General features: G+C 57.3%; 57 protein-coding genes (2 of these 57 only partly in view). 33 read left to right on the top strand and 24 right to left on the bottom strand.

Annotation, left to right across the window (positions count from 1 at the left end; translation table 11 throughout):
• Both GG681_RS11450 and GG681_RS11455 read right to left on the bottom strand, forming a co-directional pair.
• Nucleotides 1-1,946 carry the 5' portion of a DEAD/DEAH box helicase gene (locus GG681_RS11450; protein ID WP_328593358.1) on the bottom strand. It extends 265 nt beyond the left edge of the window, so 1,946 of the gene's 2,211 nt are visible here — the first part of the coding sequence; its start codon is at nucleotides 1,944-1,946; its stop codon lies beyond the left edge, outside the window.
• 246 nt (nucleotides 1,947-2,192) lie between these two features.
• Nucleotides 2,193-3,113, bottom strand: coding sequence for a manganese-dependent inorganic pyrophosphatase (locus GG681_RS11455; RefSeq protein ID WP_153548145.1), 921 nt, complete (start codon nucleotides 3,111-3,113; stop codon nucleotides 2,193-2,195).
• Nucleotides 3,114-3,309: 196 nt separating this feature from the next.
• Here GG681_RS11455 and GG681_RS11460 point away from each other — a divergent pair, with 196 nt between their 5' ends.
• Nucleotides 3,310-4,083 (top strand): hypothetical protein, encoded by a 774-nt coding sequence (locus tag GG681_RS11460; protein ID WP_153548146.1) that lies wholly within the window; start codon nucleotides 3,310-3,312, stop codon nucleotides 4,081-4,083.
• Between the two features lie 22 nt (nucleotides 4,084-4,105).
• On the opposite strand, the gene GG681_RS11465 is transcribed toward GG681_RS11460, so the two are convergent.
• The gene (locus GG681_RS11465; RefSeq protein ID WP_153548147.1) at nucleotides 4,106-5,119 is read right to left on the bottom strand and encodes a TraB/GumN family protein; all 1,014 of its coding nucleotides are present in this window, start codon (nucleotides 5,117-5,119) and stop codon (nucleotides 4,106-4,108) included.
• 92 nt (nucleotides 5,120-5,211) lie between these two features.
• Entirely contained in the window at nucleotides 5,212-6,255 is a 1,044-nt protein-coding gene (locus tag GG681_RS11470; protein ID WP_153548148.1) for a TraB/GumN family protein, read from the bottom strand.
• 114 nt (nucleotides 6,256-6,369) lie between these two features.
• Between GG681_RS11470 and GG681_RS11475 the strand changes: the two genes are divergently transcribed.
• A complete protein-coding gene (locus GG681_RS11475; protein ID WP_153548325.1) occupies nucleotides 6,370-7,047 on the top strand; it encodes a DUF2161 domain-containing phosphodiesterase in 678 nt (225 codons plus the stop codon).
• A gap of 172 nt (nucleotides 7,048-7,219) precedes the next feature.
• Here GG681_RS11475 and GG681_RS11480 read toward each other — a convergent pair whose 3' ends face one another.
• Nucleotides 7,220-7,789, bottom strand: a complete 570-nt coding sequence (locus GG681_RS11480; RefSeq protein ID WP_153548149.1) for a VPLPA-CTERM sorting domain-containing protein — start codon at nucleotides 7,787-7,789, stop codon at nucleotides 7,220-7,222.
• Between the two features lie 623 nt (nucleotides 7,790-8,412).
• Between GG681_RS11480 and groES the strand changes: the two genes are divergently transcribed.
• From groES to GG681_RS11495, 3 genes are all read left to right on the top strand, one after another.
• Nucleotides 8,413-8,700 carry a co-chaperone GroES gene (gene groES, locus GG681_RS11485; RefSeq protein ID WP_153548150.1) on the top strand — a complete coding sequence of 96 codons (288 nt, stop codon included), beginning with the start codon at nucleotides 8,413-8,415 and terminating at the stop codon, nucleotides 8,698-8,700.
• Nucleotides 8,701-8,763: 63 nt separating this feature from the next.
• A complete protein-coding gene (gene groL / locus GG681_RS11490; protein ID WP_153548151.1) occupies nucleotides 8,764-10,404 on the top strand; it encodes a chaperonin GroEL in 1,641 nt (546 codons plus the stop codon).
• 215 nt (nucleotides 10,405-10,619) lie between these two features.
• Complete coding sequence (locus tag GG681_RS11495) at nucleotides 10,620-11,735, top strand: alkene reductase (protein WP_153548152.1); 1,116 nt, start codon at nucleotides 10,620-10,622, stop codon at nucleotides 11,733-11,735.
• A gap of 197 nt (nucleotides 11,736-11,932) precedes the next feature.
• On the opposite strand, the gene GG681_RS18025 is transcribed toward GG681_RS11495, so the two are convergent.
• A complete protein-coding gene (locus tag GG681_RS18025) occupies nucleotides 11,933-12,061 on the bottom strand; it encodes a hypothetical protein (protein ID WP_268969000.1) in 129 nt (42 codons plus the stop codon).
• 115 nt (nucleotides 12,062-12,176) lie between these two features.
• Here GG681_RS18025 and GG681_RS11500 point away from each other — a divergent pair, with 115 nt between their 5' ends.
• The 8 genes from GG681_RS11500 (at nucleotide 12,177) to GG681_RS11535 (ending at nucleotide 18,665) form a co-directional block, all read left to right on the top strand.
• Complete coding sequence (locus GG681_RS11500) at nucleotides 12,177-12,806, top strand: VPLPA-CTERM sorting domain-containing protein (protein ID WP_153548153.1); 630 nt, start codon at nucleotides 12,177-12,179, stop codon at nucleotides 12,804-12,806.
• Between the two features lie 147 nt (nucleotides 12,807-12,953).
• Nucleotides 12,954-13,214 carry a hypothetical protein gene (locus tag GG681_RS11505; RefSeq protein WP_153548154.1) on the top strand — a complete coding sequence of 87 codons (261 nt, stop codon included), beginning with the start codon at nucleotides 12,954-12,956 and terminating at the stop codon, nucleotides 13,212-13,214.
• Nucleotides 13,215-13,308: 94 nt separating this feature from the next.
• Entirely contained in the window at nucleotides 13,309-13,929 is a 621-nt protein-coding gene (locus GG681_RS11510) for a hypothetical protein (RefSeq protein ID WP_153548155.1), read from the top strand.
• 223 nt (nucleotides 13,930-14,152) lie between these two features.
• The gene (locus tag GG681_RS11515; protein ID WP_153548156.1) at nucleotides 14,153-15,067 is read left to right on the top strand and encodes a LysR family transcriptional regulator; all 915 of its coding nucleotides are present in this window, start codon (nucleotides 14,153-14,155) and stop codon (nucleotides 15,065-15,067) included.
• Nucleotides 15,068-15,166: 99 nt separating this feature from the next.
• A complete protein-coding gene (locus GG681_RS11520; protein ID WP_153548157.1) occupies nucleotides 15,167-16,027 on the top strand; it encodes a DMT family transporter in 861 nt (286 codons plus the stop codon).
• Nucleotides 16,028-16,072: 45 nt separating this feature from the next.
• Nucleotides 16,073-16,822 carry an alpha/beta fold hydrolase gene (locus GG681_RS11525; protein ID WP_153548158.1) on the top strand — a complete coding sequence of 250 codons (750 nt, stop codon included), beginning with the start codon at nucleotides 16,073-16,075 and terminating at the stop codon, nucleotides 16,820-16,822.
• Nucleotides 16,819-17,970, top strand: coding sequence for an alpha-D-ribose 1-methylphosphonate 5-triphosphate diphosphatase (locus tag GG681_RS11530; RefSeq protein ID WP_153548159.1), 1,152 nt, complete (start codon nucleotides 16,819-16,821; stop codon nucleotides 17,968-17,970). The genes GG681_RS11525 and GG681_RS11530 overlap by 4 nt, the downstream gene beginning before the upstream one ends.
• A 68-nt stretch (nucleotides 17,971-18,038) precedes the next feature.
• A complete protein-coding gene (locus GG681_RS11535) occupies nucleotides 18,039-18,665 on the top strand; it encodes an RNA ligase family protein (RefSeq protein WP_153548160.1) in 627 nt (208 codons plus the stop codon).
• Between the two features lie 101 nt (nucleotides 18,666-18,766).
• On the opposite strand, the gene GG681_RS11540 is transcribed toward GG681_RS11535, so the two are convergent.
• From GG681_RS11540 to GG681_RS11555, 4 genes are all read right to left on the bottom strand, one after another.
• A complete protein-coding gene (locus tag GG681_RS11540; RefSeq protein ID WP_153548161.1) occupies nucleotides 18,767-19,843 on the bottom strand; it encodes a 5-(carboxyamino)imidazole ribonucleotide synthase in 1,077 nt (358 codons plus the stop codon).
• Complete coding sequence (gene purE / locus GG681_RS11545; protein WP_153548162.1) at nucleotides 19,836-20,324, bottom strand: 5-(carboxyamino)imidazole ribonucleotide mutase; 489 nt, start codon at nucleotides 20,322-20,324, stop codon at nucleotides 19,836-19,838. Before purE ends, GG681_RS11540 begins: the two co-directional genes overlap by 8 nt.
• Before the next feature lie 254 nt (nucleotides 20,325-20,578).
• On the bottom strand, nucleotides 20,579-21,637 hold the full coding sequence (locus GG681_RS11550) for a serine hydrolase domain-containing protein (protein ID WP_153548163.1): 1,059 nt from the start codon (nucleotides 21,635-21,637) through the stop codon (nucleotides 20,579-20,581).
• A 302-nt stretch (nucleotides 21,638-21,939) separates the two neighbouring features.
• Entirely contained in the window at nucleotides 21,940-22,179 is a 240-nt protein-coding gene (locus GG681_RS11555; protein ID WP_153548164.1) for a YdcH family protein, read from the bottom strand.
• A gap of 180 nt (nucleotides 22,180-22,359) precedes the next feature.
• Here GG681_RS11555 and GG681_RS11560 point away from each other — a divergent pair, with 180 nt between their 5' ends.
• The 3 genes from GG681_RS11560 to GG681_RS11570 all read left to right on the top strand — a co-directional run bounded on the left by GG681_RS11560 (nucleotide 22,360) and on the right by GG681_RS11570 (nucleotide 24,036).
• Nucleotides 22,360-22,776, top strand: a complete 417-nt coding sequence (locus tag GG681_RS11560; protein ID WP_328593359.1) for an Hsp20 family protein — start codon at nucleotides 22,360-22,362, stop codon at nucleotides 22,774-22,776.
• Nucleotide 22,777: 1 nt separating this feature from the next.
• Nucleotides 22,778-23,002: a DUF1150 family protein gene (locus GG681_RS11565; RefSeq protein WP_153548165.1), complete on the top strand. Its 225-nt coding sequence runs from the start codon at nucleotides 22,778-22,780 to the stop codon at nucleotides 23,000-23,002.
• A gap of 143 nt (nucleotides 23,003-23,145) precedes the next feature.
• Nucleotides 23,146-24,036 (top strand): PhzF family phenazine biosynthesis protein, encoded by an 891-nt coding sequence (locus GG681_RS11570; protein ID WP_153548166.1) that lies wholly within the window; start codon nucleotides 23,146-23,148, stop codon nucleotides 24,034-24,036.
• Here GG681_RS11570 and GG681_RS11575 read toward each other — a convergent pair.
• The gene (locus GG681_RS11575; protein ID WP_153548167.1) at nucleotides 24,031-24,492 is read right to left on the bottom strand and encodes an Lrp/AsnC family transcriptional regulator; all 462 of its coding nucleotides are present in this window, start codon (nucleotides 24,490-24,492) and stop codon (nucleotides 24,031-24,033) included. The two genes, GG681_RS11570 and GG681_RS11575, sit on opposite strands and share 6 nt — an antisense overlap.
• Before the next feature lie 105 nt (nucleotides 24,493-24,597).
• Here GG681_RS11575 and GG681_RS11580 point away from each other — a divergent pair, with 105 nt between their 5' ends.
• Entirely contained in the window at nucleotides 24,598-25,209 is a 612-nt protein-coding gene (locus GG681_RS11580) for a LysE family translocator (protein ID WP_153548168.1), read from the top strand.
• A 76-nt stretch (nucleotides 25,210-25,285) separates the two neighbouring features.
• Here GG681_RS11580 and GG681_RS11585 read toward each other — a convergent pair whose 3' ends face one another.
• The 3 genes from GG681_RS11585 to trxB all read right to left on the bottom strand — a co-directional run bounded on the left by GG681_RS11585 (nucleotide 25,286) and on the right by trxB (nucleotide 30,190).
• Nucleotides 25,286-27,001: a bifunctional sulfate adenylyltransferase/adenylylsulfate kinase gene (locus GG681_RS11585; protein WP_153548169.1), complete on the bottom strand. Its 1,716-nt coding sequence runs from the start codon at nucleotides 26,999-27,001 to the stop codon at nucleotides 25,286-25,288.
• Nucleotides 27,002-27,246: 245 nt separating this feature from the next.
• Nucleotides 27,247-28,923, bottom strand: a complete 1,677-nt coding sequence (locus tag GG681_RS11590) for an adenylate/guanylate cyclase domain-containing protein (protein ID WP_328593360.1) — start codon at nucleotides 28,921-28,923, stop codon at nucleotides 27,247-27,249.
• Nucleotides 28,924-29,245: 322 nt separating this feature from the next.
• Entirely contained in the window at nucleotides 29,246-30,190 is a 945-nt protein-coding gene (gene trxB, locus GG681_RS11595; protein WP_153548170.1) for a thioredoxin-disulfide reductase, read from the bottom strand.
• Between the two features lie 240 nt (nucleotides 30,191-30,430).
• Between trxB and GG681_RS11600 the strand changes: the two genes are divergently transcribed.
• Nucleotides 30,431-30,931 (top strand): Lrp/AsnC family transcriptional regulator, encoded by a 501-nt coding sequence (locus tag GG681_RS11600; protein WP_153548171.1) that lies wholly within the window; start codon nucleotides 30,431-30,433, stop codon nucleotides 30,929-30,931.
• A gap of 67 nt (nucleotides 30,932-30,998) precedes the next feature.
• On the opposite strand, the gene GG681_RS11605 is transcribed toward GG681_RS11600, so the two are convergent.
• From GG681_RS11605 to lgt, 4 genes are all read right to left on the bottom strand, one after another.
• A complete protein-coding gene (locus GG681_RS11605) occupies nucleotides 30,999-31,793 on the bottom strand; it encodes a Hint domain-containing protein (RefSeq protein ID WP_153548172.1) in 795 nt (264 codons plus the stop codon).
• Between the two features lie 723 nt (nucleotides 31,794-32,516).
• Nucleotides 32,517-33,272, bottom strand: coding sequence for a peptidoglycan editing factor PgeF (gene pgeF / locus GG681_RS11610; protein WP_153548173.1), 756 nt, complete (start codon nucleotides 33,270-33,272; stop codon nucleotides 32,517-32,519).
• Nucleotides 33,269-34,327 carry a class I SAM-dependent methyltransferase gene (locus tag GG681_RS11615; protein ID WP_153548174.1) on the bottom strand — a complete coding sequence of 353 codons (1,059 nt, stop codon included), beginning with the start codon at nucleotides 34,325-34,327 and terminating at the stop codon, nucleotides 33,269-33,271. Before GG681_RS11615 ends, pgeF begins: the two co-directional genes overlap by 4 nt.
• Nucleotides 34,324-35,223 (bottom strand): prolipoprotein diacylglyceryl transferase, encoded by a 900-nt coding sequence (lgt, locus tag GG681_RS11620; protein WP_153548175.1) that lies wholly within the window; start codon nucleotides 35,221-35,223, stop codon nucleotides 34,324-34,326. Before lgt ends, GG681_RS11615 begins: the two co-directional genes overlap by 4 nt.
• A gap of 97 nt (nucleotides 35,224-35,320) precedes the next feature.
• On the opposite strand from lgt, the gene GG681_RS11625 reads away from it, so the two are divergent.
• A complete protein-coding gene (locus GG681_RS11625) occupies nucleotides 35,321-35,569 on the top strand; it encodes an accessory factor UbiK family protein (RefSeq protein WP_153548176.1) in 249 nt (82 codons plus the stop codon).
• 72 nt (nucleotides 35,570-35,641) lie between these two features.
• Here the strand turns inward: GG681_RS11625 and GG681_RS11630 are convergent, their stop codons facing one another.
• Together GG681_RS11630 and GG681_RS11635 are read right to left on the bottom strand one after the other, a co-directional pair.
• Entirely contained in the window at nucleotides 35,642-36,835 is a 1,194-nt protein-coding gene (locus GG681_RS11630) for an APC family permease (protein ID WP_235899906.1), read from the bottom strand.
• Nucleotides 36,836-36,963: 128 nt separating this feature from the next.
• Nucleotides 36,964-38,400 (bottom strand): SPFH domain-containing protein, encoded by a 1,437-nt coding sequence (locus GG681_RS11635; protein WP_214645142.1) that lies wholly within the window; start codon nucleotides 38,398-38,400, stop codon nucleotides 36,964-36,966.
• Nucleotides 38,401-38,749: 349 nt separating this feature from the next.
• On the opposite strand from GG681_RS11635, the gene GG681_RS11640 reads away from it, so the two are divergent.
• The 5 genes from GG681_RS11640 to GG681_RS11660 all read left to right on the top strand — a co-directional run bounded on the left by GG681_RS11640 (nucleotide 38,750) and on the right by GG681_RS11660 (nucleotide 41,988).
• Nucleotides 38,750-39,007, top strand: coding sequence for a YjhX family toxin (locus GG681_RS11640; protein ID WP_153548177.1), 258 nt, complete (start codon nucleotides 38,750-38,752; stop codon nucleotides 39,005-39,007).
• Nucleotides 39,008-39,330: 323 nt separating this feature from the next.
• Nucleotides 39,331-39,831 carry a type III secretion system chaperone family protein gene (locus GG681_RS11645; protein WP_153548178.1) on the top strand — a complete coding sequence of 167 codons (501 nt, stop codon included), beginning with the start codon at nucleotides 39,331-39,333 and terminating at the stop codon, nucleotides 39,829-39,831.
• A gap of 42 nt (nucleotides 39,832-39,873) precedes the next feature.
• Complete coding sequence (proC, locus tag GG681_RS11650; protein ID WP_153548179.1) at nucleotides 39,874-40,689, top strand: pyrroline-5-carboxylate reductase; 816 nt, start codon at nucleotides 39,874-39,876, stop codon at nucleotides 40,687-40,689.
• Nucleotides 40,682-41,026 (top strand): tRNA-binding protein, encoded by a 345-nt coding sequence (locus tag GG681_RS11655; RefSeq protein ID WP_328593362.1) that lies wholly within the window; start codon nucleotides 40,682-40,684, stop codon nucleotides 41,024-41,026. The genes proC and GG681_RS11655 overlap by 8 nt, the downstream gene beginning before the upstream one ends.
• A 23-nt stretch (nucleotides 41,027-41,049) precedes the next feature.
• Complete coding sequence (locus tag GG681_RS11660; RefSeq protein ID WP_153548330.1) at nucleotides 41,050-41,988, top strand: 2-hydroxyacid dehydrogenase; 939 nt, start codon at nucleotides 41,050-41,052, stop codon at nucleotides 41,986-41,988.
• Between the two features lie 348 nt (nucleotides 41,989-42,336).
• Here GG681_RS11660 and arsH read toward each other — a convergent pair whose 3' ends face one another.
• Nucleotides 42,337-43,065, bottom strand: a complete 729-nt coding sequence (gene arsH, locus GG681_RS11665; protein WP_328593376.1) for an arsenical resistance protein ArsH — start codon at nucleotides 43,063-43,065, stop codon at nucleotides 42,337-42,339.
• Nucleotides 43,066-43,084: 19 nt separating this feature from the next.
• Nucleotides 43,085-43,543: a hypothetical protein gene (locus GG681_RS11670; RefSeq protein ID WP_153548181.1), complete on the bottom strand. Its 459-nt coding sequence runs from the start codon at nucleotides 43,541-43,543 to the stop codon at nucleotides 43,085-43,087.
• A 195-nt stretch (nucleotides 43,544-43,738) separates the two neighbouring features.
• Between GG681_RS11670 and GG681_RS11675 the strand changes: the two genes are divergently transcribed.
• Nucleotides 43,739-44,059, top strand: coding sequence for a hypothetical protein (locus GG681_RS11675; protein ID WP_153548182.1), 321 nt, complete (start codon nucleotides 43,739-43,741; stop codon nucleotides 44,057-44,059).
• Nucleotides 44,026-44,610: a thymidine kinase gene (locus GG681_RS11680; protein ID WP_153548183.1), complete on the top strand. Its 585-nt coding sequence runs from the start codon at nucleotides 44,026-44,028 to the stop codon at nucleotides 44,608-44,610. The genes GG681_RS11675 and GG681_RS11680 overlap by 34 nt, the downstream gene beginning before the upstream one ends.
• 157 nt (nucleotides 44,611-44,767) lie before the next feature.
• Here the strand turns inward: GG681_RS11680 and carB are convergent, their stop codons facing one another.
• Nucleotides 44,768-48,130, bottom strand: coding sequence for a carbamoyl-phosphate synthase large subunit (gene carB / locus GG681_RS11685; RefSeq protein WP_153548184.1), 3,363 nt, complete (start codon nucleotides 48,128-48,130; stop codon nucleotides 44,768-44,770).
• A 227-nt stretch (nucleotides 48,131-48,357) separates the two neighbouring features.
• Between carB and GG681_RS11690 the strand changes: the two genes are divergently transcribed.
• From GG681_RS11690 to GG681_RS11710, 5 genes are all read left to right on the top strand, one after another.
• Nucleotides 48,358-49,467 (top strand): aminodeoxychorismate synthase component I, encoded by a 1,110-nt coding sequence (locus GG681_RS11690; protein ID WP_153548185.1) that lies wholly within the window; start codon nucleotides 48,358-48,360, stop codon nucleotides 49,465-49,467.
• Nucleotides 49,437-50,117 (top strand): aminotransferase class IV family protein, encoded by a 681-nt coding sequence (locus GG681_RS11695; RefSeq protein WP_153548186.1) that lies wholly within the window; start codon nucleotides 49,437-49,439, stop codon nucleotides 50,115-50,117. The genes GG681_RS11690 and GG681_RS11695 overlap by 31 nt, the downstream gene beginning before the upstream one ends.
• Before the next feature lie 153 nt (nucleotides 50,118-50,270).
• Nucleotides 50,271-50,912 carry a CPBP family intramembrane glutamic endopeptidase gene (locus tag GG681_RS11700; RefSeq protein WP_153548187.1) on the top strand — a complete coding sequence of 214 codons (642 nt, stop codon included), beginning with the start codon at nucleotides 50,271-50,273 and terminating at the stop codon, nucleotides 50,910-50,912.
• A gap of 99 nt (nucleotides 50,913-51,011) precedes the next feature.
• Nucleotides 51,012-52,808, top strand: coding sequence for an aspartate--tRNA ligase (gene aspS / locus GG681_RS11705; RefSeq protein ID WP_153548188.1), 1,797 nt, complete (start codon nucleotides 51,012-51,014; stop codon nucleotides 52,806-52,808).
• Between the two features lie 160 nt (nucleotides 52,809-52,968).
• Nucleotides 52,969-53,652, top strand: a complete 684-nt coding sequence (locus GG681_RS11710; RefSeq protein WP_153548189.1) for a hypothetical protein — start codon at nucleotides 52,969-52,971, stop codon at nucleotides 53,650-53,652.
• A gap of 176 nt (nucleotides 53,653-53,828) precedes the next feature.
• Here GG681_RS11710 and GG681_RS11715 read toward each other — a convergent pair whose 3' ends face one another.
• Nucleotides 53,829-54,548 carry a response regulator gene (locus tag GG681_RS11715; protein ID WP_153548190.1) on the bottom strand — a complete coding sequence of 240 codons (720 nt, stop codon included), beginning with the start codon at nucleotides 54,546-54,548 and terminating at the stop codon, nucleotides 53,829-53,831.
• Nucleotides 54,549-54,739: 191 nt separating this feature from the next.
• On the opposite strand from GG681_RS11715, the gene mce reads away from it, so the two are divergent.
• A complete protein-coding gene (mce, locus tag GG681_RS11720; protein ID WP_153548191.1) occupies nucleotides 54,740-55,144 on the top strand; it encodes a methylmalonyl-CoA epimerase in 405 nt (134 codons plus the stop codon).
• A gap of 63 nt (nucleotides 55,145-55,207) precedes the next feature.
• Nucleotides 55,208-55,312, top strand: the start of a protein-coding gene (locus GG681_RS11725; protein ID WP_153548192.1) for a DUF1467 family protein. 153 nt of this gene lie beyond the right edge of the window; only the first 105 of its 258 coding nucleotides appear in the window; its start codon is at nucleotides 55,208-55,210; the stop codon falls past the right edge of the window.

The following is a 55,312-nucleotide window of genomic DNA, read 5'->3' on the forward strand; positions in this document are numbered from 1 at the left end:
CGACCTGCGGGTCTGCCACCATCACGGTCGCCAAATTTCCCGCCGGATTTTGGGCGATCAAACCGGTCACCATCTTTGTGACGGGGTTTTGCGCGCGGTGCGTCGCCATCTGATTTACCGTTATGGCGGGGTTTCTTATCCCCCCAGTCGCCGCGTTGATCACCATCATAGCTTTTGCGGGGCTTGGCTTCGGTGGCGCGGGCTGCACGTGGCGCGTCGGAGCTGCGGTTGTCGCGGTCTTTGTAGGAGGGGCGCTCGCCGCGGGGCTTGTCATCACGGGGACGGTCGTCACGCTTTTTGAAACCACCACGATCACCATCCCGGCCACCGGGACCACCTTTGCCAAAGCTGCGCTTGGGCCGGGGCTCCAGTTTCGGGGCGTTTTTCAGACGGGTCACCCGGCTGCCATCGGCCAGCGCACCAGAGACTTCGATGGCCTGTGCCAGCGCATCAGCCGCGCCTTCCTGGATTTCAACAAAGCTTTCGTCTTCTTGAATGCGGATGGCACCGATGTTTTCTTTGCTCAGACCGTTTAGATCACACAGCATCGGCAGAATGCGGCGCGGTTCGGCATTGGCGGCGCGGCCACCTTTGACTGCAAACCAGACTGAGGGGCCAAAGGGGGCACGTGGCTCACGCTTTTGACGATCATCGGGGTTTGACAGTTCTTCGGGGGCGGTGCGCACTTGCGACCACAGGCGCAGATAACCTGCTGCCAGTGTTTCCTGATCGAACTTTTCGATCAACGCCGCGCGGGCCTCTGCCAGGCTGTCAGGTGTTGTTTCTTCCCATGACGGATCTGCAAGCATCCGTTCCAGATCGCGGGCGCGCACCTCATCTGCGCTGGGGGCGGCCTGCCATTCTGCTTCGAGCTTGGCGTCACGCAGCAAACGATCTGCCTTGCGCATGGATTTGGGGCCAACGATCAGCGCGCTGACACCTTTACGACCGGCGCGGCCGGTCCGGCCTGAGCGGTGCAACAGGGTTTCTGAGGCTTTGGGCAGATCGGCGTGGATCACCAGATCCAGATTGGGCAGGTCGATGCCGCGCGCGGCCACATCGGTTGCCACACAGATCCGGGCCCGCCCGTCGCGCATCGCCTGCAGCGCATTGGCGCGCTCGCTCTGGGTCAGCTCTCCCGACAGCGACACCGCAGAAAAACCACGGTTTGACAGGCGAGTCACCATGCGGCTGACGGCAGCGCGGGTGTTGGCAAATACAATCGCATTGGGCGATTCATGATAGCGCAGCACGTTGATAATGGCGTTTTCCACATCTTGCGGAGCAACCTTTAGCGCCAGATAGGAAATGTCGCTGTGCTGCTCTTTGGCGTTCAGCGTGGAAATGCGCTGTGCATCGCGCTGGTAGCTTTCGGCAAGTTTGGCAATCGGCTTTGAAACCGTGGCCGAGAACAGCAGCGTCTGACGCTCTTCCGGGGCTTCGCCAAGGATGAACTCCAGATCTTCGCGAAAACCCAGATCAAGCATTTCATCGGCTTCATCCAGCACCACAGCACGCAGCGCGCTCAGGTCGATGTGGCCACGGGTGATATGGTCGCGCAGACGGCCCGGCGTTGCCACAACAATATGGGCCCCGCGTGTAAGGCTGCGACGCTCATCGCGCATGTCCATGCCGCCCACACAGGACGCCATCACAACACCGGCCTGACCATAAAGCCACGCGAGCTCACGTTTAACCTGCAGCGCCAGCTCGCGGGTCGGGGCAATCACCAGCGCCAGCGGTGCGCCTGCTGCTTTGAATTGATCATTGGTGCCCAGCACGGTGGGCGCAATCGCCAGACCAAAGCCCACGGTCTTGCCCGAGCCGGTCTGCGCTGAAACCAGAAGGTCGAGCCCCGCCAGTTCCGGGTCGCTCACTGCTTCCTGAACGGGGGTCAAAGAGGTATAGCCACGCGCCTCGAGCGCCTGTTTGATGGAAAGTTTCACGTAAGGATCCGATCATATATGTCTGGCGCACCCCGCGCCATAGGTCAGGTCTGACCAATCGATGCCGATCCATTCGCTGGGCATATCTGTGGCTAGCCTGAAGTGAAGCGCCGTCCCTAGAGGATTTTTTCGCAGATGTATAGCGTTTTTGCGCGCAAGGCTGCCATGCATGAAAAAAACGCGCTCCGGTTGGAGCGCGTTTTCTGTATCAAACCATGATCTGTTTCAGACCATCTGGAGGGGAGATCAGACCTTAAGGTTCGGGATGATCTGTTTCTTGCGCGACATGACGCCGGGCAGAACAACGCTGTCGCCTTCAACGCTTGCGCCAAAGCTTTTTTCAGCAACGGTTTTCACAACGTCGTTGGGCACCAGAAGGGTTGCTTCTTCTTTCAGGATGTCGACCACAAACAGCAGCACCTGATCCACGCCATCTTCGGCTTGAACGGTGGCGTAGGTTTCCATCAGGCTGGCCTTACGGTTCAGCGGGATTTCCGGTGCGGTGGTTTCAAGAACGGAGACGCGGAATTTCACGCCGTCTACCGCGTATTCTTTGGAATCCATGCGGATGAGTTCTGCATCAGAGAATGCGGAGACATCGGATTTTGCCGCAAACATTTCCGACGCATATGCACCCAGATCCAGGTTCAGCTCAGCCGCGAGCTTTTCAGCCAGCGCTTTGTCGTGATCGGTGGTGGTCGGGGAGCGGAATTCCAGCGTGTCGGACAGGATGCATGACAGCATCAGGCCTTTGATGTTGTCGGGCATTTTCGCCGCGTCATCACCCATCAGGTCATACATGATGGTGGCGGTGCAGGCCAGCGGGCGCACGGTGATGTCGATCGGGCCTTTGGTTTCCAGACCGCCAACCAGTTTGTGGTGGTCGATGATCGCCTGCACGTCGAGTTCGTTGATGTTGGCGGGCAGTTCGGCCGGGTTGTTGGTGTCAACGATGATCGCCGGGGTGCCTGCTGCGAATTCGGTCTTGATGGCGGGTTTGTCAAAACCCCATTTTTCCACCACAAACGCAGCCTCGGTGTTTGGTTCACCCAGCAGAACGGCTTCGGCGGCAACGCCTTTGACTTCGTTCAGATACCAGGCCCAGATCAGCGGGGAGCCGGTGGAATCGGTGTCGGGGGATTTATGGCCAAAAACCTGCAGGGTCATGTGGGCACTCCTTAGGGTAGATATATCGGGTTTAGCCGCCTTATAGGCACAAGCTTGCGCCTTGTCACCTGTACATGTTGCGGTGCAGAAAACCTGCGACAAAAGGGACCGTGGCTCGGGGGTGGGGGATTCATCCGTTGCGTATGTATCCGGGTCCGGGCAGCCTGAAATCAGATTTCATTTTATGGGTTTTGCAATGTTGCGTTCTGCTTTTCTGGCACTTTCCCTGATGCCTGCGCTGGCCTGCGCCGAGCCGCTGTTTCCCAATTCGGTGGTGTCCAACGATATCGATTTTATCAAAACCTCTGACCCCAGCCTGTTTCACTGCATGCGCTATGTCGGGAAAGAGCGCAAAGAGATGCCGGACAAACGCGGTGGTGCGCTGTTTGCGGATGGGGTCCATGTGTTTGAAACCCGGTTTCAGGATGGGGCGCAGATTGGCGTCTGGGTGCATCCCGACATTGGCGATCGCACTGCGGCCAAGCGGGTGGTTGAACAGCTTGTCGGGCCGCTTGGACGTCTGCCCAGCCTGATGCGGGTGAACCTGGATCATGTTGTGATCCACAAAGGCGATGAAACCGCATTTGCCGAAGATCTGGGCCGGTTCTTTGTTCTGTATGATCAGAACATGGCCAAACGCATACGTACCCATGATCTGGAAGAAACCGTGTTTCACGAAACGGTGCATGCCACGCTGGATCACGCCTTTGCATCCAATAAAGGCTGGAAAGAAGCACAGCGTCGCGATGGGGGTTTTGTCACCACCTATGCGGCCAATCATCCGGATGGAGAGGATCTGGCGGAAACGGCCCTGTTTGCCATGACCTATTTCCACCACCCCGAACGGCTGCCTGCCTCGGTGCGCACAAAGCTTGAACAGCAGGTGCCCAACCGGCTTGAATTTCTGTCGGGGCTTTTTGGGGCAGATAAGGTGATGCAGCTGAAACTGCGTGCGGTGCCCCCCTGCTAAGGGGGGGCAGGATCTGTACGGTTTAGTGGATGTCCGGGTAGTGCATCCGCTCAATTGTATAGCCGCTATTTTGCAACAGCTTAAGCAAGCCATGTTCACCTGACAGGTGCAGCGCACCAACGGCAATCACGATATTGTTGCCCTCTTGGGCTTCAATCACCGGCATCCAGGCTTCGTTGCGCTGGCGCAGCAGCCGGTCCATGAACCCATCCCAGATCTTTTCGGCGTCCTCTTTGGGCAGGGTGCCACTGGTGAGAAACTCCGCATGGGTCAGGGCCAGAAATTCGGCCACGCGTTCATCGAAATAGGCGGCAAGCATGGTGGTGATATTGTCCGCACCTTCGCCGCCGCCACCAATGAGCGCAATCTGCGGCCGCATCTGGCGCAGTTGCACATCCAGCGGATCTTCGTTCATCATGCGGATCACTTCCAGCGCGTCCTCAAGCGAGGCGAGCGGCACATTGGCCTGTTGGGCAACCCGTGCGATGCGTTTGTCGAGGCCAAGCTCAACATTTGTGCCGTCGCGCAGGCATGGGGGCAACGACAGCGCAGTCGCCAGAAACCAGGGCCGCATCTTGGCCGCCATCCACGGTGGAATGCCCGCAGCCTCGGCCTTATGGGCAAGCACGGCCCAGTCATCGGCTGGCAGGCGATCAATCAGGGTTGGCCCTTCGGTGATGAAAGTCAGTTCCGGCAGTTTCAGCAGATCCAGCTGCATCTGCTGGATGTCATCCGGGGTGCTTTCGAGAAACACAACATCCGCATCCTGCGTCATCGGAGCCAGCACGCCCATCAACGGATCAAGACGCGCATCATTGATATGGACGGTGCCAATCAGATTGAGGATGCGTTCGCCCCGTTGGGCGCGGTAAAAATTGCCTTCGGCAAAGGGAATGGCCGCCACTTCCGAGGTAACCGACTGGCGCAGCTCTGCGGCCATGCTCTGGCGCAGATCCTGACCATTGCAGGCGGCATAGCCCAGGCTTGGTGCCAGCAGCAGTGGCAGAAGAAATTTTGTAATCGTGTTCTTTAGCATTGTGATCTTAGTCCCATGGGGTCCGTGGGGTTGTGCGGCGATGATTTGGGCTGAGTGTTAGCACAGGCTTTGCCATCGCCCAAACGCCGTGATCAGAACGCGGCACGCGACAGGGTATAGCCTTGCTGTTTTAACAAGTTCAAAATGCCGTTCTCACCCGGCAGATGGGCGCTGCCCACCGCAACCACCACCCGCTCGCCGGGGAGGTTGGTCAGGCTGGTGATCCATTCCCGGTTGCGCCGGGTCAGCAGTGCGGAATTGAACAGCTTGTCCAGCCGCACCAATTCATTGGGTGGGGTGTCCACATAATGCTGCACAATCCACGGCTGCAGCAAAAACGCCTGCCAGACGGATTGGTCAAAATAAGCCTCGATCGGGGTGGCATCTTCTGGGCGGTTTGAGAGCAGCAGCGCAATATCGGTTTCCAGTATCCGCGCCTGATCGCGCACAGGGATACGGGCCATAACGGTAACGCTGTCGCCCACATTTTCGAGCGCGCCAATGGGGATGCCCTTGCGAATGGCAAAGCGTTCAATGCGATCATCCAGCCCGCGGTTCACCCCAAAGCCCAGCCTGCGGCAGTTGCTTTGTACCAGAAACGTGCTGATGGCCCAGGGTTGCAGCCGCTCCACCGCGCGGATGTCAAAGCCTGCGTTTTGCGCATAGGCCTGAAACTGGGCCCAGCCTTTGGCGGATAAGACATCTGCCAGGGTGCGCTCATTGGGCAAGAGGAACGCATTGCGGTTCTTGATGAAATCCTGCTGGAAATCGCTGACGGCGCTGGCGGTGACTTCAAAAAAGACCGCATCGGCCTTGGCAATCACCGGGCGCAGTTTGCGCATGATGCGGGCCATGCGGGGATCGCCGCTGTGCATGGTGCCAATGATATTGAGGGTCTGGCCGTCTTTTTGCGCCACCCAGTGATTGCCACGGGCAAAGGGGGTGCGCTCCATATCTTTGGCGAGCTTTTCAGCCACAGCCGTGGGCAGGTGGTTGCGGTAGTCAATGCCGGTGCAATTGGCCAGTGCAACACTGGCCTGAAGCGCCAGCCCCAGCCCCAGGCCCAGTCTTACGCCAGACGTTAGCCCCAAGCCACGCGGCAGGTGTTTTGTTACGGCCCGCAACAGCTGTTTCATCGTTGATCCTAATGTCTGCATGTGTCGTTGAGCTAACGATCAAAATCCCACCTTGGCAAGAGGGGTGGGGGCGATTGCTTGTCACTTATTGCTGAACCTGCCAATCATCGTGCCATGAAACGCGAAGATGAACTATATGCCCCGATCAAAGCGCTGCTGGAACGGCAGGGCTATGAGGTGAAGGGCGAGGTGGGGGCCGCCGATGTGGTGGCGCGCCGCGCCGATGAACCCCCGGTGGTGGTGGAGCTGAAGCTCAGGTTTTCGCTGTCTTTGTTTCATCAGGCGATTGCCCGGCTGGCGGTGACGGATCTGGTTTATATTGCGGTGCCGCGCCCCAGCGGGCAGCAGGCACGGCGGCAATTGCGCGACAATCTTGCGATGTGTCGTCGGCTGGGGCTGGGGCTGATCACCGTGCGGGGTGATGGGCGGGCTGAGGTGCAATGTGATCCGGGGCCTTATGCGCCGCGCAAATCCAAGGTGAAACAGGCGCGACTTTTGCGTGAATTTGACCGGCTGCGCGGTGATCCCAACCAAGGCGGAGCCACCCGGCACGGCATTGTCACCGCCTATCGTCAGGACGCGCTGGCCTGTGCCACCTATCTGGCCGAACATGGCGCCAGCAAAGGTGCCGCGGTTGCCAAAGGGGTGGCCGTGCCCAAGGCGACGCAGATCATGGCCAAAAACCACTATGGCTGGTTTGAACGGGTTCAGACCGGGATCTACCAGCTGAGCCCGGCAGGGATGCAGGGGCTGAAAGACTGGGCCTATAGCGGTGAAGAACCCGCGGGTTGAGTGCCGAACGCTGCGAAAGCTTGCGCAGGGGCCTTTTGTATAAAGGTTGCCCGTGTTGGGTTTCTTTCAAAAAATAAAGGGAGGCCAGAGCCTCCCTTTGATTTGTGAAATGTATTTTTGAAAAGGTCTTGCTGAAAAAGGGGTATTGGAGACCTTGGTGAATTTACTTTTTTTAAATTCGTGTGGCCTTTTTGCGGCGGCGCAGAGCGCCAAGGCCAAAAAGCCCACCGATGAGCAGCGCAGCCGAAGCAGGCAGCGGCACAGGCGCGATGCTATTGTCGACACCTGCATCATATGTGATCGAGCCCGACAGGTGGCGCACGGCGCCGTTCCAGTCTACTAAGGGGCTGAAATCAAACAGGATGTTCAGTTCGCCATCAGAGACCAGATTGGCAAAGACGCTTTGATCAATGGTGGCGGATCCGGTGTGCAGCTCGGTTTGCTGGGTGGCGCGGTCGCGATAGAAATCAAAGGCATCGTTGCGAGGGTTGTTGTCAAACACCCGGCCCAGCGAGAAACCGTCAATGGATACATCGACATATTCGCCAAACCAGTTCAGATCGCCGCGCACCGAGAACGTGAAGGTTGCATTACCGATGACAGTTGGCAGAGCCAGAAGATTGTTGAACTCAATATTCGGGCCAGCACCGTCTTGGGCGGTGGGACCAAATGCAATGGTGGCTGCCTGAGCACCTGCAGCGGATGCAAGACAGAGAGCAGCGGCTAGAATGTGGTGTTTCATCACCATTTCCTCATAATTGATATTTCGGATGCTCGGTGTATCTCAAAGTATTTTTAATTTTTCATACCCAAACAATCCGCTAAATTTGAAACATTGAATATTGGCGCTAGGGTATTGTTTCGACTTTTTCTGCGGCGGCACGAAGGGCGCATACTGTTGCCACAATGGCGGCACATTTCGCGGCTGGATCTGGATGTCATTGGCGGGGAGAACAGATCTTTGGTTGTGAAATCCATTCGATTCGGGGCGCAAAAAATGTGATTTGGCCCGTGCTGCCATCAATTTGGCCCGTGCTGTCACCAATAAGGTGACTACTTAGAACCCGGCGCAGTATCCGATGCGGTTGCCAGCGCAGTAGGCGTTTTGCACCAAATTCGCGCCTTGCGGACAATGGTATGGTTTCCAGCAGGCAGTAATGCGCCGTGATACGCCCTGTTGCGCAGGCTTTCTAAAGAGCGAGAGATTTTCTCAAATGACCCCGTTGACAGGACCCAATCCCAGACATAGCTTCCTTGCCGTTAGCACTCAGTCGATGTGAGTGATAATGATCCGGATCCGCTGCTTCCAAGAAGGGCGGGGCGGGTGTTTAGAGAAACAAACTTTGAGCTTAAGGAGCTGCAAAGATGGCATTGAAACCGCTTCATGACCGCGTGCTGGTGCGTCGCACCGAAAGCGAAGAAAAAACCGCAGGCGGCCTGATCATTCCCGACAGTGCAAAAGAAAAGCCTTCTGAAGGCGAAGTCGTCGCAACCGGCGAAGGCGCACGCAAGGACAGCGGTGAGCTGATCGCAATGGCTGTTAAAGCTGGCGACAAGATCCTGTTCGGCAAATGGTCCGGCACCGAGGTCACCGTCGACGGCGAAGAGCTGCTGATGATGAAAGAAAGCGACATCATGGGCATCATCGAGTAAGCCCTCGCGCTTCTCTGATCCCTATTTCGCATATTCTAACTTAATTCTCGAAGGAGAAAGAACATGGCTGCAAAAGACGTCAAGTTCGACACCGATGCCCGCAATGCAATGCTGCGTGGCGTGAACATTCTGGCCGACGCTGTTAAAGTAACCCTGGGCCCCAAAGGCCGTAACGTGGTTCTGGACAAATCGTTCGGCGCACCGCGCATCACCAAAGATGGTGTATCTGTTGCCAAAGAGATCGAGCTGGAAGACAAGTTCGAAAACATGGGCGCACAGATGGTGAAAGAAGTTGCTTCGCGTACCAACGACGAAGCAGGCGACGGCACCACCACCGCAACCGTTTTGGCACAAGCCATCGTTAAAGAAGGTCTGAAGCAGGTTGCTGCTGGCCTGAACCCGATGGATCTGAAGCGCGGCATCGACCTGGCAACTGCCAAGGTTGTTGAAGGCATCAAAGCCTCTGCACGTCCGGTTGCAGACAGCGACGAAGTTGCGCAAGTGGGCACCATCTCTGCCAACGGCGAAGCGGAAATCGGTCAGCAGATCGCAGACGCGATGCAGAAAGTTGGCAACGAAGGTGTTATCACCGTCGAAGAAAACAAAGGTCTGGAAACCGAGACAACTGTTGTTGAAGGCATGCAGTTCGACCGTGGTTACCTGTCACCTTACTTTGTCACCAACCCTGACAAGATGACTGCAGAACTCGAAGACTGCATGATCCTGCTGCACGAGAAGAAACTGTCTTCGCTGCAAGCCATGGTTCCGCTGCTGGAATCTGTGATCCAGTCGCAAAAGCCGCTGCTGATCATTGCAGAAGATGTTGAAGGCGAAGCGCTGGCAACTCTGGTTGTGAACAAACTGCGCGGCGGTCTGAAAATCGCAGCTGTTAAAGCACCTGGTTTCGGCGATCGCCGCAAAGCCATGCTGCAAGACATCGCGATCCTGACCGGTGGCCAGGTGATCTCTGAAGATCTGGGCATGAAGCTGGAAAACGTCACCATGGACATGCTTGGCACCGCCAAGAAAGTTCAGATCACCAAAGACGAAACCACTGTTGTGGACGGCGCTGGTGAGAAAGCAGAGATCGAAGCACGTGTTGCTCAGATCCGCGGCCAGATCGAAGAAACCTCTTCCGACTACGACCGTGAAAAACTGCAAGAGCGCGTTGCGAAACTCGCAGGCGGCGTTGCGGTTATCCGCGTTGGCGGCATGACCGAAGTAGAAGTAAAAGAGCGCAAAGACCGTGTTGACGATGCGCTGAACGCGACCCGCGCGGCCGTTCAGGAAGGCGTCATCGTTGGTGGTGGTGTTGCTCTGGTTCAGGCTGGTAAAGCGCTGGTCGGTCTGGAAGGCGCAAACGCTGACCAGAACGCTGGTATCAAAATCGTCGCAAAAGCAATCGAAGCGCCGCTGCGCCAGATCGCTGAAAACGCCGGTGTTGACGGTGCGGTTGTTGCGGGCAAAGTCCGTGAATCCGTTGAAACCTCCTTTGGCTTCAACGCACAGACCGAAGAATATGGCGACATGTTCTCCTTCGGCGTGATCGACCCTGCAAAAGTAACCCGTACCGCTCTGGAAGATGCGGCATCGGTTGCAGGTCTGCTGGTCACCACCGAAGCTATGGTTGCAGACAAGCCCTCCAAAGAAGGCGCAGGCGCACCTGCAATGCCCGACATGGGCGGCATGGGCGGCATGATGTAAGACGAATTTCCACCGGAAATTCTGTCTACACTGCAGTGCAAAGGCTCCCCCTGGGGAGCCTTTGTCACATCTGTAGCCGGGAATTGGCTGCAAAGGAGGGCTCACCAGATTGGTGGGCCCTTTTTTGTGGCGGCGGTGGTGGCATTGCGGTTGATTAATTAGGTCAACTGTCCCAGATTGATTAGGTCAAATGACCTAGAATCACGGAAGCTATTATGGATCATATTTTTTCTCCGCTTGCATTGGGATCGCATACCTTGGCCAACCGGCTGGTGATGGCACCGCTGTCGCGCAGCCGCGCCACGCCGGAAGGGGTGCCAAGCCCGATGATGGTGCGCCACTATGGCGATCGGGCCACCGCGGGGCTGATCATTTCGGAATCGGCACCCATCTCACAGCAGGGGGTGGGCTATCCCAACACGCCCGGACTGTTTACTGACGCCCAGACCGCAGGTTGGTTGCGGGTGTTGAATGCGGTGCATTCTGCCGGGGGGCATATGTTTGCACAGCTGCAGCATTGTGGCCGTATTTCACACCCTTCGCATCAAGAAGGTGGCATATTGCCGGTCTCGGCCTCGGCGGTGAAACCCGAAGGAGTTGCAGTGACGGCGCAGGGCTATCTGCCGTTTGAAACCCCGCGCCCGCTGGAGATGGGGGAAATGGCGGATGTGGTGGCGCAGTACCATCAGGCGGCGCTGAAGGCCAAAGCAGCAGGGTTTGATGGTGTGGAGGTACATGGCGCCAATGGCTATCTGATTGATCAGTTCCTGCGCGATGGCACCAACCAGCGCCAAGATGGTTATGGCGGCACGATTGAGAACCGGCTGCGTCTGCTGCAAGAGGTTCTGGATGCGGTGACGCAGGTCTATCCGGCCGATCGGGTGGGGCTGAAACTGTCACCGGAAAACAGCTTCAACGATATGTCAGATTCAGACCCACAGGTGCATTTTGAAACCATCGTGACGGCGATTGCGGATCGGGGTCTGGCCTATCTTCATGTGACCGAGGCAAGCATGAATGTGTTTGGCCACATCAAAGATGCCCCCAAGAGTGTGGATTACGTCAAGCTGCGCCGCCTGTTTCCCGGGCGCTATATCGCCAACAATGGCTACACTCAGGCGCGGGCAGAGGCCGCGATCCGCGCGGGCCATGCGGATATGGTCGCCTTTGGCGAGGCGTTTCTGGCCAATCCTGATCTGGTGCACCGTTTCCGCGCGGGGCTCACGCTCAATACGGTTGATCGCACCACGTTCTATCAGGGTGGTGAGATGGGCTATAATGACTACCCCTTTGCCACGGCGGCGACTGCCGGGCTGGAGGCAGCTATCTAACAGCAAGAACTGCCCGAAACGGTGAGAAAGAGAGGCCGAGCTATGCTGAGGATCCGGCAGTCTAACTGTCGAAAATCTTATCTGGCTCGGCCTCGGTATTTACGGATTTAAGGCGATCGAGGGCGTTCATCTGACCTGTTTTCTGGCGCAATTGGGCTGGTGTGAAGGGGGGATTTGGGTGCCCGAATGATTCGAATTTAAAGTGTTATTTTGATCTTTGCCGCTGCGGGGAAAGTGGCAAAGGGGCGTTTTTCGCCCAGCCCGGTTGATGCCATCCGGCTTTTTCGGGCCAATGTTGCGGTCAATCTCAAGCGGGCCTTTGCCATTGTTTCTCTCCTGAAAACATTAATTTTTTATGTTGAAATGTTGTTTTTGACGTCTAGGCTGATCTGCACGTTTAATGAGTAACCCATCCGATCCATCCATTTTTGGGGGAAAGAAATGAAGTTTAAGAGTGTTTTCTGTGCGGCGCTTGCAGCTGTGACTTTGACTGGTGCGGCCTCTGCTGCGACCTACAGCGCGAATAACCTGGGGCTGATCGCGGACAACTCAACCCGCACCCATCTGTTTGATGTGACCGAGACTGGGCCGATTTCGAATGTTGAAATTCAGGTGGATTTTTCGACATGTGGCGGCAGCTACAGCTCTGCGACTGGCCCCTGCACCAGCGTGGGATTTCCGTTCAACAATGAGCTGAGCCTGACCCTGACCAGCGCAGCCGGGACAGCGATTGATCTGGTGACAACGGGAACCTACTCGGGCTCCGCGTTTGGTGCGTTTTCTGTGCTGTTTTCTGACACAGCCGCCAGCACCGTGAGCGGAACCCCAACCAGCGGCACGTTCCGCCCGATTGATACGCTTGCGGATCTGATTGGCGAAAATGCATTTGGTCAGTGGAGCCTGTCGATCAGCGATACGTTTATATTTGACCCCAAACGCCTTGATGGGTTCTCGCTGAGACTGACCTCCGGGGATGGCTCGATTGCGCCAGTGCCATTGCCTGCGGCATTGCCGCTGATGCTTGTGGGGCTTGGTGGGTTGGCCGCACTGCGGCGCCGTCGTCGCGGCTGATTTCGCAAAACCTAGCAGAGATCTGAGGCCACCCCGATGGGTGGCCTTTTGTGTGGGTGTTTCTTCTGCGTGCTTGCCTTTTGTGGCGGGCTCGGAAATAGCTGTGATATGTCACGCAAAGATCCCAGACGTCGGATGATGGTGCCAATGAGTGCGCAGGAACGCGTCGCCCTGAGGGCGCTGGCGCGCCGTGGGCTGGGGGATGCGCTGCGTCGGGTGGTTGTACAGGAGCTGTTGCTGGGGCTTAGGCCGCAGCCACTGACCACAGCACAGACTGCGCTGCCGCTACAATTGCCGCGCAAGACCCAGCAACAGCTGGCGGATCTTGCCGATCTTCATGGTGTTTCCACCGCCGAAATCGCCCGTCAGGCATTGGCGCAGCACCTGCGACGCCAGGGGGGGTTTTAAGCGGCAGATCACAGTTGCGCGAGCATCTTAAAATCGCCTGAATTCGCCTTCATGAATACATCTATAGGTTGATTTATTTGTAGGTGTATTCACCATGAGATATGTGAGCGTTGTGGCGCTGGCGCTGTCCGCACTGTTTGGAGCCGCGGGTGCGGGCATTTTGCCCCCAGCTGAGGTAACACCAGAGATCGTGGCCGAGCGAGGCTGTATTGAAGGGGTCAGCCATCCAAGCGAAGAGGCGTTGAATTTTGACGCGCAGGCCAAGGCTTGTGATGACTATGTGCGCCTGCGGGCAGGGGATGCAGATGCGCGCAGAATGCGGGCCTGGCATTACTATGATCACGGCTCGGAGCGCATTCATTTTGAGATCGCCTATGAGCAGCTCAGTGATCTGATCAAGGCGGGTGAGGGCAAGGCGGTGGATTATTACTATCGCGGCCATTTGCTGGCGCTCAAATTTGGCCAGCCGCGCGCGGCCATCGCGGATTATGATGCGGCGATTTTGCTGCGCCAGGACAGCCCGCGCGCCCAATACCATTTTGCACGGGCGGCGATGCATCTGCAGCTGGGGGATGCGGCGCAAGATCCTGCGGAACTTCGGGCAGGGATCGCGGATCTGGAGATGGTGAAAGCCCTTGGCAAAGACAATGCGCGTGTGGCTGAGCATATGGCCTGGGCCAAACATCTGTTGAACAGGCTCGAACAGGTGAATTAGGCCTTACAGCAGCCATCTGGTGAATGTGGCATGGTCAAAGCGGCAGCGCGGTTTTGCGGATCTGGGTGTAGCTACGCTGTGGGGTGTTTGTTGCTGCGCGGGCACAGGCGGTTTGTAACATCTTGGTAAAAACAAGACTTGCGAGCATAAAATATGCATCATTCCCGTAATGAGTGATCTTGCCACCCTTGGCAGAGCGTGACTTTAAACGGTAGAAATCCTTATGGAACAGCCAGAGCCAGATATCTGGCGAGACCTGGCGGTGCTGCTTGCGGTTGGTGAAGCCAAGACGTCAGCCGCGGCAGCACAGGCGCTGGGAATCAGCCAGGATACGATAAATTTGCGGATCGAACAGCTTGAGACCCGGATGGGCTCGGAGCTGATCTTGCGCCATGGGGAGGACTGGGCCCTAACCGATGCGGGCCTTGGGTTGGCGCATCAGGCGCGCAGTATTGCGGAACTGGTTGAGCGGCGCGGGCGACCGGCGCTGAAAGGCACGGATATGGTGCCGCCTTTGGTTCTGTGTTGTCCGGATCTGTTGTTTGAACATTTGTTGTTGCCGATCTGGTATCGCATTCAGGATCAGCTGCCGGAGCAGCCCATTCAGCTGCGCACCGCCACCAATGTCACCGATCAAAGCGTGCGCGGCAATGATCTGACGCTGTGTCTGGGTCATAAGCTGCGCCCCAATGTGGTGGGACATGAGGTGGGGCAGGTGGCGTTCCGCCTGTATGGCCACCGCGATCTGTTTGATGCGGAGAAAACCCAGCAGCCGCCCTGCCATTTTGCGGTGGACACGCCGCAGCTTGCGGTGCCGGATCTGGTCTGGCCCAAGCTGGGGCAGACGCGCCGGGTCAGCTGCCCAAGCCTGACCATGGTGGCGGCTGCGGTCAAAGCCGGGCAGGGGATTGGGATCTTGCCTGAATTTATTGCGCGCCAGGATGAGGCGTTGGTGCCGCTGGATGGGGTTGAATTTGACGATTTCACCCTGTGGATCCTCAGCAGCCGCGCCAGCATTCGCCAGGATCACTATGCTGAACTGCTGCGCCGCAATGCCAATGTGCTGCGTCAATTGCTAAGCCGGGAAATGGCGTTGCTGCTGCAAGAGCCATCTGCGCCGCAGGCTGCGTCGTCCTAACGGCTGCACACGGTGAAGTGACATCGGATCGCTGTGTGATCGCTGTGTCGCCACCGATTGAGGATAGTATTGCACGTGCCCTGCCGCTAAGCAGGGCGAATGCGATTGATGACTCTTCTCTGCCTCACCCTGATTGCCTTTGCCGCCAATTCCGTATTGGGGCGCGCTGCTGTGGGCAATGGCCTGATGGATGCCACCGGGTTTGGCCTGCTGCGGCTGCTGTCTGGTGCGGTGATGCTGCTGATCCTGTGCCGGGCGCGGGGGCTAAAGATTGCACAGCCGCGCCGTATGAGCCTGTTTGGCGGCGCGTCGCTCACGCTTTATATGGTTGGGTTTGCGCTGGCCTATAAGGATCTGGATGCGGGGCTTGGGGCTTTGATCCTGTTTGCGGTGGTGCAGATCACCATGTTTGCCTGGGGCGCGTTCACAAACCAGCGCCCCGGCGCGTTGCAGCTGATGGGGGCGGCGCTGGCGCTGGTGGGGCTGGCCTATGTGGTCTGGCCTCGTGGCGGCGCGGCTGAGGTCAATCTTTTGGCTGCGGCCTTGATGGCGGTGTCTGGTTTGGGCTGGGGGATCTATTCACTGCTTGGGCGTGGTGTCAGCGTGCCGCTGGTGTCAACTGCGCTGAATTTCTGCTGGGCCAGCGTCATGATCCTGCCGGTTTTGCTCTATGTGGGCGGTGGCACTGTCATCACCCTTCAGGGCGCCGTGCTGGCGGTGGTGTCGGGCGCGATCACATCCGGGCTGGGCTATGCATTGTGGTATTCGGTGCTGCCGCAGCTGCCGGGACCGGTGGCTGCAACCGTACAGCTGAGCGTGCCGGTGCTGGCTATTCTCGGCGGCGCGTTGTTCTTGGCAGAGCCGGTGGGGCTTGCGCTGGTGATTGGATCGGCGTTGATCCTTGGTGGCATTGCGCTGGTGGCTTTGGCCCCCAAGCCCAAGGTTGTGGCGACCTCCTGAACACAGCCTCTTTTGTTTGGGATGCGCGGGCCTTATCTCGGGCTTATGAATGTGTTTCGATCCAGTGTTGTGGCGGCGTTCCTATGTGGCGCGGCCCCCGTTTCCGCTGACTGTGTAATTTTGCTGCATGGTCTTGCGCGCAGTGAGGCGTCGTTTCTGGTGATGGAGGCCGCGCTAGAGCGCGAAGGCTACCGTGTGGTGCGTCCGGGCTATCCCTCCACCCGCAAAAACGTGTCTGAGCTTGCCCGCGAAACCCTGCCAGCGGCGTTTGAGCAATGTGGTGCAGAGACTTCCCATATTGTCAGCCATTCCATGGGCGGCATTCTGACCCGGCTGTATCTGGCAGAGAGGCGGCCCGAAACGCTGGGGCGCGTGGTGATGCTGGGCCCGCCCAATCATGGCAGCGAACTGGTGGATGAGCTGGGCGACTGGGCGCTGTTTGAGCTTTTGAACGGCCCCGCGGGGATGGAGCTTGGCACTGGTGATGGCGCATTGATCCAGCAGCTGCCGCCGGTGGATTACCCCTTGGGGGTGATTGCGGGCACGCGCTCGCTGAACCCGCTGTTTTCGGCGCTGATCCCCGGCAAGGATGATGGCAAAGTTTCTGTCAAAAGCACCGCAGCTAAAGGAATGACAGCCCAGATCGTGCTGCCGGTGACCCATACGTTTATGATGAATGATCCGGTGGTGATTGCGCAGGTCGTGCATTTTTTATCTGAGGCGCGTTTTGACCCTTCCCTTGGCTGGCGGGATGGGGTTTTTGGCACCACTGAGCAAGGCAAGGACAAAAGATGAGCGGGCTGGACATCACATTGGTGGGCGCAGATGTGCTGCGCCCCGACGGGCTGGACCAAGCGGGCAGCATTTCTATCACCGGCGCTGAGCTGAGCGACGCTGCGCAGGCGCGTCAGGTGGATCTCAAGGGTTTTCTGGTGCTGCCGGGCATTGTCGATGTGCATGGCGACGGGTTTGAACGTCATCTGGCCCCGCGTCGCGGTGCGATGAATGAGATGGATCAGGGCGTGCTTGCAGCCGAGGCTGAGTTTGCGGCCAATGGGATCTCCACGGCCGTGCTCGCGCAGTTTTACAGCTGGGAAGGGGGCTTGCGCGCGCCAGAGTATGCGGAGCGCGTGTTTACCGCGCTGGCTGCGGTGCGGGGGCAAGTCGCGACTGATCTGATGCCGCAGCTGCGGTTTGAAACCCATATGATTGATGACTACGCCGCGCTGCCCGATCTGATTGCGCGCTATGATCTGCCTTATGTGGTGTTCAACGACCATCTGCCCCATGCAAAACTCGCGGCAGGTAAAAAACCACCCCGGCTGGTGGGGCAGGCGCTGAAGGCCGCACGCAACCCGGATGTGCATCTGGCAATGATGCAAGAGATGCACGCGCGCCGGGATGAGGTGCCAGCGGCGCTTGATGCCCTATGTGAGCTGCTGCGCGCGCGTGATGTGCGCATGGGCTCCCATGATGATCAAAGCGAGGCAGGGCGTTCCGAGTGGCGCGCGCGTGGGGTGAAGATCAGCGAGTTTCCCGAAACGCAAGAGGCAGCAGAGGCTGCGCGCGCGGGTGGTGATTACATCATTTTAGGCGCGCCGAACGTGGTGCGCGGGGGATCCCACAATGGCAATGTATCGGCCAAGGATCTGATTGCCGAGGGGCTGTGTGATGCGCTGGCGTCAGATTACCACTATCCCAGCCCACGCCGCGCCGCGCTTTTGCTGGAGCGCAGCGGGGTGCTGGATCTTGCCGGAGCCTGGCATCTGGTGTCGCGCGGCCCGGCAGATGTGTTGGGGCTGAAGGATCGTGGTGAGATCAAACCGGGCCTGCGCGCGGATCTGACCATTCTGGAGGCTGACAGCAAACGGGTGGCAGCAACGCTGTCTGGCGGTGTGGTGAGCTATATGAACGGGGCGATTGCAGCGCGTTTTTTGCGCTAGGGGCGCTATATTCCTGACCTGACAGCGCGTGCGGGATCTGGCATGTGTTGGATGAGAAAGGAAAACCCATGTCACGCAAATACGGGCGCACCTACCATCTGCCGCAGTCACCGGGGTTGAGCAAAGATGACCGGCGCGTGCCGCATCAAGATGTTTTGCGCGCCGCCTCGCAGGTGGTGATCACCGAAAAGATGGATGGTGAAAACACCACTCTTCATGCAGGGGGCACCCATCCCCGCAGTCTGGACGCGCGCTACCACCCGTCGCGCGATTGGATCAAAGCCTTTGCCGCGACCATTGCGCCAGAGCTTGCTCCCGATGAACGTATCATTGGTGAATATCTTTTTGCGCGCCACAGCATTTCTTATGACGCGTTGCCAAGCTATTTTCTGGGCTTTGCATGGAGCGTGGGCGGCGTGTTCCAATCCTGGCCGGATACTTTGGCGCGGTTTCAGGCACTGGGTATTACGCCGGTGCCGGTGCTGTATCAGGGGGTGTTTCACGAGGATCTTGTGGCGCAGGTGGTGAAAGATATGGATTTCAACACCCAGGAAGGCTTTGTGCTGCGGGTGTCAGATGCATTTGCTGAGGGGGATATGGCAACTCATATGGGTAAATACGTGCGCGCGGGGCATGTGCAAAGCGACACCCACTGGAGCAAGGCGGAGCTGGTCAAAAATACGCTGATAAACTAGAAGATGCGCTGAGATCTCTCTCACCGCATCTTCATCTTTTCAAAAATACTCAGGTTGTTATTTCTGGGGGTGAATTGGCGCAGCCAAGAGGGGCAAAGCCCTTATGTTTTGGCGCCGCTGATCCGGTTTACATGCCCCATCTTACGACCTGGTTTTGCTTCTGCTTTACCGTACATATGGATCGACGCATGGCGTTCCTTGGCAATCTCGGCCAGGCGTTCCACATCACTGCCAATGAGGTTTTCCATCACCACATCCGCATAGCGGCTGCCTTCTGCCAAGGGCCAGCCCACCACCGCACGAATGTGCTGTTCGAACTGATCGACGGTGCAGCCGTTCTGGGTCCAGTGGCCGGAATTATGGACGCGAGGGGCGATTTCATTCACGATCAGGCCCTGCGGCGTCACAAACAGTTCAACCCCCATGACGCCAACATAATCGAGCGCATTGAGGATCTGCCCTGCCATCAGCACCGCATCCATGCGCTGGCTGCCAGACAGGCGCGCAGGCACGGTGGTGGTGTGCAAAATCCCATCGCGGTGCACGTTTTCACCGGGATCATAACAGGCCACCTGACCATCCGCGCCACGCGCTGCAATGACCGAAATCTCATGGCTGAAGTCAATAAACCCTTCCAGCAGCGCAGGCGCTCCTGCCATATCCGCATGGGCCTGCGCGATATCCGCATCAGATTTGATCCGGGCCTGACCTTTGCCATCATAGCCAAAACGGCGGGTCTTGAGGATTGCGGGAGTGCCAAGGTCTGCGACGGCGGCTTCAAGGCTTGCCAAATCGCTGACATCCGCAAAGGGGGCGGTTTTCAGGCCAAGATCGCGCAGGAAGCTCTTTTCCGTCAGCCGGTCCTGGCTGACCCGCAGCGCTTCGCGACCTGGGCGGATCGGGCGCAGTGTTTCCAGCAGATCCAGCGCCGTGGTGGGGATGTTTTCAAACTCATAGGTGATCACATCCACAGCAGCGGCAAAGGCTTTGAGCGCATCAGCGTCATCATAGTCTGCGGTGGTGACGCGGTCAGCCACATGTGCTGCAGGCGGGTTGGCGGCGGGTTCAAAGATATGGGTTTTGAAACCGAGACGCGCTGCCGCGACCGAGAGCATACGCCCAAGCTGGCCACCGCCAAGGATGCCAATGGTTGCACCTGTGGGCAGCGAATTAGTCATCGCTGGGCTCCTCAGGGATTGAGGCCGAGAGCGCGGCGCGCCAGTCGTCCAGACGCTGGGCAAGATCTGCGTCTTCGTTGGCGAGAATGCCCGCGGCCATCAGGCCCGCATTGGCAGCACCTGCGGCACCAATGGCCATGGTGGCCACCGGGAAACCTTTGGGCATCTGCACAATAGAATACAGGCTGTCGACGCCGGACAGGGCACGGGTCTGAACCGGCACGCCCACAACAGGCACGCGGGTCTTTGAGGCCACCATGCCGGGCAGGTGCGCGGCACCGCCAGCGCCTGCAATAATCACCTTGAGACCACGTTCTGCGGCAGATTTGCCATAGCTCCAGAGCCGGTCCGGCGTGCGGTGCGCCGAAACGATTTTTGCTTCATAAGCCACGTTCAACTCATCAAGGATGGTGGCGGCTTCTTTCATCGTGGGCCAGTCGGATTGGCTCCCCATGATGATGCCTACTTTAACATCGGCCATATAAAAAGGCTCCTTCGGGTGGCGGCAACAGGTGCGCGCGCACTATAGAGAAGCTTTTTGCCGGCGCAATGGGGGAGTGGGGAATGGCACGTATTTCCTATTGTGCGGCTTGCGCGTCTTTTGCGCGATCTCAGGCGCTCCCGCCCCCCTTTTTGTGCATGAAACATGCGCAAAGGGCGTTGGGCCGGGCGCCGCGCGATGCGCGGCGTGCGCAGGTCATGTATGTAGCATGTGGATGAGATGAAGTTTGGGGATTACTCCGCGGCAAAATAGTTATGCGCCTGTCGCAGCTGGTTTGACCAGCTCAGCTTGGCATTGCCCCAAAGGCTTGCGGCGAGCCCCGTGTTTGAGAGTATGGCGCAGGCAGAGGCTTTTTCAGGGCAGATATAAAGCGCCGCGGTGGATCCCGCCGTGCCGCCATCATGGTGCAAAAATCCGGGTGCGTTTTTGTCGAGCGTCATGGAGAGCCAGCCGGAACATTGCGCTGCGGGTTTGGTGCTGCCTTTGAAGCCAAGGCCAAATATAGGCTCCGCTGCGCGGCAGATCGCCCGATCCAGCGCGGTTTCTACAGCCTGATGCGCAGCGATGATGCGCTGGGAAAACAGTGCAAGATCGCGGGCGGTTGCGCGCAGGCAGCCCGCCGCCGCCATGGATTGAAACGTCCAGGGCGGCACTGGATTGCCTTTGGTATTATGGGGCTGGGCAAAGCGGTCAAGCTGGGTGCCCGTGAGCGTGGCGCCCGTGTCGTTGAGCCCAAGCGGTGTAAGCACCCGCTCCGTGAGCAGCGCGGTGAATGGCGTGCCTTCCAGCATCGACATGGCCTCGCCCAATAGGCCAATCCCGAGGTTTGAATAAAGATGGCGCGGCTTGGGCTGGGTGGCGGTTTTGGCCCAGCGTTGCAGCCATTCCAAGAGGTCCGCACGCGAAAAGCTGGCGTAGGGATCCTGGGGCAGGGGGTTGAGCAGGGCCGACCATAGCGGCACATGGATACGCGGCAGGCCGCTGGTGTGTGAGGTCAGACTGTTTGGGGTGATCCAGAGCGGCACATGGGCCAGATCAGCGCTGATATCACGCAGGGGGGCGTTTGGGTCAATCTTGCCTTCTTCCACCAAGAGGCACAGCAAAATCGCTGTGAACACTTTGGTGATCGAGCCGATCTCATAGATCTGATCTGCAGCCGCATCAGCAGCGATGCCTGAGCTGAGGAAATGTTGCTCTCCGTGCCGCAGGCTCATGGCGACAACGCTGTGAGACGGCCCTTCATAGGTCCGCATCATGTTTTGAAGGAGGGTGTGAGGCTGTGCTGGTTCCATGCCGCTACAGATGGGGGCTGGCACCGAGATGACAATAGGGTGAGCGAGCTAAATCATAGGTTGCATGTGGGGCGATGGTTGCAACAGTACGACACACAAAGATGCGCCCTGTTTTGAGGTGTTTGATAACCTCGCTCGGTGGTGCAGCTGGCCGCAAGGTCAGCTGCCACGCCCAACGGCTGTGCAGGCGGGGCAAAGCCCCGCATCAGCGCAGTGGGCGGGAGGACCCCGTTGCACCACACCAAAGACGCATCAACTGGTGGCTTACCTGTTTCTCAACGCGCAAGGGGCGCTGCGGTGGATCAGGCGATAATATCGGGGGTCAGCCGGTCTTCGATTCTCGAGATCAGATCTTTCAATTGCAGCTTTTGTTTTTTGAACCGCTGAATGGTCAGCTGGTCGCTGCCTGCCTTTTCGGAGAGCGCCATAATGGCCTCATCCAGATCCCTGTGCTGGCGGCGCAGCACCTCCAGTTCAACTTGCAAAACCTCATCGGTTTTCATGGACAGATCAGCTGGCGCAGATTCTGGGGGCAGATTCATGGAGTGTCTCGGATCACAAAAATTGTTGCACGTCCGTTTATACGTTTTTAACTGGTTTTTCGCTAGGCCTAGAGAGGGTTGGCCTTGTGAATTTCATCAAACTCCCCATATTGAAACGAGCCGCACCGCCGCTTTGGGGTCGGCAAGAAGACGTCGCTTTAGAATAAAGGACGAAAAAACGTGTCTAAACTTACTTTGGGCTCCTATCCGCATCTTTTGGGATTTGAGCAACTTGAACGTCTGCTGGAGCGCTCGGCGAAATCTGGCAATGAAGGCTACCCCCCATATAATATCGAACAGACGTCGGATTTTTCCTATCGCATCACCCTGGCTGTGGCCGGGTTTGGCGAAGAAGATCTGGCCATCACCATCGAAGATCGCCAGCTGGTGATCCGCGGGCGTCAGCGCGATGACAGCGAAGGCCGGGTGTTTTTGCACCGTGGCATTGCCGCGCGTCAGTTTCAGCGCATGTTTGTGCTCGCCGATGGGGTCGAAGTGGGCGAAGCGGTGATGGAAAACGGGCTGTTGCACGTTGACCTGACCCAGTCGCGCCCGGAAACTGTGGTGCAGACCATCAATATCAGAAAGGGGCAGTAAGATGCAGGAACAGTTTGGCAATGCGGGTGGTGCTCAGCGGGTTGTATATGTGAAATCCGTTGACGTTGCAGAGCTGCCGCAGGAAATGCAGGTCAATGCCGAAGGCCGCAGCCATCTTTACGCGGTGCATAACGACAGTGGAGAGCAGCTGGCCGTTGTTGCAGACCGCCGCATGGCGTTTATTCTGGCACGGCAAAACGATTGCGCCCCGGTGCCAGTGCATTAACCGTGCCTTTGCGTAGCTGCCGCGCGGCTCCATTTTGATCACATGGCTGAGCGCCGGTGCAGCACCATCAATGTATTCATACAAAGGCGGGTTTTGACCCGCCTTTTTGCTGCGCATAAGCTAACAAAAAACGGAGCTTATGAATGTCTTTGACCCCTTATGCCTTTGATTGGGTAGATGCTTTTACCAACCAACCCTTTGGTGGCAATGGCTGCGCTGTGGTGCATGGGGGTGCACATCTGCCCGAAGCCGTGGCCTGTGCCTATGTGCGCGAAACGTCCCTGGTGGAATGCACCTTTGTGGGGCCTTCTGATGTGGCGGATTTCCACGTGCGCTATTTTCTGGCCAGCCGTGAAATCCCCTTTGCGGGCCATCCCACAATTGCCACCGTGGCTGCGTTGCAAAGCCGTGGCATGATCACGGCTGCGCAACTGACGCTGGAAACCCAGGCGGGGATCGTGAAGATTGATCTTCGCGGCGATACCATTGAGATGACCCAGATCGCACCGGAGTTTGGCCCGTTGGCCGATCCTGAACTGGTGGCGGCGGCAGTTTCTTTGCCGGTCTCAGCGATTGTGGGTGCACCGCAGAAGGTCTCTACTGGTTTGCCGTTTTGCATCACGGTGCTGAAAGATCGTGCAAGCCTTGAGGCAGCAGAACTGAACCTGGATGCATTGGCAGCGCTGGGCCAGTCGCTTGGCGCGGATGGCATCGATATGATGGAGCCGTTTCTGGTGACGCTTGAGGGGGCAACCGGGGCAGGGGATACGTTTTCGCGCCTTCTGATGGCACCACCCAGCCCGCCGGAGGATGCGTTTACAGGTTCTGCCACCGGGGCGATGGCAGCCTACCTTTGGCACCACGGCTTGATGGCGAAAGAGAGCTTTATCGCCGAGCAGGGCCACGGCATGAACCGTCCCGGACAGGCGCAAGTCACACGGGCGGGCAGCACGGATGCTATCACCGGGGTCAAAGTTGCGGGGCAGGGCTTTGTGCTGATGTCGGGTGAAGTAAACCTGCCAGACCAGCTATAGCGGCGGCGGGCGCTGCGGCACCGGGGTGCTTTTGACAATCGATGTGTTGGTGGTGGCCATATGGGCAAAGGTTTCCAGTATGGGATCAAGCTCGGAAATGTCGCGCAGCAGCAGGCGGGCAACAAAGCCATCTTCGCCAGTGACTTTGTCGCAGTGAATAATGCGGGTGGTGGCGCGGATCTGATCTTCGACGATGTGGCGTTTGCCGGGCAGCGGCCGCAGGCGCAACACCGCCTCAAGCGTATAGCCAAGCGCCTTGGGCGACAGTTGCAGCGAAAACCCTTCGATCACGCCACTGTCCTGTAGCCGGTGCACCCGGTCGCGCACGGTGGGGGCCGAGACGCCCACCTGCTGCGCCAGATCGCGCCAGCTGATGCGCGCATCCACAGTGAGCGCCTGTAAAATAGCGCGGTCGAGCGGATCCAGCAGGTTCTCTTTTGAAGGCTCTATCGGCATATTGATTTCCAATACGGTGCAAAATTTATCAAACTGCTTTTGATGCTGCGCCCACATCATGTGTTTTGCAACCTATTCTGATGCTGATGTCAGCTTTGGGAAAATATGCAGATGATCTGGAGTGGTTTTGCAGTGGTTTCAGCGGTCAATATCGTGACGCCGGGGCCTGCCAATCTCAATACATTCAACCGCGCTGCGGAACTTGGTGCGCGCCGGGTGGTGCCTACGATTTTGGGCAATGCGCTGGGGCTGGCGGTGGGGGGGATGGCCTGCGCCAGCGGGGTGGGGACGATTGTGGTTGGCGCGCCTGTGATGTTGGCCGGGTTTCAGCTGTTTGGGGTGATTTACCTTGTGTGGCTGGGGGTAAAACTGATCTGGGGTCGTGCCGCCACGCAGGTCGCCGCGGTGCAGGTTAGCGCGCGGGCGCTGTGGTGGGAGGCTTTTGTGTTGGCGGTGAGCAACCCCAAGGCGTTGTTGTTTTATCTGGCGCTGTTGCCGCAGGTGCTGCGGCCGGATCGGCCGCTCTGGCCGCAGGCGGTGCTGTTTGTGGGCACCTATTGTGCGCTGTCGATCCTGTCGCTCAGCTCATATGCGCTGCTGGCGGGGGCGTGGCGCAGCCGGGGTATGTCGGCGCAGGGCTATCTGTGGTTTCGCCGCCTGTCGGGGGTGGTGCTGATCGGGTTTGCGCTGCACTTGGTGCTGCACTTGTGGCACTGAGCTCGCGCTGAGCTGAATGCAAAACGGCCCGCCAAAAGGCGGGCCGTTTTTAAAACGCTATCCAATCTGGTAGAGATCAGCCTTTGATCAGGCCCATGCTTTCCAGCTTCAAGATCACCTGATGGGCGCAGTTGTCGACTTCGACATTCTCGGTCTCAACGCTGAGCTCGGGGTTTTGCGGCACATCATAGGGGTCTGAAATCCCGGTGAACTCCTTGATCTTGCCTTCGCGCGCCAGCTTATACAGCCCCTTGCGGTCGCGGCGTTCGCATTCCTCGATCGAGGTGGCGACATGCACTTCCACAAAGGCACCGTATTGTTCGATCGCCTGACGCACCTGACGGCGGGTTGCCGCATAAGGCGCGATTGGCGCACAGATGGCGATACCACCGTTTTTGGTGATTTCAGACGCCACATAACCGATGCGCTGAATGTTGAGGTCGCGGTGCTCTTTGGAGAAGCCCAGCTCAGAGCTGAGGTTCTTACGCACAATATCCCCATCCAGCAGGGTTACCGGACGGCCACCCATTTCCATCAGCTTGACCATCAGAGCGTTTGCAATGGTGGATTTGCCAGAACCGGAGAAGCCGGTGAAGAAGACGGTGAAACCCTGGTTGGCGCGCGGTGGCTTGGTTTTGCGCAGCTCAGACACCACTTCGGGGAAGGAGAACCACTCGGGGATTTCCAGACCTTCGGCCAGACGGCGACGCAGCTCAGTGCCAGAGATGTTCAGGATGGTGACATCATCCTTATCTGCGATCTCGTCGTTGGGCTCATATTGGGCGCGTTCCTGCACATAGACCATGTGTTTGAACGGCACCATTTCGATGCCCATTTCTTCTTCGTGCTCGCGGAACAGATCCTGGGCGTCGTAGGGGCCGTAGAAATCTTCGCCCTGGCTGTTTTTGCCGGGGCCTGCGTGGTCACGGCCAACGATGAAATGGGTCACACCGTGGTTTTTACGGATCAAACCGTGCCAGACTGCTTCACGCGGGCCAGCCATGCGCATCGCCAGGTTCAGCAGGCTCATGGAGGTGGTGGACGCCGGGTATTTATCCAGCACCGCCTCATAGCAGCGTACGCGGGTGAAGTGATCCACATCGCCCGGTTTGGTCATGCCAACCACCGGGTGGATCAAGAGATTTGCCTCAGATTCACGGGCGGCGCGGAAGGTCAGTTCCTGGTGGGCGCGGTGCAGCGGGTTGCGGGTCTGGAACGCCACGATCTTGCGCCAGCCAACTTTGCGGAAATAGGCGCGCAGCTCGTTGGGGGTGTCGCGACGGGCGCGGAAATCATAATGCACCGGCTGCTGAATGCCGGTGATCGGGCCACCAAGGTAGATCTTGCCAGCCTGGTTGTGCAGATAGTCCACCGCCGGGTGAGCCACATCATCGGCACCAAAGACTTTTTCGGCCTCGTGGGATTTATTGGGCTCCCAGCGATCGGTCACGGTCATGGTGGCGAGGATCACGCCTTCCTGGTCGCGCAGGGCAATGTCTTCGCCAACTTCCAGCGATGCCGCGAAATCTTCTGAGACGTCCAATGTGATTGGCATCGGCCAGAGCTGACCATCAGCCAGGCGCATATTGTCAACAACACCGTTGTAATCTTCTTCGGACAGGAAGCCTTTCAGCGGGTTGAAACCACCATTCATCAGCAGCTCAAGGTCACAGATCTGGCGCGGGCTCAGATCGTGGCTTTTGAGATTGCCAGCTTCAACTTTCAGCTTCTGGGCTGAGTCATAGGATACATACAGCTCCGGGATCGGAGCCAGATTACTCAATGTGGACATACGAATTCTCTCATCGTTCTCGCTGGGTCGGCGGGGGCCAGACCTCGTCGAGTGCGGACATAGCGCCATGCGGGTTAATGAGTCTACCAGGGCCGGGGAAAAAGGACAGAATGTGCCTGTGAGGACGCAGCTGGACCTCTGTTCGGGGTTTTGCAGCTGCAGCAGGACGTGGTTTTGGCTGGAGTGGGAATTGCAGGCGAATAGCATTCATTGCGCGACGGTTTTTATGCGTTTTTCGCCCGAAATCACGTAAATGTGGGCAGTTCTCCACGTAATTTGGTGGCGCGTTCAAGCGGCCAGGCCCGTACCGGGAGGGCAACGCCGCGCAATTCGAAGGTGCGCAATTCCTTACCTGCAAGGGTGATATGCGCGGCCTGCAACAGGCTTTCGGAGACCAGCAGCTCAACTCCAAGCTCTTTGGTCATGGCTTCCAGCCGACTTGCGGCATTTACTGTGCCACCGATGATGGTGCGCGGCGCACTGGTGCCGCTGCCGATTTCCCCGACAACAACCTGACCCAGATGCAGCCCCATGCCGATTTTCACCGGGATGTCGCCTGCGTCCACCAGACCCTGGTTGAATGTGTCCAGGGCTTCGGAAATGCCAATCGCAGCCTTGAGCGCTGCGCGCGCCGAAGAGCGTTGATCATGGGTTTCAAACAGCGCCAGAAGCCCGTCGCCCATGTATTTGTCGACATGGCCACCAGCGGCGGTGATTTCCGGCACTATCGCATCAAAGAACCGGTTGAGCAGGAACACCACATCATAGGGCAAAAGCCCGGCAGTGCGTTGGGTAAAGCCACGCATGTCGAGAAACAGGATGGCGAGCTGGCGCTCCTCTCCCTGGCTGGTATGAGAGCGACGGCGGGTGCCGGTGGGGCGGAACACGCGGTAGGCGGTGATGGGCTGGGTCGGGCGTATCTGGCAGGCAAGGCGCATGCTGGGATCTGCATTTACCGCGCGCAAAGAACGGGCCTCGGCCAGCGATGGTGGCGGCAGGCTGTCGGCGCCCTCTTCGATGACCACGCGGCAGGTGGTGCAGCGCCCTTTGCCACCACAAAGCGCGGTATGGGGGATGTCGTGGGTTTGGGAAATCTCAAGCAGGGTCATGCCGCGATCCCCATCAACGGTGGGGCCATCAATATAGCGGATCTTGACCGCGCGCCGATGCAGCAGAAACCGTCGCAGCAGATAAAAGGCAGCCAGCGCCGCCAGAAGGGCCCAATAGATGTCACGTCCGCCATCCATCAGCCAGATCAGATCTGCGCGTTCTGCCGCGTCGGGTGCGTTGAAATCCGCGCGCATGTCAGCAGCAAACCCATCAACATAGGCAAGGTCTGACAGGCGGCGGCCTTCAACCAGATAGCCTGACAATGCAAAGAGCGGCACAAAGACCGCAACACCAATTGCATAGGGGATCAGCTGTTTCCAGATCGGTGTCAGCCTGAGCCAATGATGCAGACCAATACAGCCGTGGATCCAGACCAACAGCAGTAGCCCGGCCTGGTTCCAGCCAGCGTCGCTGCCCCAAATCAGCAGGATCAAATAGCCGTAGCTGTCGTTTACGTTATAAATTTCATGCGCGTAGCGGGTAAATACGATGTGACCAATAAGCTGAAATGGGATCAAAAAGCCAAAGATCGTCTGCATCCATTGCGCAGGTGCCATTCGCAGGGTGCGGCGACGGATCACTGCATAGGCTGCAAGCCCCGCATGGGTCAGCAACGCGCCGATCAAGATAACCGAGCCGAGCAGGCTGCGGGTGATCGAGGTGCGCAGCTGTTGCATCGCGTCCATCCATTCATGCGACAACAGGCCAAGGCCAAGATTCACAAAATGGAAAAACGCATAGGTCAGCAGAATGAGACCGCTGGCAATGCGCAACCGGGTCTGTCTGCTGCCTTGCCACAACCGAACCGACACTTAAAACCCCCTCACATCATTGTTCCAAAACAGTGGCGCAGATGGTGGCGGGGTCAAGTCACTTTGACTGGCTATTCTGTGACGAATTGAAAGATTTGACATTTTGTTCAAAGCAGGTGGCAAAGGGATGACCACCTGCTCTAAAACGCGGCGCTCGCTTTGTGTCAATATCTATGACAGAGGCGCGCCGCCAGCGCATATGGGCTGCACCAAGAAACGCCACACTGCGGGTACGGATATAGGTGCAACTCACCCAATTCACGCACCATACAGGCAAAGCGTTTAGGCAGCGCAAAAGCGCCGCCTAAACGGAGGTCTTATTTTAGTCTTCCTGCTCGGCGAGGAACCGTTCAGCATCAAGCGCGGCCATACAGCCCATGCCCGCAGAGGTCACCGCCTGGCGGTATTTGTGATCGGTCAGATCGCCCGCGGCATAGATGCCCGGGATCGAGGTCTCGGTGGTGCCGGGTTTGACAGAGACATAGCCGCCGTTGTGCAGCTCCAACACGTCTTTCACCAGCTCATTGGCGGGGGCGTGACCGATGGCCACAAACACACCTTTGGCAGGAATGTCAGTGATTTCACCGGTTTTGACGTTCTTGGCTTTGACCCCTTCAACACCCAGCGGGGTGTCGGTGCCGTAGACTTCTTCGAGCTGGTGAAACCAGAGGGTTTCGATCTTTTCGTTCTTGAACAGGCGGTCCTGCAGGATTTTTTCGGCGCGCAGCTCATCGCGGCGGTGGATCAGCGTGACCTTGGAGGCGAAGTTGGTCAGAAACAGCGCTTCTTCCACGGCGGTGTTGCCGCCACCGATGACCACGATTTCCTGTCCGCGATAGAAGAACCCATCACAGGTGGCACAGGCGGAAACGCCAAAGCCTTTGAATTTCTCTTCCGATTCCAGCCCCAGCCATTTGGCGCGCGCGCCGGTGGCAAGGATCACCGCGTCAGCTGTATAGGTGGTGCCACTGTCGCCTTTGGCAACAAAGGGGCGTTTGCTGGTATCAAGCGAGGTGATGATGTCACCGATGATCTCGCAGCCCATGGCCTGCGCGTGTTCTTGCATCTTGATCATCAGATCAGGGCCCTGAACTTCGGTGAAGCCGGGAAAATTTTCCACCTCGGTGGTGGTGGTCAGCTGACCACCCGGTTCGATCCCCTGAACCAAAATGGGTTCGAGCATGGCACGGCTGGCGTAGACCCCGGCGGTATATCCCGCAGGACCCGAGCCAACGATCAGAACCTTGGTGTGGCGCGTCTCAGACATTTGAAATCCTTAAAATAGCTGGGCAAACGGGCTTGCCTATGATCGCTGATGCATATAGCTGCGCGCGGCGCGCTCTTAAACCCCTTGATGGTGGCAAAGACTGCTGTCCCAGCATTGACAATTTCCCGGTGTTTTTGTTCCTGAATTTACGGTGACGAAATAATGATGCGCCTGTGTGAAATAATATTGCGCAAATACTGGTGGCTGATATAACAAACTCGATTTAAGGAGAGCACACACATGGTCACAACACGTCTCGATCCCATTGACCGCAAGATTCTATCTGAATTGCAGGCTGATGGGCGCATGACCAATGTGGAGCTGGCCAAACGCGTGGGAATCTCTGCGCCGCCCTGTTTGCGTCGGGTACGTGCGCTGGAAGAGGCGGGTTATATCCGAGGTTATCATGCGGATGTAAACGCGCGCGAGCTTGGTTTTGAAGTGCAGGTCTTTGCGATGGTGGGGCTGGAGAGCCAGGCCGAACATGAGCTCAGCGCTTTTGAAGAGCAATGCCGGGGCTGGCCCTTGGTCCGTGAGTGTCACATGCTCAACGGGGAAGTGGATTTCATCCTGAAATGTGTTTCGCCCGATCTGTCCACCTTCCAGAGCTTCCTGACCGGGCAGCTGTTGACCACGCCGAATGTGGCCAATGTAAAAACATCCCTGGTGATCCGCGGTGCCAAGGATGAACCTGGCGTGCCGTTTGACATCCTAGAAGAGCGTCTGGCGCGCGAAGCCTGATCAGAGCTTTCCACAAAGATACGGTAAAAGGGCAGGGATGCCCTTTTTTTATGTGCAGATCTGGCCGTCAGGCCAGATTGGGGTGCCGGTCTCGCATCGGATCTGCTGTATCCACCCGCTCATAGGCCAGCGGACCAAAATCGGGCAGGGTGCCGATATGGGCGAAGAGGTTGAAATAGAGCGTTCTGATTGCGTGGTTCACCAGGCTGAGCGCGTTTGGACCCGGGTGATAGGTTTCAAACTCAAGCCCACCAACACGGATCACACTGTGTTGCGGCAAGCAGAGGTGGAACATTTCGACCGGCGTTGGCGGTGCGGTTTCGACGATATTCATACCATCGAGAAATTCGCCCACCGGGGTCAGAAGACCCGCGGTGGACTCGTCGTTGCGCAGACGAGCAGGGGTGCGCAACAGACGTGCAGAAGGACCAACAACAACACAGCCAGCTGGTTTTGACAGGCCCAGACTGTCGGGCATAAAGCTGATCAAACGCTGTTTATGGCCGCGCGCATTGGGGCGGCTGGGCAAAATGGTGGTGCGCCCTTTCCACAAAAGCGGCTGTGCGTCGCCTTCCTGGGTTAGGATCGGATCACCGGGCAGCAGGTCTTCGACCGCGACCGGACCATGTTCGGTGTCCACCAATGAGCCGCGACAAAAAGCGGTGAAAGCGTTTTCAAACAGCGGCAGTACCGGGGCTGTGTGGCGTGTTTCGGAAATATCGCCATTGGGCAGCAGGCTCATCACATCGTAGCGGCGCAGCTGCGGTTTTTGTACGCCGCGCATGGACGCAGGGTCCTGTAGCAGGGCCCGGGTTTCAACAACTTGTGCCGCCGCGCGTTGCAGCGAATGAGGAATGGTCATTAGGAACGACCCTTTGTTCTTGTCTCGACGGTGCTCTGCTGGTGAGATTTTGGCCAGGATACTTGCGCCTGTTTTGGCAGGCGCCGGGCTGGATTGAGCCGCAAGTTAGCAATCGTGGTCAAAAATAGTGTCACTGGAGGGAGGCAGATCCGTTGAAGTTTCTTAGGTATGAAAGCTAGGGCTAATCCCCTAACGAAATGTCACTAAGCGTTAAATAATCAGAAGTTTGCGAATGCAATTGACCGAAAATTGCTGCTAATTTTGCCGGAGCGTATCTTGAAGATCAGGCGGGCTTTTTCGGAGATTGTTGAACGTTGTGATTACGTAGGCTGTGCCCAGAAGCCGTTCTATACGTCTGAGAGAACGGCAGTGGCAGGGGGGCAGCAGTGGCTGTAGCAATAACGGATTTTAAAAAACGGCTCGTCATTCTGGCTCCTTCGTTAACAATATACGCTACCTGTGAGGTCAATATATCGGTAAGCAATGTGCCCTGAATGTGGCTGGGGCGAGGAAATAGAGGGGAATGACACACCAGCGATATCTTATGATAGAATGCCGCTACGAAGATGAATTAATGTATTAAATTTCAATATGGATTTGTTGGCTGTCTATGTTAGCGCCGATGAATGTGGCCGAAAACGGGTATTGGAATATGTCCGCCGCCGATTTTAGGATTAAAGGCTGCGGATTGTTTGGATTTTCACAGGTTAAACCGGGTCTGATTCAAAGGCGGATACAGGAAATCAGGCGGCCGTAATCGGCCTCTTTTGCGTGGGTGGTTCGGCGGAAAGAATAAAACCGCTCCGCATCGCTATAGGTGCAATGGTTGCTCCATGCGGCCTGGCCGATGCCAGCTGCGCGCAGTTTTGCCAGCCCCAGCGCGGGCAGATCAAACAGCATGCGATCGTTTTCACCCTGAATGAAATATTGCGCGTGGTTTGGGTCTTGGCTCATGAAACTGTCGAAAAATTCAGGCCCCACCTCATATGCGGACTGTGAAATTGTTGGGCCAATAACGGCACGGATGTTTTCACGTGTTGCGCCCAATGCCACCATTGCTTCAACGGTTGCTTCAAGCACGCCATCCAATGCGCCGCGCCAGCCCGCATGGGCCGCGCCAATGACCTGGGCGTCAGGGTCGCAAAACAACACGGGCTGACAGTCTGCGGTCAATATGGCCAGGGCAAGACCGGGCTGATTTGTGACCAAAGCATCTGCATGCGGGCGTGCATCTGACGCGCCGTGAACGGTAACCACATCCGCCGAATGCACCTGATGCACACCAATTAGGTTTTCGACGGCCACGCCCATCGCCTCGGCCGCGCGGGCGCGGTTGAGCAGCACGGCTTCGCGCTGGTCGCTGGATCCCAGACCACAGTTCAGCCCTTTGAAGATCCCCGAAGAGGCGCCGCCCCTGCGGGTGAAAAAACCGTGGTGGACCGGCGATAGCAGGTCAGATGTAAGAATTTCCAGTGTCATGTATTCAATCCAGGTGGGGGTGTCTGGCTTTTGGGGAACAGCCCCATCACTTTGAACAGGTTTCCCATTTCCTGCGGGTGCGTCAAGCGTCGATGTGCCTGAATCACCGTCTCAAGCGCGTCGCCGCTGAGCGGTTTTGCGAGCATTTGCGCACGGTTTGTGATGCCAAGCCGCTCTAGAAACACGCCCTGCGGGGTGACACGGCTGTGGGCGCATTGGGCGGCAACGGCCAGAGCCTCAAAATCCACATGTGCGGTAAGGTCAGCTTCGCCCGGCGTGTGCAGCGGATCTGCGGGAGCATGGGCGCGCAGCGCCTGAAGCGTGTCACCAAGGGAACGCCAGTCGCCGTAATCCACCAACAGTGCCGCGCCGCCGTGATGTTCAATGCGCTGGCTGACTTCTGCCATGACCACCTGTGCTGCTTCGCAATGTTCTACCAGGTCGCCATCTTTGGTGTCTTCCAGACGATGGGCAAGCGCGGGTTGCGGGCTTGGTTGGCCCAAACCAAAGCTGAGCGCGCCGTCACGATAGCCCACGCGTTTTTCGGCCCAGTGATCCCCTTGGCGGATGAATTGGCGAATGGGCAGCGCATCAAAGAATTCATTGGCCACAAGGTAAAGCGGCTGTTCCGGCAGATCCACCAGGTGATCAATGAAGGTCACATTATAAGGTGCGAGCGCCTGCTGTTGAATGTCGCGCAGCTTGGGTGACGCTTCGAGCAGGTGGACATTGATCGCGGCATGAAAGCCGGGCACTGCACGGGTTGCGCGCAGCAAATCTGCCATCAGGGTGCCGCGACCGGGGCCGAGCTCCGCAAGGGTGATCTGTGCAGGCGCACCCTGATCAAGCCAGCACTGCGCCAGGCAGAGCCCCAAGAGTTCGCCAAACATCTGCGAGATCTCAGGTGCGGTGATGAAATCACCCTCACGGCCAAAAGGGGTGCGATTGGTGTAATAGCCAAATTCGGGGTGCAGCAGGCAGGCAGACATATAATCCGCCACCGTCATCGGGCCGTCGCTTTCAATGCGGGAGATGAGATGGTTGAGCAGGCTCATGCGGTGGCCATCTTATTGCTGCGGGCGCGCAGGATCAGATAGGCACCAAGCGCGATCATCGGCAGTGACAGGGCCTGCCCCTGGGTTAACCCGTAGCCATCGATATGCCAAGCCAGCCCCAGCGGGTTGCCGGGAGAGACAAATTGCAGATCGGGCTGGCGGAAGAACTCGACCACAAACCGCGCCGCGCCGTAGCCTGCCAGAAATACACCGGTGATAAAACCTGGGCGCAGAAAGGCCGCGCGGCGGTAGACCAGAAACAGGATCAGCGCGCCCAGGATTAATCCTTCGAGTGCAGCTTCATAAAGCTGGCTGGGGTGGCGCGCGCAAAGTTCACCCAGGGCCTGGCCGCAATCTTGCGCCAAAGTGCCGGGGAAGGCGACGCCCCAGGGGTGATCTGTGGCACGGCCCCAGAGTTCAGCGTTGATGAAATTTGCAAGCCGCCCCAGCATCAGCCCCGGTGCCACCGCATGGGCCACAAGGTCCGCCATCTGCAATGTGGGGATGTTATTGCGCGCCGCATAAATCCACGCGGCCGCAACCACGCCCAAAAGCCCGCCATGAAAGGCCATGCCGCCCTGCCAGATCAGCAGGATCTCCGTCGGGTTTGAGAGGTAGTAGGACGGCTGATAAAACAGCACAAAACCCAGGCGACCGCCTAGAACCACCCCAAGAATAATCCAGGTGATCAGATCTTCCACCTGTTTGGGCTGCATCGGGGCGGTTTGGCTGGGCCAGAGCGCGGGGCGTTTCAGCGCCATTGCCGCCAGCTGCCAGGCAATCAGAATGCCAGCAATATAGGCAAGCGCATACCAGCGCAGGGCAAATTCAAAGCTGCCGATAGAAACCGAGAATAATTCGGGTGAAATTTCGGGAAAAGGGATCAAAGCGTGCATATAGGGTCCATGCCTTTGCATCAGGGCCAAAGTCAACGGCTTGCCGTTATTGGTTTGCTTGCCCATATAGGGGGTAAGCGTCACATGGAGAAGACCAATGCAGACTCGCAATAAGATCCTGGATGATATTTCGCAGTTGATGACCAATGCCATGGGTGTGGCACAGGGTGCGCGCGATGAGGCAGAGACCGCCGCCAAGAGCCTGGTGGACCGCTGGCTGGCAGATCGCGATTTTGTCACCCGCGAAGAATTTGATGCGGTGCGTGCGATGGCGCAGAAGGCCCGCGAAGAAAACGAAGCCCTGTCAGCGCGTCTGGCTGCAATCGAAGAAAAGCTCCAGGGCTGATTGCACCAGAAGGCCGGTGCGGCGCAGGTGAGCATCGTCAGAACACGTCCGGATCCGGGCGTGTTTTTTTATTTATTCAACGGCGGCGCCAAAGATAACAATCATCACACCCAGCAGCGCAAACCCGCCAAAACACAGCGTCCGCATGCTCTGGCCGGTGTGGTTGGCGCGCAAAGCCGCGAGACCTGCCTGCAGCGCATAATAAAGTGCAAAGGCGCGTGAGGCATAGGTGATGATTTCAAACACATCTGATTGCCAGGTGAGCCAGAGCCCAAAGCCTGTGAGCAGCGCGTAAACCGCAGTGGCGGGCAGGCGATGGCGGGTGAGCTCGGCAATCAATCCGCCAGATCCGGCGGTGTCGGCCACCGCCGCGCTGAACTGCGCGCTGAGTGCGGCAGCCACCAAAAGCATCGGCAGAATCGGGGCAACCACTGCCATCAGCGGAATAATCGCAGTTTCTTCCAGCGCCATTGCATCAGGGGCAAAGATGAAGGTCAGGCACAGGATATAGATCATATAGATCACGCTGGAGAGGATCTGCGCCAGTTTGAGGGCACGCACGCGGGTGTCGGCGTCATAGCTGTCGCCCAGATAGCGCGCGGTTTCAAAGCCTTGCACCGTGACCAATAGGCCAAAGCCAAGCGTGACCGCACCCCATCCTGTCTGCGTTGGCGCAGACCAGACCAGCGTGCCATGATGAAGGTGATCCGCAAAGGACCAGATCAGGGCAAACAACAGCCCAGCAATAATCGACAGTTTTACCCCAACTGAGATCTGCTCCATCCGCTCCAATGCGCCAAAACCACGGCTCCAGCCCACCAGCAGGATCAATGCGAACACGCCGCTGGTCACCAGGCGCGCGTGAAACGCATCATTGGTGTCTGTCAGTGTCAGCGCAAATGAGCCCAACAGGTTGAGATAATAAGCCACAGAGACAAAATAGGCGAAGGCCAGCGCCCAGGCGCTTGTTGTTTCGATCACGCGGTGGAGGCGCGGCTCGCTGTGACGGTGTTCCAGCCAACGGATATTAAACGTGATCGTGCGGCCAAACCCAGATGCGAGCAGACACAGAAGCGCCATCACCAGCGGTGCGAAAGCGCCGTATGAGGCATTCAATATGGGGCCCAGCACCAGAAAACCGCTGCCGATGATCGACGCCAGCGGCGTGATGGTGGCGCGCCACAGCGGCGCGTGGGCAAGGCGTGGCCACATCAATACAGCGCCGCATATAACGCAGGTCACAACAATCAGGGAATTGAGCAGCATCGGGGGCGAATCCGCCAGTTGTTTCAGTGATGTCAGCGTGATTTGACCCCAGTCCTGCGGCGAGTTCAAACCAAATAAAACGCGCCCCAGGTGGAGCGCGTTGAGAGGTCATTCACTACGTGGCGTGGCTATTTTTGATCCGCAATCTCGCGATCATAATCAAGCCGTTCCGCGGCCTGCAGGGTCAGGATTTGAAACAGGCGCGAGGCTTCATCATCCGATCCTACCGGCGCGCCGCCCGCCGCGCCGCCGCTGCCAAAGACATAGGTGGGCACATTGCGTTTGGCAAAGGCGTCCGCCCAAAGACGTTGGATTTCAACCTCAGCATCGAGTTTCTGCGCCAGCGCATTATCCGCCGCAAGGATCTGGCGTTTGGCATAGGCTTCGGCGTCGGCGGCAACCTGCACCGATTCCGCATCAATGCGCGCTTTTTCCAGCAGGATTTCAGACTGTTCCTTGGCAATGCGGGCGGCTTCGCGTTCCCGCTCGGCTGCGGTGATCGCCAGCTGTTTTTCGGTTTCCGCATCGGTTGTGCGTTCAATCTGGATCACTTTGGCCGCGGCCTGACGTTCTGCGACTTCGCGCTCACCGCGGGCCACCGCCAAAAGTTTCTGCTCCTCTTCCTGAATGCGCTGTTCGCGGGCAATGGCGCGGTCAGCTGCGGCCTGTTGGCGCAGGGCCATACGGTCTTTGAACTTTTTGTTCGGATTCACGTCTGTCACACGTGCAGAAGTGACGGTGATGCCAAATTTGGTGAAGCTCTGCTCCTTGCGGCGGGGCTGGCCGGTGCTGTCGAGCAGCTTTTGCACCACAAAGATGGTTTTGGTGTCTTCGCCAAACTCTTCCTGATCTTTGCCAAGGGAGGCATTGGCCGAGCCTTTGCGGCTCTCACCGGTTGGAACCTGCTGTTCGATCCGGCGCACAAGGTAGATGCCATCTTCCATCTGGCGCTGGAATTCATTGTTGAACTCGGTCTTGCCACCCTGAAAGTAATCTTCGGCTGACATGAGCGCGGCATTGGCGCCAAGTGTCTCCTCAAAGGCGGGCACAAGTTCGGTGCGCAGCAGGTTTTCCGGCGTGCGGTACTGGCGCGCAAGACGCAGGAACGCATCCTGATCAGACGGCAGCTCAAAACGTGCGGTGGCAGACACAAACGCGTCGACCTGATCGAGAAAGACCAAAGACTTCGGAGCCAGATCCGCGCTCATCTGGGCGCTATTATTTTCCGCATTAACGCCACCGTTGCCAGAGGTGGACGCCTGCACGGACATTGCGTTTTTCCACGCATTGTAGCGGCCAAACAGATAGGTGTTATAGCCGGTGTCTGAGACCATCTTCTCTTCGCCGAGGATGGTGCGCACGTGGTATTTGAAACCAGGCTCGGCATAAAAGAACATGCCGTTGAAGGTGGAGATCACGAATAGCAACATCCCCCCCGCCTTAAGGCCAAGACCAATAATGCCGACCAGCCCATCCAGGTTGCGGTTTTCATTGAAATCAAAGGCGCGGCGCAGAGCAAATCCAGCGGCGATGATGAATATCGATAAGATAGGTAAGAAGATCATAATGTACCTCTCTGATATATATGAAAAATAACCTTGTGGTTGAAATATGGGTATTGTTCACAAGTTTTTGAAGTGCTGCGAGATTGTATTGAATATTTTTAGTATTCAACGGTATGCAATTGTGGTGTTCGCGTCACAGTTCGGTATGGGCTTCGGCGATGTTGCAGTCAGGGTTTTCATCTGTTTTTGGTAAAACTATGACAGGAACATAAACAACCTGATATGGAATTGTTGATGTTGGAGCTTGTGGCTCATCACTGATCGCCCTGCGTGTTGCAGGGCATTGACAAGATCCTTCGACCGACGCTGCGCGTGGGTGGGATCTGTGTGGATGACACAGGCTTTATCAATGAATATCTCAAAAAACGAACAGCGTGTTTTGCACGCTTTGGCCCAGGGTGGGCGGATTTGTTATGAACGCGGGCCAAATGGCCGGGTGCTTGAGGTTATGTGCCTCACCCGTGATGGTATGATCCTTAGCAATTGTACGCTGGAGATCTTTGCCAAACTCAGACGCAAACGCTTGATCGAATCCCGCCATTCCTGCCCCTATCGGATTTCCGAAAAGGGCCGTAAATCGGTACGGGCACAACTGGACAACCGTTAAAAGTAGATCGGCAAAGGGGCGCAGCTGCTCCTTTGCCTGTCTTTAGCGGGGTGTTTGCGTGTTTGTGGCGATCGCCGTTTTGTATCGCGCTTTCAGGATTTTGGATGTTGGGCTGCCGAAATTGGGTAGTGGCAATATTTTGCGTATAGATTCCGGTCATCCACAACTTATTGCAGTTATCCCCAAATAAAGGGGTTGCCAGATGAGGCTTCGATCTTCACCATATTTTGTAGAGAAGCGGTATTCTGCCCCTTCTTATAGAGCTGAAAGCTAACCTTAGGGGTGCTGCCACTCCTTATGATTAGAGCGAAAGAGGTGGACCCATGTCCCTTTCCGAGCATCAACTTTTTGAAGAAGCCCATCCCATAGATGTTGTCGAACACCTGGCGTCGCATCACGAGTGGGATTTTGATCGTATCGGGGATGATCAGATTGCCATGGCGGTTGAAGGCCAGTGGCGCACTTATTCTCTGACCCTTGCCTGGTCCGATTACGAAGAAACGCTGCGCATGGTCTGCAGCTTTGAGATGGAGCCGCCCGAGGCGCGTCTTACCGGACTTTATGAGCTGATCAACAAGATGAATGATCAGTGCTGGACCGGATCTTTTACCTATTGGCCGGATCACAAGCTGATGCTGTACCGTTACGGCCTGCTGCTGAGCGGCGGCCAGATGGTTCTGCCCCAACAGATCGACCAGCTGATGAAAATGGCCGTTGCCAATTGCGAACGGTTTTATCCGGCGATTCAGATGAATGTCTGGGGTGAACGCACGCCAGCTGAGGCGATGCAGGTCGCCATTGCAGAGGCTTACGGGCGGGCGTAAGACTTGCCCTAAACCTGACGATAATAGGGGAGGGGCATACCCATGGTGACATCGGATGTAGTTGAGCGCGGCCTGGTGCTGCTGGGCTGTGGTAAAATGGGCTCTGCCATGTTGGCGGGCTGGCTGGACGGGGGGCTGCCTGCCACATCCGTCTGGGTGCAGGATCCCAACCCGTCTGATTGGGTGCAAAACAGTGGCGTGCACGTAAACGCCAGCCTTCCGGAAAAGCCTGCGATCGTGCTGATTGCGGTAAAGCCGCAAATGATGGCCGAGGCGCTGCCGGTGCTGAAATCTTATGGCGGGGGTGGCACGTTGTTTGTGTCGGTGGCTGCCGGGATTTCGATCGCAACCTTTGAAGATATCCTGGGCACAGGCACGCCGATTGTGCGCGCAATGCCCAATACTCCTGCGGCAATTTCCCGTGGCATCACCGCAATCATCGGCAATGAACACTGCAGCCCGCTGGATCTGAACGCAGCGGACCTGTTGTTGTCTGCGGTGGGACAAGTTGTGCGCCTTGAAAACGAAGGCCAGATGGATGCGGTGACAGCGGTGTCTGGCTCTGGTCCCGCCTATGTGTTCCATCTGATTGAAACGCTTGCGGCAGCAGGTGTGGCAGAGGGGCTGTCGCCCCAGCTGGCGCTGCAGCTTGCACAGGCAACGGTGGCAGGTGCTGGTGCGCTGGCGGAAACCGCCACAGAGGGGCCCGATCAGCTGCGGGTGAATGTCACAAGCCCCGGCGGCACCACCCAGGCCGCGCTTGAGGTGCTGATGAACGAAGAAGAGGGCTTCCCCGCCTTGCTGAAACGCGCGGTTGCGGCGGCATCAAACCGATCAAAGGAGCTATCACGTGGCTGAGATCACATTTGAGGATTTCCAGAAGGTTGATGTGCGCACCGGCCGTGTGGTGCATGCCGAAGCCTTTCCCGAGGCGCGCAAGCCCGCGATTAAGATGTGGATCGATTTTGGCGGCGACATTGGCGAAAAGAAGACTTCAGCTCAGGTGACCGCGCATTACGATGTGGAAAGCCTCATAGGCAAACAGGTGTTGGCAGTGGTGAATTTCCCGCCGCGCCAGATCGGCCCGTTCATGTCCGAGGTGCTGGTGCTTGGCTTACCCGATGCCACCGGCGAGGTGGTGCTGATCGGCCCCGATGATGTGGCGGATGTGCCTCTAGGCGGGAGGCTGCATTGACCAAGGTTTTAATTGCACGGCGCATGACCGCGGATGTGGAAGCGCGTGCCAAGGAAGATTTTGGTGCGGATCAACGGCTTGAGACCGCGCCAATGTCACCGGCTGAGATGATCACGGCCTTGCAGAACTATGACGTGGTGCTTGCGTCGCTCGGCGATATGTTTTCAGCGGATATCTTTGCCGCAGCGGGTGGGGATATCCGTTGCAAGCTTCTGGCCAATTTCGGGGTAGGCTATAACCACATCGATATTGCGGCTGCCGAGGCTGCGGGGGTGGCTGTTACCAATACGCCGGGTGCGGTGACCGATGCGACCGCTGATATTGCCCTGACCTTGATGTTGATGAGCGCGCGCCGCGCCGGTGAAGGGGAGCGCATATTGCGCGCAGGCCAATGGAACGGCTGGCACCCCGTTGAACTTTTGGGCACCCATATGAGCGGCAAACATATTGGTGTTGTGGGCATGGGGCGCATTGGTCAGGCCATTGCGCGGCGTTGTCACTTTGGCTTTGGCATGCGGGTGTCTTATCTCGCGCGCAGTGACAAGACGCTGGAATTCCCTGCAACCCGTGCTGCTGATCTTGTGTCACTGGCGGCAGAAGTCGATTTTCTGGTGGTTGCGGTGCCAGGTGGTGCAGAAACCTACCATCTGATCGATGAACAGGTGCTGGCGGCGATGCGGCCAGAGGCGTTTTTGATCAATATCGCCCGCGGCGAAGTGGTGGAGGAGGCGGCGCTGATTGCGGCCTTGCAGGCAGGCAACATCGCAGGGGCGGGGCTCGATGTTTACGAGTTTGAGCCCAAGGTGCCAGAGGCGTTGAAAGCGCTGGAGAATGTAACCTTGCTGCCGCATCTGGGCACAGCCGCACAAGAGGTGCGCAGTGATATGGGGCAAATGGCGCTTGATAATATCAAGGCCTTCTGCGCCGGACAGGACCTGCCCAATCTGGTTGTGGCGCGCTAGAGGCAGCGCTCCCGCCAAGTGATACTGTGCTGCGCACACCATAACCTGTTGGGCATGGCAGCCCAGGGGCTGCGGGGCGTCTTGTGCATGCGGCACGTTTATTATGATAGTTGATTTGAGCCTGAGAGGATTTTTGATGCGGGTATTTTGGGTTTTGTCAGCGCTGCTTGTTTTGTCAGCCTGCGGCGGTGTTCCACTGGTGCCATTGATCTGAGCCGCGCCGGGCAAAGCCCGGCGCTGGGCCCAAGGCCGCATAAGCGGGTTTCGGCAGTGCCGAGGCCCGCGCGGGCGCGGGAGTGCCCCCTTGGCGGGAGCACTTAACGTGGAGATTTTTGCGCTACGGGAGCGTTAGAGCTTTGACACCCGCTCGTGGGTTTCACTCAGTGTTTCAACCCGTTCCGAATAGCGATCCACCAAATAGTCTTTGCGGCCGCGCACCAGATAGGTGAATTTCACCAGCTCTTCCATCACATCAAAGACACGGCGGTAGAACGGGCCTTCTGGCAGGCGTTCACCTTCTTTGAATTCAAGCCAGGCTTTTGGGATCGAGCTCTGGTTGGGGATCGTCACCATACGCATCCAGCGCCCCAGAATGCGCATCTGGTTTACGGCGTTGAAGCTTTGTGAGCCGCCGGAGACCTGCATCACTGCAAGCGCCTTGCCCTGGGTTGGGCGAATGCCACCCTGGGCGGACAGCGGCAGCCAGTCGATCTGGGTTTTCATCACCCCGGTCATCGCGCCGTGGCGTTCAGGTGACGACCAGACCATCGCCTCGCTCCAGATTGCAAGTTCACGTAGTTCCGCCACTTTGGGGTGCTCCGCGGCGCCCTCATCATCTGGGAACGGTAGCCCTGAAGGGTTGAAAATGCGGGTTTCGCAGCCCAGTGCTGTCAGAATACGGGCGCATTCTTCCACTGCTTTGCGCGAATAGCTCACCTCACGAAGGGAACCATAAAGAAGCAAGATCCGTGGCGCGTGGCCCGGATCATCTGCCGCTGCCAAAGCAGCGACATCAATGGGGGCAAAGGCTTCGGATTGAACCGAAGGCAAATCGGTCAGATCAGGACGGTCCCCGATCTGAGTGGAGGAGGGTTTATCAGGCACTTTCTTCTTCCAGGTGCAGTTTCATGTCGATCAACACTTGCTGCAACAGGACTGTCTCTCTCAATAGGCGTTTTGCCTCATTCACGGTAATAATACCATCTGCGATCGCAGATTGATATTCGCTCATCAAAGTTGCGAACCGCTGGCTGAGTGCGATCACGTCTGCATTCACCCCACCTGAGCGATCCGCCGCATCGGCTTCTGGGCTATACGACAGGGTGATATTGCGCAGATCTGCCAGCGCTGAAGTTACATGCGGGTACGACGCTGAGGCCTCGAGCCGTGCAACGGTGTCCACTGGGATGAAACGATCGGCGTGTTCGCTGTTGTCCGAGTAGTACCGCCCCAGGGTGGCCTTGGATTTCCCAGCGATTTCGCAGGCAGCTTCGATGCCCACGTCTTTTACCAGCGCTTCGGTATGTTTTTTTAGATATGCGCCTATGTCTGCCATTCTCGTCCTTCGAAACTCGTTCTCACCCCGTGTTCTTGGGGAACTCAGGGAGTTATTTCCCATTCACGATGTGTAAAGGAAATGAGAAATTAACGCTATCCCTACCGGGTTTAGTGGGGGAGCAAGAGGTGCAGCGTGGCAATCGCGCACTCCTCTTGGGTGAAGGCCGTTGTTTGATGTGAGTGGGCGACGGCTGTGTCTAAGGCAATTTTTCTGCCATTTGAGCATTCCGGCTGCGTGGGTATTGGTAACGCGATGCCGATTTTGGGTTTTGGTTTTGCAGAACCACCAGAATTGGCGGGTTGTTTGGTTGACGATCAAAGCCGGAATGCCTTTTTTTTCAAAGGCTTAGCAGGTTTTTCGCGCATTGCGCTGCCCTGTTGGATCGTCTTGGGTGCTTGCGCGGAACCGGGGGGCGAAACCAAAGTGTTTCCAGTTGCGAAGGCTTTTAGAATCTGTGCCTACGCCTTAGAACTTTGCGCATGGCCAAGCTCTACTTTCACTACTCGACTATGAATGCCGGTAAATCGGCCATGCTTTTGCAAGCGTCTCACAATTATCGTGAAAATAATATGCAGACATACCTACTGACGGCGGCGGTGGATGACCGCAGCGGCCAGGGGCAGATCGCTTCGCGAATCGGAATCGCGGCTGAGGCGGATACCTTTGCGCCCGAGGATGACCTGTTTCAGCGCATTCAGGCGGTAGCAGCAGAGCAGGCGCTGGCAGCAATTTTCATCGACGAAGCACAGTTTCTGAGTGATGCGCAGGTCTGGCAGCTCTCGGAAGTGGTGGATGAACTCAATGTGCCGGTGCTTTGCTATGGGCTTCGGGTGGATTTTCGCGGCAAGCTGTTTCCGGGATCTGCGGCGCTTTTGGCGCTGGCGGATGAAATGCGGGAAGTGCGCACCATCTGTCATTGCGGCAAGAAAGCCACGATGGTTGTGCGTAAAGATGAAACCGGGCGCGTGTTGACCGATGGGGAACAGGTGCAGATCGGTGGCCACGAAAGTTATGTATCGCTGTGCCGCCGCCATTGGAAAGAGGCGATGAAAGGCGAAGACTAGACACGCCTGGCAGCGCACCCCGAACAGACAGTTCAGTTGAAAACCCCGGTCATGTGTCCGGGGTTTATTGTTTGTGCTGCCGTCGCCAACAATCTGTCGCGCACAAAAAAACGCCCCACTCAACGAGGGGGGCGTTTTGTGTGTTTGATAGTTGGGTTTAGCCCTGCAGGCTTTTCACCTCTACATCACCTTCGGCCTGCGCCTTGATCGCCATCGCTGCCGCATGGGCACCGGCTGCGGTGGTGAAGTAAGGGATCTTGCCATAAAGCGCGACCGAACGCATTTCTTTGCTGTCTTCAACCGCTTGCGCACCTTCGGTGGTGTTCATCAGCAGCTGAACATTGCCATCTTTCAACATGTCGATCACATGCGGGCGACCTTCGTAGACTTTGTTGACCAGCGCGCAAGGCACGCCTTGGCCGTCAAGCCAGCCCTGGGTGCCGCGGGTGGCAACCAGATCAAAGCCTTGGGCAACAAGAATCTGCGCCGCCTCAACCATCTCTGGGGTCTTATCCGCGTCTTTGATCGAGATGAAGGCCGTGCCGCTGGAGGGCAGAACCATGCCTGCGCCCATCTGAGCCTTGAGGAAGGCGCGCGCGAATGAGCGATCCCAACCCATGACTTCACCGGTGGAGCGCATTTCCGGGCCCAAGATGGTGTCAACGCCTGGGAAACGGGCAAAGGGCAGAACTGCTTCTTTGACCGAGAACCAAGGCATATCCGGATCAGCCAAAGTCATCGCATCGGCAATCGGGGTGTTGACGTCATAGCCTGCGTCTTCGCTGTAAGGCGCGCGCAGCGGGAAGTTCGAGAGCGGCTCACCCGCCATCAGGCGCGCTGCAATCGAGGCAATTGCACTGTCGGTGGCTTTGGCCACAAACGGCACGGTACGCGAAGCGCGTGGGTTCACCTCAATCAGGTAGATGTCGCCATCTTTGATCGCGAACTGAACGTTCATCAGGCCAACCACGTTAAGCGCGCGGGCCAGTTTGAAGCTCTGTTCTTTGACCTCTGCAATCAGCTCTTTGGACAGGGAGTAGGGCGGCAGCGAGCAGGCTGAGTCACCAGAGTGAACACCGGCTTCTTCGATGTGCTGCATGATGCCTGCCACATGCACGGCTTCACCATCACAAAGCGCATCCACATCCAGCTCAACCGCGCCAGCAAGATAGCTGTCGAGCAGAACCGGGCTGTCGCCAGATACCACAACGGCTTCGGCGATGTAGCGTTTCAGCTGATCCATATCGCGCACGATTTCCATCGCGCGACCACCCAGAACGTAAGACGGGCGAATAACCAGCGGGAAGCCAATCTCTTCGGCGATTTCCAGCGCCTGCGCATCGGTAGAGGCAATGCCGTTTTTCGGCTGCTTCAGACCCAGCTCGTTGACCAGCGCCTGGAAGCGTTCACGGTCCTCGGCAAGGTCAATCGCATCAGGGCTGGTGCCCAGAATTGGGATGCCCTCAGATTCAAGCGCATTGGCCAGCTTCAGCGGGGTCTGGCCGCCAAACTGAACGATCACACCATGCAATGTGCCGTTTTCCTGCTCAACGCGCAGGATTTCCATCACATGTTCAAAGGTGAGCGGCTCGAAATACAGACGATCCGAGGTGTCATAATCGGTCGACACGGTCTCGGGGTTGCAGTTGATCATGATGGTTTCATAACCGGCATCCGCCAGCGCAAAGCACGCGTGACAGCAGCAGTAATCAAACTCGATCCCTTGGCCGATCCGGTTTGGACCACCACCCAGAACCACAACCTTTTTGCGCTCAGACGGGCGGGCCTCGCATTCAACTTCACCCATAACCGGGGTTTCATAGGTTGAATACATATAAGGTGTCTGGGCTTCAAATTCTGCGGCGCAGGTGTCGATGCGTTTGAACACGGCTTTAACACCAAGGTTCAGACGGGCGCGGCGCACATTGTCTTCGTCGCGGCCGGTCAACAGACCGAGGCGCGCATCGGTAAAGCCCAGCATCTTAACGGCGCGCAGCTCATCTTCGCGCACCGGCAGGCCGTTTTTGCGAATGTCGCGCTCAGCGTCGATGATTTCGCGAATACGAGCAAGGAACCAAGGATCAAAGCTGGTAACGCCCTGAATTTCAGCATCGGTCAAACCGTGACGCATGGCCTGTGCAATGGTGCGCAGGCGGTCTGGGGTTTGCTGGCTGATGGCTTTGACCACAGCGGCCTTGTCATCTGCGGCCGCATCTTCCCACAGGCCAACCTTTACGCCGGGGATTTCCACCTCATCGAAACCGGTCAGACCGGATTCCATCGACGCGAGCGCTTTTTGCATGCTTTCGTGGATGGTGCGGCCGATGGACATGGCTTCGCCCACGGATTTCATCGCGGTGGTCAGGTAAGGCTCGGAGCCTGGGAATTTCTCAAAGGCGAATTTCGGGATCTTGGTGACAACATAGTCGATGGACGGTTCAAACGACGCTGGCGTCACCTTGGTGATGTCATTGTCGAGCTCATCGAGCGTGTAGCCGATGGCCAGCTTTGCTGCGATCTTTGCAATCGGGAAACCGGTTGCCTTGGACGCCAGCGCAGAGGAGCGCGACACCCGTGGGTTCATCTCGATCACAACCATACGGCCGTCTTTTGGGTTCACTGCCCATTGCACGTTGGAGCCGCCGGTTTCCACACCAATTTCGCGCAGAACCGCAATCGAGGCAGAGCGCATCATCTGGTATTCTTTGTCCGACAGCGTCAGCGCAGGTGCCACGGTGATCGAGTCACCGGTGTGTACGCCCATAGGATCCACGTTTTCGATGGAGCAGACGATAATGGCGTTATCCGCTTTGTCGCGGACCACTTCCATTTCATATTCTTTCCAACCCAAAAGGCTTTCATCAACGAGGATCTGATTTACAGGCGACGCATCCATGCCGGAACGGCAGTAGTGGATGTAGTCTTCTTTGTTATAAGCCACACCACCGCCGGTGCCACCCAAGGTGAAGGCCGGGCGGATAATCGCGGGCAGGCCGATGTCTTCCAGCGATTCCAGCGCCAGCTGCACACCGGCTTCCAGATCCACATTGCCGTTTTCCTGCGTCGGCGCGGTAACGATTGTGGCGCGTGGGTTTTCCAGCCCCAGACGATCCATCGCTTCGCGGAACAGTTTGCGATCTTCGGCCATTTCAATGGCGTCGCGTTTCGCGCCGATCATCTCAACGCCGAATTTCTCCAGCACGCCCATTTCTTCGAGCGCGAGTGAGGTGTTCAGACCTGTCTGCCCTCCCATGGTCGGCAACAGTGCGTCGGGGCGCTCTTTTTCGATGATTTTGGCGACCACTTCGGGGGTGATCGGCTCAATGTAGGTTGCATCCGCCAGACCAGGGTCGGTCATGATGGTTGCCGGGTTCGAGTTCACCAGAACAACGCGGTAGCCCTCTTCACGCAGGGCTTTACAGGCTTGGGCTCCGGAATAGTCGAATTCGCAGGCCTGACCAATCACAATGGGGCCCGCCCCGATGATCATGATCGACTTGATGTCCGTTCTCTTTGGCATAGGCTTTTACCCTTCGATGTTCCGCGCGCATTAGTAACGAGTCGGGCGCACCACCAAGCGCCCAAATTGTCCTGCGTTATAGGGAGCGGCGCAAAAGGTTCAAGGGGCGAATGTGCATTCGTCGTGGATAAGGCGCGATCCGCAATGGCGCGGGGGGATGTCGTATTCTTTGCCTTTTCCCGATGAGAAATACACTATATCGCGTTGCTATGACACAGAGTTGCGACATGAAGCTGCGTTTTGATTGTGGTCCCCTGGGGGATGGAAGCCTGTTTTGCGGGCCTCAAACGGTGTTGAGCGCCTGGAATGGCGATGAGGTTGCAGATGTATTTGCAGCTGTTCAGGCCGCGCGCGAAGCGGGGGCCTGGGTTGCGGGTTATGCAAGCTATGAGTTGGGCTATGTGCTTGAGCCACGTCTGGCACAGTATCTGCCAGCCGAGCGCGCGCTGCCGCTGTTGCGCTTTGGGATCTATGATGCACCGCGCGCGCCCGAGGCCTTGGCGCCGGGCGCAGCCGGGCTAAAGCAGCTGACGCCGCGTTGGAGCGAAGACCGCTACGCCAAGGCGTTTGCGGTGGTGAATGAAAACATTGGCCGGGGTGATTTCTATCAGGCCAATTTGACCTATCCCATTGATGCAAAGGTGCAAGGCAGTGCGGCCGCGCTATATGCTGCATTGGTTCAGGCGCAACCTGTGGGTCACGGGGTATTTGTGGAGCAGTCCGACCTGCCGGATCTGTTGTCGCGCTCGCCAGAGCTGTTTTTCCGCATCAGCGCGGATGGCACCATTGAAACCCGCCCAATGAAAGGCACCCAGCCGCGCAGTGCTGACCCCGAAGAGGATGCGCGCCGCAAAGAGTTCCTGGCAAATGATGAGAAAAACCGCGCCGAGAACCTGATGATCGTGGATCTTTTGCGCAATGATATTTCACGCATTGCTCAGACCGGCAGCGTGCATGTGCCTGAGCTGTTCCATGTGGAAAGCTATGCAACCGTGCATCAGATGGTGTCACTGGTGCGGGCAAAGCTGCAGGCGGGAATTGGGCTTGGTGAAATCTTTGCCGCGCTTTATCCTTGTGGTTCAATCACCGGCGCGCCGAAAATTCGCGCGATGGAGGTTCTGGCAGAGCTGGAAGAAGCCCCGCGTGAGATCTATTGTGGCACCATTGGTTGGGCCGCGCCGGATGGGCGCACGGAGTTCAACGTGGCGATCCGGACTGTTCTGGTGGACGGTGAAGATGCCCGCTTTGATGTGGGGGGTGGCGTGGTCTGGGACAGCACCGCTGCGTCGGAATATGAGGAAACGCAATGGAAAGCACGGTTTGCGGCGCGGATCTGATTGAAGGCGATGCCGATTTCCATCTGATCGAGACGTTTGGGTTCGTTCCGGGGCAGGGGATTAAGCGGTTGGAGCTGCATCTCAATCGGCTAGAAGCCTCGGCACGGTATTTTGGCATTCCGTTTGAACGTGAAGCGGCGCGCGCACATCTGTCTGCTCTGACCGCTGACCTGCAGCAACGTTGCAGGCTTCAATTGGGCCCAAATGGGCATTTCGAAGTGACCACGGCGCCCATGCCAGCGGCCGCAAAAAGCTGGGCGTTTACTGTTTCAACCGACCGGTTGCAAAGCGGTGATCTGTTTTTGCAGCACAAAAGCAGCCGCCGGGCGAAATATAACGAGGCACGGGCAAACATGGTTAACGGGGTGGATGAAATCCTGTTCCTGAATGAACGTGCAGAGCTTTGCGAAGGCACCATCACCAATATTGTCATCACCACCAAATCGGGGGAGCGGCTGACGCCTGCGCGTTCTTCGGGATGTTTGCCGGGGGTTTACCGGCAAAGCCTGATCGAAAGCGGGCAGGTTCAGGAAGCGGTGTTGCATATGGGGGATCTTGCCGGTGCACGGGCGGTGCATCTGGTGAACAGCCTGCGCGGTGAAACCCTGGGGCAATGGAGCGATGAGTTCCAGGTGGCGGCGCAAAGGTAGGTCGCGCCCAAAGGGCCATCTTTACATATCCGAGTTAGAATATTTGTTACTTCTGCGGGCTAGGCAGTGGATGAGCCAGCAGACAATAATAGATATTGAAACGCGCGGCGCGGGATGCGCCCCGGATATGGTAGAAAGAGCAGGGCAGGACATATGAGCGTCAAGCAGAGGCTGTGGCTGGAATTTGGGCTATTCTACATGATGTCGCCCCTGCTGATCGCGGTGTTTTTGCCGCCAACCCAGATGTTTCCCGCGCTTTTTGCCTTTACCGGGCTTGGGCTTTTGCTGCTTGCGCTGACACCAAGGTTTCACTGGCGCAGGCTGCTGGATGGGGCGCGCAATTGGCATTGGCGTGAATTTCTGGGTTTTACCCTGATCTGCATTCTTGGCTTCACCTTTATCATCCAACTGTTGCGGCCCGAGGCTGCGTTCTTATTGGTGAAAGAGCGGCCGGAACTACTGGGCATTATCTGGCTGTTTTACCCGCTGGTGTCGGCGTTGCCGCAGGAGCTGTTGTTTCGGGTACTGTTCTTTCGCCGCTACCGCGCGATCCTTCCCAGCGGGGAGCAGGCCAATCTGCTGAATGCTTTTGTCTTCTCCTTCGCCCATCTGATGTATTGGAGCTGGGTGGTCGCCGTGATCACATTTATCGGCAGTTTCGTGTTTTCCCACGCCTACCGCACCCGTGGCTCATTTCTCTATGCGGTGCTGTTGCATGCCATTGCGGGAAATCTGCTTTTTACCGTGGGAATGGGGGCCTATTTCTATTCCGGCAACGTGGTGCGGCCATTTTGATGCGATAAGCAGGGGATCGCGCGCCATGCTCCCTTGACTTTACCGCTCAGGCGCGCTTTCTCACCGCGACCATAGATGCCGTCCAGAGGGATGATAAAGATGCACGCATATCGCAGCCATACCTGCGCCGATTTGAACAAATCCCATGTGGGAGAGACCGTCCGCCTGGCGGGTTGGGTCCATCGGATCCGAGATCACGGCGGGGTGCTGTTTATCGATTTGCGCGATCACTACGGTATCACCCAGGTGCTGTGTGACCCGGACAGCCCGGTATTCAACGAGGTGGAAAAAGTCCGCTCTGAATGGTGTATCCGTATCGACGGCACCGTAAAAGCACGTGACGAGAGCCTGGTAAACGACAAGCTGCCCACCGGTGAAATCGAAGTTTTTGTTCGCGACCTCGAAGTGCTGGGCTCTTCTGAAGAGCTGCCGCTGATGGTTTTTGGCGAACAAGAATACCCGGAAGAGACCCGTCTGCGCTATCGTTACCTCGACCTGCGTCGCGACAAGATGCAGCAAAACATGCTGCTGCGCGCCAATATGGTCCAGTCGATCCGCAAACGTATGTGGGACAAGGGGTTCAACGAATATCAAACCCCGATCATTACCGCGTCTTCCCCGGAAGGGGCGCGTGACTTCCTGGTGCCTTCCCGTTTGCACCCGGGCAAATTCTACGCCCTGCCACAGGCGCCGCAGCAGTTCAAACAGCTGATGATGGTGTCGGGCTTTGACAAATACTTCCAGATCGCGCCGTGTTTCCGCGATGAAGACCCGCGTGCCGATCGCTCGCCCACCGATTTCTACCAGCTCGACATGGAAATGTCCTTTGTCACCCAGCAGGATGTGTTTGATACCATCGCGCCGGTGATTGCGGGCGTGTTTGAAGAATTCGGCAAGGGCCGCAAGGTGGACGCTGCCGAGGACTGGCCGCAGATTTCCTATAAGGATGCGGCAAAATGGTATGGCTCTGACAAGCCGGACCTGCGCAACCCGATCAAGATGCAGGATTGTTCCGAGCATTTCCGCGGCTCTGGCTTTGCCATTTTTGCCAAGCTTCTGGAGCAGGAAGGTACTGAGATCCGCGCAATCCCCGCACCCAAAGGTGGTTCGCGCAAATTCTGTGACCGGATGAACAAATTTGCACAGCAAGAAGGTCTGCCTGGCATGGGCTATATCTTCTGGCGCGATCAGGGCAACGGTATGGAAGCCGCTGGCCCGCTGGCGAAAAACATCGGCCCCGAGCGTACCGAGGCGATCCGCCAGCAGTTGGGTCTTGAGGTTGGCGATGCGGCCTTCTTCCTGGGTGGTAAACCCAAGGCGTTTGAATCCATCGCGGGCCGGGCCCGAAATGTGATTTGGGAAGAAACCCCCAAAGCAGCTGAAGACGAAAACTGGCGCGACCGCTTTGCCTTTGCCTGGATCGTTGACTTCCCGATCTATGAACAGGACGAAGAAAGCGGCAAGATCGATTTTGAACACAATCCGTTCTCCATGCCGCAAGGTGGGATGGCAGCGCTCGAAGGCAACCCGCTGGATGTGCGCGGCAACCAGTATGATCTGGCGTGTAACGGCTATGAGCTTGTGTCGGGTGCGATCCGGAACCACCGCCCGGAAATCATGTTCAAAGCCTTTGAAATCGCAGGCTACGGCAAGGACGAAGTTGAAAAACGCTTTGGCGGCATGGTTAACGCTTTCCAATATGGCGCACCGCCCCACGGTGGTTGTGCGGCAGGGATCGACCGGATGGTGATGCTCTTGGCGGATGAAGCCAACATTCGCGAAGTGATCATGTTCCCAATGAACCAGCGCGCCGAAGATCTGATGATGTCAGCCCCGTCGGAACCCTTGGCTGAGCAGCTGATGGAGCTGAACCTACGGGTGATCCCGCAAGACTAAGGCGCGGATCCGTATGAGTTTTCAAAAACGGGCTGCCAGTTTGGCGGCCCGTTTTTTACTGTTCGGGCATTTGGGGTAAATTCTCTGTCATGTGTGCAACTCTGGCTTGATCGTGCCGAAGGCATCTCTAGCGTTCTCGAAAAATGCCAATTTTTGCTGAATGACTTTGAAACATTTCTTTGTTCTCACCGTGGTTTTGTTCTGGCTCTCTGGATGGGTGTCGGTTGACCACGGGTATGCATTTCCGATTGCGTTGCCCGCGCTGGCGGTGCTGGTTCAATTGGGCGCGAGCCGAGTAGCACACCGCCGCTGGCCCGAGCTGCTTTTGAACCTATGTTCGGTGCTTTTGCTGCTGAAAACGATTTTATTCGTTCTGCTTGGTCTCGTTTTTAAAATCGAAGCAGGGCTTGAAGTCTGGTTGTTTCTGGACGTGGGTGCCCTTGCCTATGTTCGGCTACTGGTTGGGATCTTGCGCGCCCAACATGGGCAGGGAAGCCGCACAGTGGTTTATGCGGCTATCCTTGGGAGCTTGGCCATATGGTCTTGGCTTTCGGCCTTTGCGCTCAACGCCCATCGCGGAGTTGATTTGGAAGGGCGCATGAGCTGCATCCTCAAGCCGATTGGCTTTGAATACAGCGAGGAGTTGGATTCCCTCTGGGATATGCGCCTGCCAATTCTAGCGTCCTTTTGGAACAGCACAGTAGATGATTTTGAACTTTTTCATGCGGTATTATTTGTGCCCGGTGGCACGCCTGAACACTACAATTGGTCAAAACGTCATCTGCGGTTTGAGCCAATAGATCCCGCCAATCAGGATGCATTTCTCCCGCAAGCCTGCCCTTAAAGAGTGGGCGAGAGAACGCATCCGCTACAGATCTCTGTAGCCGTGCTGAAAGGGTTTGTGGCACACCGTGTTAGCGCTGCGTTTTTGTGCGCTGCACCTGGCGTGCGGACAGGCGGGATTGTACCGCCAGTACAATCACCAGCGTTAAGGAGCCAACAAGGATTGTTTCCACCATCTCAGATCGCAGCGCGCCCCTGAAGGCGGTCCTGCACAAGGCTTGATATGGTTGCGGTTGCTGTGTCAATCGGCTGGCCATTTGCCCGCGCGGCAGCAAGGCCGGTTGCCGCATCTGCAAGTGGTTCGTCACCAATGCTGCGGGCAACCCCGCCAACAAACTGCGCGACATATTCGATGTTTCCGACATCACCCCCTTCTTTCAGAATGTCGGCGGCATGGGCCAGATCATCCTGAAGCGCCATCAAGTCAGGCTCGATCACTTCATCTGACAGCGCGATGGGGCGGCGGCTCTGCCAGTCTTCCGGCAGCAGGCGTAGAATGGCACCCTGAAATTCACCAAGAGTAGAGATCGGTTTTTGCAAGAACCCATCAGCACCCGCATTCATCGCTTCATCCTCGCGGCCAAGATCGCCGGAGGTGCCCAGGATCACACCCACACGCGGGCTGGTTTCTGCAATTTCAGCAATCAGATCCACACCACTGCCATCCGGCAGCCCAAGATCTACAATCGCAACAGAAGGACGGTATGCTTTTAGGTGGCGGCGGGCTGATTTCAGACAATCCGCGCGGCGAATGCGTGCCCCGCTTCGCAAACATAAAAGGCGCATCGCCTCGCAGGCAAAGCGGCTATCTTCAACAACCAAGATGGTCAGTCCCAGCAACGGTCGACGGGTGGTCGACATACGGCGGGCGGCGGCAAACAGTTCCGAATCGTCCATAGTGTTACATGCTCCTGATCGAATGTGATCTGACCTGAGGCTAGGGAAACGAGGCTAATTAGAGGTTAACCGCAGACGCATTTGCGCGAGCAAGGCGATGGTGGCGCAAACGGGCGTGGTGTCACTCTTGCCTTGCTGCGGTGCGGCGCGCATAAGGATTTCAATCCAAATACATCAGGAGGAGGGAAGCGATGATTGGACGTTTGAACCATGTGGCGATTGCCGTACCGGATCTTGAGGCGGCCTCTGCGCAATACCGCGAGACATTGGGAGCCAAGGTCAACCCACCGCAGGACGAGCCGGATCACGGCGTGACTGTGGTGTTTATTGAACTGCCAAACACCAAGATCGAACTGCTGTACCCGCTGGGTGAGAACTCTCCGATCAACGGTTTTCTGGAAAAGAACCCAGCTGGCGGCATTCACCACATTTGTTATGAGGTCGAAGATATTTTGGCAGCCCGTGACCACCTGAAAGCGCAGGGCGCACGGGTGCTTGGCTCTGGCGAACCCAAGATCGGCGCACATGGCAAGCCGGTTCTGTTTCTGCACCCCAAGGATTTCAACGGCTGTCTGGTCGAGCTGGAAGAAGTGTGAGACACTCCTAGATCAATGCCTTGCCCCATGAGGGGCGAGGTGAGCTGAGGGGAGGAGACCCACATGGGCGTGGTTTCAGGATTGGTCCTATATGCAATCGTCTGGTTTATGACTTTCTTTGTGGTCTTGCCCTTTCGGGTTGAGACACAGGGGGATTGCGGCGAGATT

The sequence above is a fragment of the Tritonibacter aquimaris genome (assembly GCF_009617595.1).
GTDB classification, from domain to species: domain Bacteria; phylum Pseudomonadota; class Alphaproteobacteria; order Rhodobacterales; family Rhodobacteraceae; genus Epibacterium; species Epibacterium aquimaris.

Bases quoted from the DNA above. Each gene is read 5' to 3' on its own strand.
- GG681_RS11455 (WP_153548145.1), bottom strand. From the start codon at position 3,113: ATGACCCTGCAGGTTTTTGGCCATAAATCCCCCGACACCGATTCCACC.
- GG681_RS11460 (WP_153548146.1), top strand. From the start codon at position 3,310: ATGTTGCGTTCTGCTTTTCTGGCACTTTCCCTGATGCCTGCGCTGGCC.
- GG681_RS11465 (WP_153548147.1), bottom strand. From the start codon at position 5,119: ATGCTAAAGAACACGATTACAAAATTTCTTCTGCCACTGCTGCTGGCA.
- GG681_RS11470 (WP_153548148.1), bottom strand. From the start codon at position 6,255: ATGAAACAGCTGTTGCGGGCCGTAACAAAACACCTGCCGCGTGGCTTG.
- GG681_RS11475 (WP_153548325.1), top strand. From the start codon at position 6,370: ATGAAACGCGAAGATGAACTATATGCCCCGATCAAAGCGCTGCTGGAA.
- GG681_RS11480 (WP_153548149.1), bottom strand. From the start codon at position 7,789: ATGAAACACCACATTCTAGCCGCTGCTCTCTGTCTTGCATCCGCTGCA.
- groES (WP_153548150.1), top strand. From the start codon at position 8,413: ATGGCATTGAAACCGCTTCATGACCGCGTGCTGGTGCGTCGCACCGAA.
- groL (WP_153548151.1), top strand. From the start codon at position 8,764: ATGGCTGCAAAAGACGTCAAGTTCGACACCGATGCCCGCAATGCAATG.
- GG681_RS11495 (WP_153548152.1), top strand. From the start codon at position 10,620: ATGGATCATATTTTTTCTCCGCTTGCATTGGGATCGCATACCTTGGCC.
- GG681_RS18025 (WP_268969000.1), bottom strand. From the start codon at position 12,061: ATGGCAAAGGCCCGCTTGAGATTGACCGCAACATTGGCCCGAAAAAGC.
- GG681_RS11500 (WP_153548153.1), top strand. From the start codon at position 12,177: ATGAAGTTTAAGAGTGTTTTCTGTGCGGCGCTTGCAGCTGTGACTTTG.
- GG681_RS11505 (WP_153548154.1), top strand. From the start codon at position 12,954: ATGAGTGCGCAGGAACGCGTCGCCCTGAGGGCGCTGGCGCGCCGTGGG.
- GG681_RS11510 (WP_153548155.1), top strand. From the start codon at position 13,309: ATGAGATATGTGAGCGTTGTGGCGCTGGCGCTGTCCGCACTGTTTGGA.
- GG681_RS11515 (WP_153548156.1), top strand. From the start codon at position 14,153: ATGGAACAGCCAGAGCCAGATATCTGGCGAGACCTGGCGGTGCTGCTT.
- GG681_RS11520 (WP_153548157.1), top strand. From the start codon at position 15,167: ATGCGATTGATGACTCTTCTCTGCCTCACCCTGATTGCCTTTGCCGCC.
- GG681_RS11525 (WP_153548158.1), top strand. From the start codon at position 16,073: ATGAATGTGTTTCGATCCAGTGTTGTGGCGGCGTTCCTATGTGGCGCG.
- GG681_RS11530 (WP_153548159.1), top strand. From the start codon at position 16,819: ATGAGCGGGCTGGACATCACATTGGTGGGCGCAGATGTGCTGCGCCCC.
- GG681_RS11535 (WP_153548160.1), top strand. From the start codon at position 18,039: ATGTCACGCAAATACGGGCGCACCTACCATCTGCCGCAGTCACCGGGG.
- GG681_RS11540 (WP_153548161.1), bottom strand. From the start codon at position 19,843: ATGACTAATTCGCTGCCCACAGGTGCAACCATTGGCATCCTTGGCGGT.
- purE (WP_153548162.1), bottom strand. From the start codon at position 20,324: ATGGCCGATGTTAAAGTAGGCATCATCATGGGGAGCCAATCCGACTGG.
- GG681_RS11550 (WP_153548163.1), bottom strand. From the start codon at position 21,637: ATGGAACCAGCACAGCCTCACACCCTCCTTCAAAACATGATGCGGACC.
- GG681_RS11555 (WP_153548164.1), bottom strand. From the start codon at position 22,179: ATGAATCTGCCCCCAGAATCTGCGCCAGCTGATCTGTCCATGAAAACC.
- GG681_RS11565 (WP_153548165.1), top strand. From the start codon at position 22,778: ATGCAGGAACAGTTTGGCAATGCGGGTGGTGCTCAGCGGGTTGTATAT.
- GG681_RS11570 (WP_153548166.1), top strand. From the start codon at position 23,146: ATGTCTTTGACCCCTTATGCCTTTGATTGGGTAGATGCTTTTACCAAC.
- GG681_RS11575 (WP_153548167.1), bottom strand. From the start codon at position 24,492: ATGCCGATAGAGCCTTCAAAAGAGAACCTGCTGGATCCGCTCGACCGC.
- GG681_RS11580 (WP_153548168.1), top strand. From the start codon at position 24,598: ATGCAGATGATCTGGAGTGGTTTTGCAGTGGTTTCAGCGGTCAATATC.
- GG681_RS11585 (WP_153548169.1), bottom strand. From the start codon at position 27,001: ATGTCCACATTGAGTAATCTGGCTCCGATCCCGGAGCTGTATGTATCC.
- trxB (WP_153548170.1), bottom strand. From the start codon at position 30,190: ATGTCTGAGACGCGCCACACCAAGGTTCTGATCGTTGGCTCGGGTCCT.
- GG681_RS11600 (WP_153548171.1), top strand. From the start codon at position 30,431: ATGGTCACAACACGTCTCGATCCCATTGACCGCAAGATTCTATCTGAA.
- GG681_RS11605 (WP_153548172.1), bottom strand. From the start codon at position 31,793: ATGACCATTCCTCATTCGCTGCAACGCGCGGCGGCACAAGTTGTTGAA.
- pgeF (WP_153548173.1), bottom strand. From the start codon at position 33,272: ATGACACTGGAAATTCTTACATCTGACCTGCTATCGCCGGTCCACCAC.
- GG681_RS11615 (WP_153548174.1), bottom strand. From the start codon at position 34,327: ATGAGCCTGCTCAACCATCTCATCTCCCGCATTGAAAGCGACGGCCCG.
- lgt (WP_153548175.1), bottom strand. From the start codon at position 35,223: ATGCACGCTTTGATCCCTTTTCCCGAAATTTCACCCGAATTATTCTCG.
- GG681_RS11625 (WP_153548176.1), top strand. From the start codon at position 35,321: ATGCAGACTCGCAATAAGATCCTGGATGATATTTCGCAGTTGATGACC.
- GG681_RS11630 (WP_235899906.1), bottom strand. From the start codon at position 36,835: ATGCTGCTCAATTCCCTGATTGTTGTGACCTGCGTTATATGCGGCGCT.
- GG681_RS11635 (WP_214645142.1), bottom strand. From the start codon at position 38,400: ATGATCTTCTTACCTATCTTATCGATATTCATCATCGCCGCTGGATTT.
- GG681_RS11640 (WP_153548177.1), top strand. From the start codon at position 38,750: ATGAATATCTCAAAAAACGAACAGCGTGTTTTGCACGCTTTGGCCCAG.
- GG681_RS11645 (WP_153548178.1), top strand. From the start codon at position 39,331: ATGTCCCTTTCCGAGCATCAACTTTTTGAAGAAGCCCATCCCATAGAT.
- proC (WP_153548179.1), top strand. From the start codon at position 39,874: ATGGTGACATCGGATGTAGTTGAGCGCGGCCTGGTGCTGCTGGGCTGT.
- GG681_RS11660 (WP_153548330.1), top strand. From the start codon at position 41,050: ATGACCGCGGATGTGGAAGCGCGTGCCAAGGAAGATTTTGGTGCGGAT.
- GG681_RS11670 (WP_153548181.1), bottom strand. From the start codon at position 43,543: ATGGCAGACATAGGCGCATATCTAAAAAAACATACCGAAGCGCTGGTA.
- GG681_RS11680 (WP_153548183.1), top strand. From the start codon at position 44,026: ATGGCCAAGCTCTACTTTCACTACTCGACTATGAATGCCGGTAAATCG.
- carB (WP_153548184.1), bottom strand. From the start codon at position 48,130: ATGCCAAAGAGAACGGACATCAAGTCGATCATGATCATCGGGGCGGGC.
- GG681_RS11690 (WP_153548185.1), top strand. From the start codon at position 48,358: ATGAAGCTGCGTTTTGATTGTGGTCCCCTGGGGGATGGAAGCCTGTTT.
- GG681_RS11695 (WP_153548186.1), top strand. From the start codon at position 49,437: ATGGAAAGCACGGTTTGCGGCGCGGATCTGATTGAAGGCGATGCCGAT.
- GG681_RS11700 (WP_153548187.1), top strand. From the start codon at position 50,271: ATGAGCGTCAAGCAGAGGCTGTGGCTGGAATTTGGGCTATTCTACATG.
- aspS (WP_153548188.1), top strand. From the start codon at position 51,012: ATGCACGCATATCGCAGCCATACCTGCGCCGATTTGAACAAATCCCAT.
- GG681_RS11710 (WP_153548189.1), top strand. From the start codon at position 52,969: ATGACTTTGAAACATTTCTTTGTTCTCACCGTGGTTTTGTTCTGGCTC.
- GG681_RS11715 (WP_153548190.1), bottom strand. From the start codon at position 54,548: ATGGACGATTCGGAACTGTTTGCCGCCGCCCGCCGTATGTCGACCACC.
- mce (WP_153548191.1), top strand. From the start codon at position 54,740: ATGATTGGACGTTTGAACCATGTGGCGATTGCCGTACCGGATCTTGAG.